A 57,671-nucleotide genomic window follows, 5' to 3' on the forward strand; every position below is an offset into this window, starting at 1 on the left:
GGTGAATCTAACCCAGTTACCGGCAACACCTGTGACAGCGTGAAAGGCCGTAATGCCCTGATCGACTGCCTGGCGCCGGACCGTCGTGTAGAAATCGACGTTAAAGGTATCAAAGACGTTGTAACTCAGCCACAGGCTTAAGTTTACACGTAATAAAAAACCCCGCTAAGGCGGGGTTTTTTTATGCCGGTAATAAAAACCGGACTGAGAGATGAAGGCTTTGATTGCCCTGCCCGATTATTCGCTCTCTGAACCGGAGTTACCCAGAATCGCCTGCAAATCCTGCTTCAGGCTCGACATCTGAGTGGCATATTTCTCTTTACGTTCTGCATCTTCTATCAGCTGAACAATCGTTTCAGAGAGCGTGCAGCCGCGCCGCTGTGCCAGACCTGCCAGTCGCTGCCAGACCAGATACTCCAGGTCTATCGATTTTTTTCGCGTATGCTGATGTTCAGCGTTGAAATGGCGTTTTCGTCGGGCACGGATGGTCTGCTTCAGTCGGTTATCCAGATCAGCGTGAATATGTTCTGCGATCCATTCATTCACTGTAACCGGATTATTTTCCATTGCCAGCAGCTTATCCACTGCTGCCTGCGCCGCGCTTAACTCAAGGTGACGCGTGATCAGTTCACCTTCCCGATGTTTTTTCACCAGGTATTTCCACTTCCATCCACATTCAAGATTTTCGAGTTGCTGGTATTTCATCGGAATCTCATCGTGATCACGTAACGAACTAAGAATAACAGCTTTTTTCCCGGATGCAGCAACGAAAAACATGCTGTCACCATCACATCTTCAACAGGAAGTCTGCAGTGCTTAACAAGGGTGAATCCTGTATAATCTCGCTTTTCTTAAAACAGACAAATGCGATTATTTTGACCAGCACTCAACTTACGTGGCAGACCTTACAGCCAGATAGCGCGCAATACCAATCCGTTTTCTCCCGAATTGCTGATGAAGAAACTGATGCTCTGGCAACGGTACAGCCCCGGTTGCTGAATGCACTGGCGCACTTACACCATCAGACGCAGGGGTTCCCGTTACTGCTGGTTCGTAGCCAGGAGAATCGCGATTATCTGACATTCATTGCCCAGGCCGCAGAGCGGGTCATGGCCGACAGTACCACTCTATTCGGCGGTGATTACCATATCATGGCCGACAACGTCACGCTCCAGCCCCCCTCCGATCCTCAACGCCCGTTCACCAGTCAGGGTGGTATTCACTTTGCTGAATGGATTGAGATGGAGCAGTTGTTTGGCTGCGTGCGCCAGTATAAAGATCGCATCCAGCTGGAACCGGGCCTGATCCATCGTGCTAATGGCGGCACGCTGCTGCTTTCCCTGCGTAGCCTGATGACGCAGCCGATTCTCTGGTTGCGCCTGAAAAAGTGTATTGAGCAGGGCTATGTTGAGTGGACATCTCAGGATGAACGCCGACCGCTGCCAGTCTCGATTCCTCCCTTGCCCCTCAATCTGAAACTGGTCCTGTGTGGCGATCGGGAAGCGCTGGCAGAATTTCAGGAGCTGGATCCCGAAGCTCACGAAATGGCCATCTATACTGAATTTGAAGAGAATATTCAGATTCTGGATGAAGATGACATGCTTGCCTGGTGTCGCTGGAACATCGAACTGGCGCAACAGGCGGGTCTGCCCCAGCCGGAAGCGGACTTCTGGCCAGAACTGATTAAAGAAGGCGTCCGCTACAGCGGCGATCAGGAGACGCTGCCACTCTGCCCCCGCTGGCTACAACGCCAGATGCGCGAATCGGCCCTGATGGGCGATGAACTGAACGCTGAAGCGCTGCGTGATGCGCTGGAAGCGCGTTTGTGGCGCGAGAATTATCTCAATGAGCGGATGCGTGACGAGATCCTGCTGCGACAGATTCTGATTGAAACCGAAGGCGAAGTGGTTGGTCAGATTAATGGCCTGTCGGTCGTTGAATATCCTGGCCATCCCCGTGCCTGGGGCGATCCCTCGCGTATTACCTGCGTGGTACATCCCGGCGATGGTGAATTCATGGATATCGAGCGTAAAGCGGAGCTGGGCGGTAATATTCATGCCAAAGGCATGATGATTATGCAGGCTTACCTGATTGCCGAACTGGAACTCGATCAGCAACTGCCCTTCTCGGCCTCAATGGTCTTTGAGCAATCTTACTCCGAGGTGGATGGTGACAGTGCTTCACTGGCTGAACTCTGTGCCTTAATCAGCGCGCTGGCTAATCAGCCCATCAATCAGCAAATTGCGGTGACCGGCTCGGTTGATCAGTTTGGCAACGTACAACCGGTGGGCGGACTGAACGAGAAAATCGAAGGCTTCTTTGATATCTGCCATCAGCGAGAACTGACAGGTCAGCAGGGTGTGATTATTCCCGCCAGCAATGTCCGTCATCTCAGCCTCAGCCAGGCGGTTGTCAGTGCAGTTGAACAGGGTCATTTCCATATCTGGGCAATTGACCGTGCCGATGAAGCGCTACCGCTGCTGACCGGTAAAATCTGGAGTACCGAGGATGGCCTGGGCGATTGCCTGCTGAATACCATCCAGGAACGCATTAGCCTGTTCAACCAGCCGGACGGTCCGCAACGTCCCTGGGCGCTGCGCTGGCTTAACTGGTTCAACCACCGTTAATCCGATTTGCTCAGCGTACAACTGTTCGCTAATATTCGTGATTCACTAAAACAAGGCTTATTGAAAACATGGTAGATAAACGCGAATCCTATACCAAAGAAGATCTGATTCTGTCAGGTCGTGGTGAACTGTTTGGCGAAAATGGTCCGCCGCTTCCATCCGGCAACATGCTGATGATGGACCGCGTGGTCAAAATGACCGAAGACGGCGGCAAATATGACAAAGGCTTTGTTGAAGCGGAGCTGGATATCAATCCTGATCTCTGGTTCTTCGGCTGTCACTTTATTGGCGATCCGGTGATGCCGGGTTGTCTGGGCCTTGATGCCATGTGGCAGCTGGTTGGTTTCTATCTGGGCTGGCTGGGCGGCGAAGGTAAAGGTCGTGCGCTGGGCGTGGGTGAAGTGAAATTCACCGGTCAGGTCCTGCCAGATGCGAAGAAAGTGACTTACCGCATTCACTTCAAACGCGTTATTAACCGCAAACTGGTTATGGGCGTGGCAGATGGTGAAGTGCTGGTTGACGGTAATCTGATCTATACCGCCAGCGATCTTAAAGTCGGCCTGTTTAAAGATACCGCCGCTTTCTAAGCGTTTCCCCCCGAAACAAAAACCTCCGCGCATGGCGGAGGTTATATTCCCTTTTCAGTGACATCCGGTTATGCAGCTACCGACCTGTCCTCCATGGCTTGTCGCCAACCTCCCAACCAGTGAGACTTAGCGTCAATCAACTGATACGGACACATCTCTTTTGAGCGTCCAGTAATACCTGCCTGATAACCACGTGAATGGGCGCGTTCGAGGCGGTCTCGTTTCTGTCTCTTCATACTCCGTGTCCCTCATGTAAGGTCTGTGGAATCTGGTGGAAAGAAAAGTGGTGAATTAATGTTCAACCACTCTTATGTTCTACCTCCTGCGCACCCAAAGATCAATGCCCAATCTTCATGCCAGTGTCATAAATGTGACCTTAATCGGTAAAAATAATGACGTTCTGTGATGCATGCAACAACACTATCTTTCTGATTAAGCTAATAAAAAAGCCCCTGACCTCTGTCGAAAAAGCACGACAATCGGTCAGGGGCTTAGCTTATTTATTCACATCAATCTTAATTTAACGCAACCACACTATTGGCAATCTTCTGTGCTGTCTGTTGCCAGCCCGCCGCCAGCGTTCTGACCATCGCATCGTAGCCATCTTCGGTCTGCGGCAGTACCAGGTTAAACGCCTGTTTGGTCAGCCGGCCCTGATGTTCCAGCGTCCATTCGCCACTGACGACTGCTTTGCCATCATAGCGCCCCTGGAAGCCTGTTACGGTCACATTCAGCGTATCGTGCTGCGCGCCTAAAGGTGAACCGGCTACCAGCCGGCCTGGCAGCGCCTTGCTCAGGTTAGTGATCAATGTCTGCTGCAACTGCTGATCTAGCGGGCTGGCCCAGAGATTATTCGCGGCGATAACGTATTTGACATCGCTGGTCTGATAAACCAGTCCGTTGCCTGCCAGATAGTCCGGCACCGTCACCTGCTGCACCCATAACATCGGTTGCGCTTCATTCAGCTGGCTGCTGCTGACCTGCATGGAAGCCGCCCCGGAGGGCAGCTGATACCATGTATTGTCAACGCTGCTACTGCACGCACTCAACACCAGCGCGGCACAAAGTATCAATCCTTTATTCACTGTTTCGCCCTCTTCGGCTGGGGATCCTGTCCCGGTTTTGCCTCAAATACCAGCGCATTGCTCTTGGTGTTAAGCGTTCTTAACACCGGCTGGAGTTCACGCAGAACCTTATCCAGGCGCTGCATATCCCCCACCAGCTTGCTGTAGGCTGGTGAACCTGGCTGCAGGCCTTTCATGCTGCGGTTCAGCTCGCGCAATGTCTGCTGCAGGTCTTCCGGCAGGGTTTTCATAGCCGGACTGGCGGTGACTTTGTTGATGTTGTCGATGGTGCGCTGCAGATCACGCATCGTTTTCTGGCTCTCTTTCAGCGTGCCTGTCGCTTCATTGACCATACCGTTCAGTGGCAGACTGTTAATCTTATCCAGCGCCGCCATCAGCTTCTGCTGAATCTGGCTCAGGCCACCGCTAACTGTTGGGATAACTTCATAGCCAGAGACTTTCTGCGGCCCTTTGTAAGGCGGTGCATTGTCATAAAAGTCGAGATCGACATAGAGCGCACCCGACAACAGGCTACCGGTTTTCAGCGTCGCACGCAGGCCACGTTTTTTACCATCCTGCAGATGCTGTTGCAGATCGAAGTTCTCACCCAGTCGGCTGATAAAGCGATCCGGCTCGATGCGAATCAGCACCGGCACGCGGTAATCATTGTTCAGCGCCTGGTCCAGACCGGCTTTCATCAATGGCGCTTCTGAGACGGTACCCAGGCGAATGCCACGGAATTCAACCGGCGCCCCCGCCTGCAGACCACGGATGGAGTCGGTGAAGAACATCAGGTAATCAATATGGTTGGTGTAGAGCGAGTCCTGAATGCTGCGCTGATCGTCAAACAGATGATAATCAGACTTATTCTGCGCAGGCTGACCCAGCTCCCAGCCATCCGGCACGTCAAAACTGACGCCGCCGCTGAACAGTGTGGTCAGCGATCCCATTTCCACCCGCATTCCTGAAGCGGACATATCCACGGCGATGCCGCTGTCCTTCCAGAAGCGCACATTGGTTGTAATCAGGCGATCGTAAGGCGCAGCGACGAACAGCTGATAGGTCATCATGCGTTTTTCGGTATCGAAAACACTGGTCTCGACCGTACCGACGCGATAGCCGCGGAACAGGACCGGATCCCCCGGATTGAGCTGACCCGCTTTCTTGCTGTCCAGCACGATGCGAATCCCTTTGGCATCCGGTGGCGCTAACGGCGGCGCATCCAGCAGCTTAAACTGCTCGGGTGCCTGGCTTTTAGTGCCCGGCTGTAATTCGATATAGGCACCGGATAACAGAGTGCCGAGACCGCTGATCCCTTCGCGACCCACCTGCGGTTTCACCACCCAGAAAACGCTGTCGCTGTGCAGCAGTTTTTCCATGCCTGAATTCAGGCGCGCTTTGATTTCCACATGGTGGAGATCGTCGCTTAACACCGCGCTTTCCACCACACCGACATCCACGCTACGGCTTTTAATCGTGGTTTTACCCGCAACAATGCCTTCGGCGTTTTCGGTGATGAGGGTGACTTCCGGCCCCTGATGGCTGAAGTGATAAAAGAGGATCCATCCGCCGATTAACAGCGTAACGATGGGGACAATCCAGACCGGCGACCAGCGCTTAATCTGTTCCACCTTTGCATGGCCGTGATTAGTTTCCGTCAAGGCGCGACTCCTTCATATTGTTTTCGCGTACACGATCCCAGGTTAATCGCGGGTCAAAGGTCATGGCAGCAATCATGGTGATAATCACCACCATTGCAAACAATACTGCCCCCCACGCGGGATAAACATTCATTAATTGCCCCATGCGCACCAGCGCAGAGAGCACGGCAATAACAAACACGTCGATCATTGACCAGCGGCCAACAAATTCGACCACTTCATAAATTTTGTGCATCCTGTGGCTGTCACGCTGTCCGCGTCCGCTGGCATCCCAGCAAAGCCAGCCAATCGCCAGCATTTTCAGCGTAGGCACCATGATACTGGCGATAAAGATCACCAGCGCCACCGGATAGGAGCCATCACCCCACAGCACAATCACCCCCGCCATGATATTGGAAGGATAGGCAGTGCCGAGGGTTTCCGTCACCATAATCGGCAACAGGTTGGCCGGGATATAAAGCAGTATGGAGGTGAACAACAGCGCCAGCGTCCACTGCAGGCTGTGCTTACGCCGTGCCTCAGCCGTGACGCCGCAGCGGGGACACTTATGCTCTGCTTCCGGCAGAATGGCCGTACAGCAGGGACAGGAGCGCAGACCCTGCTCTAAACCACTGATGCCCACTTCGGGCGGATGGGGCAGCGCAGGTCGGGGTGACAGACTGTCCCACAAGCCGCGTCGATCAACGCACTGAAAGGCCCGCAACTGCAGCAGACAGAACAGAACCCACGGCCAGAAGCTGGTCTCCAGGCCGATCTCGCCATAGGCCATCAGCTTGACGAAACTGACCAGCACGCCCGCCATAAAGATTTCTGCCATGCCCCAGTTACGCAGCTGAAACAGAATACGTGCCAGACCAATTTTGAGTCCAGTCGGCAACGGGACCCGATTGACCAGAAGGATAATGGTGATCATGCAGAAGGCCGGAACCGCCTGCACAAAGAGAAGGAACAGCGTCGCCAGACTGCTGTAATCTTCCGTCACCATCACCTGAGGTATCTGCGCCAGCGTGATCTGGCTGGTCAGCCCTGCCACCTTCATTGAGACAAAAGGAAACAGATTCGCCAGCAGCAGCATAAACAGCGCTGCCAGCGCATAGCCCGTTGGCCGTTTACGCGGTTCGTGCCAGTTGGCCGTCAGGGAGGTGTGGCAGCGCGGGCATGACGCACGGCTGCCAACGGGAATGTCCGGCAGCTTAATCATTAAATCGCATTGTGGACAGAGCATCCACGCGTTACTTTTCACTGCTGAACACATCCGTTAGCCCTGCCCTACGCGCCGTTTTTCAGTGACTCTAGCTCTTCCCAGCGCGCAAAAGCGGTTTCCAGCTCCTGCTCAGTCTGAGCCAGATTATCCAGCACCGGTTGCGTCTGATCGTGTGCCTGACTGAAGAAGTCGGGATGACTCATCTTCGCCTGCAGTTCTCCGATACGCGCTTCCAGCTGCTCCAGTTTTTGCGGCAGCTGTTCCAGCTCACGCGCCAGATTGTAGCTGAGTTTATTCACGCTACGCTTCGCATCACCCTTCTCTGCTGCAGGCTTAGAGGCGTTACCCGTCGCTTTCGCCGGTGCTGCCGCCTTGTGCTGCCGGTAGGCGGCGCGCTGCTGCTGAGCATCGTGATAACCGCCAACAAAGGTACCAATCTCACCATTGCCTTCAAAAATCCAGCACTCGGTAACGGTATTATCGACGAACTGACGATCGTGGCTCACCAGTAAGACGGTACCCTGATAGCCATCAATCAGCTCTTCCAGCAGTTCCAGCGTTTCGACGTCAAGGTCGTTAGTCGGTTCATCCAGAATCATCAGGTTGCTGGGACGCAGGAACAGGCGCGCCAGCAGCAGACGGTTTCGTTCACCGCCCGAAAGGGCGCGCACCGGCGTCATGGCACGTTTTGGATGGAACAGGAAGTCCTGCAGATAGCCCAGTACGTGGCGCGGTTTGCCGTTGACCAGTACTTCCTGCTTGCCTTCGGCCAGGTTGTCCATCACGGTGCGATCCGGATCCAGTTCAGCGCGATGCTGGTCAAAGTAGGCTACTTCCAGCTTGGTACCGGAATGCACACGACCATGGTCAGCTTTCAGCTGCTGCAGCATCAGGCGCAGTAAGGTAGTTTTCCCGCAGCCGTTCGGTCCGATCAGCGCAATTTTGTCGCCACGCTGTACCTGGGTTGAGAAGTCCTTAACCAGCACTTTGCCATCGACCGCGTAGTCGACATTTTCCAGCTCAAACACAATCTTGCCGGAACGGGACGCTTCGCCCACCTGCATGTTGGCTTTGCCCATCACTTCACGACGTTCTGAATGTTCACGACGCAGCGCTTTCAGCGCACGCACACGACCTTCATTACGGGTACGACGGGCTTTGATGCCCTGACGGATCCACACCTCTTCCTGCGCCAGCTTACGGTCAAATTCGGCGTTCTGCATCTCTTCAACGCGCAACGCTTCCTCTTTGCCTTCCAGATAGAGATCGTAGTTGCCTGGCCAGGAGACCAGCTTGCCACGGTCCAGATCGACAATGCGCGTCGCCATGTTGCGGATAAACGAACGGTCATGGGAAATAAAGATGATGCTGCCGGTGAAGTTCTTCAGGAACGTTTCCAGCCAGTCGATGGTTTCGATATCGAGGTGGTTGGTTGGCTCATCCAGCATCAGGACGCGCGGGTTACTCACCAGCGCACGGCCCAGTGCCGCTTTACGCAGCCAGCCGCCCGAGAGCGACGACAGCTCGGTATCGGGCTGCAGACCAATCTGCTCCAGCACGTCATGGATGCGGCTCTCCAGCTGCCACAGATTCTGGTGGTCGAGAATGCTCTGCAGACGCGCCATCTCATTGAGGTTTTTATCGCTGGGATCTTCCATCACCACATGGGAAATGGCGTGATAGGCTTTCAGATGCTCAGCCTGCTCTTCAACGCCCTCGGCCACGAAGTCATACACCGAACCGGTAATATTGCGCGGCGGATCCTGTTGCAGACGCGCCACGACCAGATCGGTTTCATAAATAATGCGGCCATCATCCAGTGGCTGTTCGCCATTGATGATTTTCATCAGCGTGGATTTACCGGCACCGTTACGGCCCACCAGACAGACGCGTTCGTTCTCTTCGATGTGCAGTTCGGTGTTGTCTAACAGCGGCGCATCGCTGAAGGAGAGATAAGCGCCGTGGATACTGATTAATGACATGTAAGCTTATTCCTTACCGGCGTGAGTGATCAGCCAGCAGTTGTGAATTTGACGGTTACGCGCGAAGTCCTGCGACTGCGTTTTCTGGGTAATATCCTGCGCCTGCAGGCCCAGTGATTTCAGGCCATCCATGTCCATTTTGAAACCGCGTTTGTTATTGGAGAACATGATGGTGCCGCCGCGACGCAGCAGGCGCTTCAGGTTACGCATCAGCATCATATGATCGCGCTGAACGTCGAAGCTCTCTTCCATACGTTTTGAGTTGGAGAACGTTGGCGGATCGATAAAGATCAGGTCAAAGTTCTCGTCACTCTCATTCAGCCAGCTCAGGCAGTCCGCCTGCATCAGACGATGCTGACGCCCGGTCAGTCCGTTGAGACGCAGGTTGCGCTCCGCCCACTCCAGATAGGTACGCGACATATCTACCGTAGTGGTTGAACGCGCGCCACCCAGACCGGCATGCACACTGGCGGTACCGGTATAGGCAAACAGGTTCAGGAAATCTTTGCCCTGACTCATCTGGCCCAGCATTTTACGGGCAATGCGGTGATCGAGGAACAGGCCGGTATCGAGATAGTCGGTCAGATTCACCCAGAAACGCGCATTAAACTCTTTAACTTCGAAATAGTCGCCCTTCTCGCTGAGCTTCTGATACTGCGCTTTGCCTTTCTGGCGTTCACGCGTTTTCATAATCAGACGGTCGGCAGGCAGTTGCAGCACGCTCAGCGTTGCGCTGATGACATCGAACAGACGCTGACGCGCTTTATCAGGATCGATGGTTTTCGGTGGCGCGTACTCCTGGATAATCACCCAGTCGCCATAGCGATCGACAGCAACGTTGTAGTCTGGCAGATCGGCATCATAAATACGGTAGCATTCAATGCCTTCCTGACGCGCCCACTTCTCCAGTTTCTTCACGTTTTTACGCAGGCGGTTAGCGTAATCTTCCGCAATCTGTCCGGCGCTTTCATGACTGTTAACCGCCAGCTTATAGTTTTTCTGCACGCAATCCAGCGGACCGTTCTTCGCTTTAAACTGGCGATCGGCACGCAGCTGCAGGCAGCTCAGCAGTTCTGGCGAGGCGCTGAACAGCGACAGGTTCCAGCCGCCAAAATGCTGCTTCATCAGACGTCCGAGCTGGCTGTGCAGCGCAATCAGGGCTGGTTCGCTCTCCAGACGTTCACCGTAAGGAGGATTACTCAGCACCGTACCGTGAACCGCCGGATCGACCGGATTAGTCAGCTTCAGCAGATCCTGCTGGCCGAAGGTGAAAAGTTCAAAGACGCCAGCGCGGCGGGCATTCGCCTGCGCCCACTCCAGCACCCGACCATTATTGTCGTAGCCAAAGAAGCGCGCCTGGGTGGCAGCCGTGCCAGTGCGGGCACGGTTCTGCGCCTCAGTTTTAACCTCCTGCCACAACGCAGCGTTAAACTGGCTCCAGGCGGTGAAGCCCCAGTGCTTGCGCAGCAGGCCAGGCGCACGATCGCAGGCAATCAGTGCGGCTTCAATCAGCAGCGTACCGGAACCACACATCGGATCGATCAGCGGTGTCGTCGGCTCCCAGCCAGAACGCAGCACGATGGCCGCCGCCAGGGTCTCTTTTAACGGCGCCTGACCGGTCTGCTGGCGATAACCACGCTGATGCAGCGAGCTGCCGCTGAGATCAAGCGCAATGCTGGCGCGATCGTCATTCAGCCAGACGTTGACACGGATATCTGCCTGCTCACGATCGACGTTGGGTCGTTCGAGATTCTGACGGGTAAAGCTGTCCACGATGGCATCTTTAACTTTCAGCGCGCCGAACTGGCTGTTACGAATCGAATCGTTGGTGCCGCTGAAATGCACAACAAAGGTTTTGTCGCTGCCGAACATCGTCGGCCAGTCCACGCTCTGCACACCCAGATAGAGATCCAGATCGCTGTAGACGCCAAACTCTCCCAGCGGCAACAGGATGCGTGATGCTAAACGACTCCACATCAGGCTTTGGTACATGGTGCGATCGTCGGCTTCGTAGTGAACGCCTCCCTGCACTACTTGCAAATCCTGCGCGCCCAGCGCGTCCAGCTCACTTTTTAACAGCTCTTCGAGCCCACGCGCCGTGCTGGCAAACAGAGAATTCATATCGTCACTTTTTAACTCTTGAGAAAATTGTCGCGCATTATAGCGAATCGGAGACCTATGTCATAAAGTTAGCTTCTTTTGTGCTGCGCGTCGGGTTCAAGGAGAACACCATGATCACGCTTTCCCGCTTATTTATTCATCCTGTGAAGTCGATGCGGGGATTAGCGCTGTCACACGCGCTGGTCACTGACAGCGGACTGGCATTTGATCGTCTGTTTATGGTGACCGAACCTGATGGCACCTTTATTACCGCGCGTCAGCACCCGGAGATGGTGCGCTTCACGCCCGCGATTTTACCGGATGGCCTGCTGCTGACGGCCCCGGATGGCAGTCACTCCCTGATCCGCTTCAGCGATTTCGATGAGCAGGATCACCCCACCGAAGTCTGGGGAAATCATTTCACCGCGCGCATAGCGCCGCCTGCGATTAACCAATGGCTGAGCCAGTTCTTTCCGCGTGAGGTTCAGTTGCGCTGGGTCGGGCCGCAACCCAGCCGCCGGGTTAAAGCGTTTAATCATATTCCGCTGAGCTTTGCCGACGGCTTTCCGTTTTTGCTGATCAACAACGCGTCGCTGCATGATCTGCAACAGCGCTGCCCGGCCAGCGTCCGTGCCGAACAGTTTCGTCCGAATCTGGTCGTCAGCGGCGCTGCCGCATGGGATGAAGACAGCTGGGCGGAGATTCAGATTGGCGACGTGATATTCGAGGTGCCTAAGCCATGCAGTCGCTGCGTGCTCACCACTGTCAGCACCGAGACCGGCGTTAAGCATCCTGCCGGTCATCCGCTGGCCACGCTGCAGACGTTCCGCACCGCCCTGGATGGCAGCGGGGATATTGATTTCGGTCTGAACTTAGTGGCGCGCAACAGTGGGGTGGTGCGCGCTGGTGATGAGATGATTGTTCTGAAACGTCATGCACCGCGCAGCTATGGTGCCGGTGAAGTGGTCGAAACACTGAAACCAAAGCAGCAGGCGCCAGATGCCGTGGCTATCACGTTTCAGGGTCAGACGTTCACCGGGGATAATCAGCAGGTATTACTGGATCAGCTGGAGATGCAGGGCTTCCGGATCCCCTACTCCTGTCGGGCGGGACTGTGCGGCAGTTGCAAGCTGAGTCTGGTCGCGGGTGAGGTTAAGGCGCTGAAACAGAGCGCCCTGCGTCAGGACGGCACGCTGTTGAGCTGCAGCTGTATTCCGGCTGGCGATGTAGAACTAAGGTAGTCAGACTGCGCGGGCGTAGCGCGGCGCGACATCCTGATACAGGGGCTGCAGGCGATCGTTCATCACCTTGATGGCATCGCCGAGCACCATGTTTTTTCCGGCCAGCGTCAATCCCGGCTGCGCCAGCAGGCAGAGCGCCGCATTATCGCCACTCTCAACCACCAGCAGTCGTGCCTGCGTTCCCTCTTCTGCCAGCGTAACCTGTACCATTTCACCGGGACGGGGCTGCATTGCCGGGGCATAAGAGGCGAAATGCCAGCTTTTCGGCATCAGTGGCTTGAGGAAGCGTGCAGCGACCAGCGCATTTAACACCAGTTCGGCGCGATGGCTGCCACTGAGTTTGCACTGACGGCAGGTCTCTTCAAAGGTGTAATAAAGGGCGGCGTCATCGACACAAAAACCCGATTCAGTGAAGGCATCCGGCGTGAGCATTTTGCGGGAATAACGGGAACGAAAAAGCATACCGTCTGCCAGGTCGAGCATCATTCGGTCGTGGCTGCTGTCAAAATACCAACGCCAGTTATCATCGGGTTTAATTTTCATCGTGTGCCCTGTATTTACCGCTGCGCCAAAAATCACGCAGAATTCAGCGAAAAAAGAAACATAAGGAAAAGCTGAAAAAGCGTGCAACAGGACAAAATATAAACGAGCCGAGGGGATAAATAAACCCCCCGGCCAATGATTGTGAGAATTGTCTTAGAGATGGGTGACGATATCTTTAATTAAGCCTGGCCCCTGATAAATAAAGCCTGAATAAATCTGAACCAGTGTTGCCCCGGCGGCGATTTTTTCACGCGCTGCCGTCAGAGAATCGATCCCGCCTACGCCAATAATCGGCAACCGTCCCTGCAGTTCCTGAGAGAGACGCTGGATCACCGCCGTGCTGCGCGACTGCACTGGCCGTCCACTTAACCCACCCGCTTCCTCAGCATGCTTAAGACCGCTCACCAGCGAACGATCGAGCGTGGTATTGCTGGCAATCACGCCATCAATCTGATGACGAATTAAACTGTCCGCGACCTGAATTAACTCTTCTTCAGAGAGATCGGGCGCAATTTTTACGGCCAGCGGAACATATTTCAGATGACGCTGTTCCAGCTCTTTTTGTTTCTGTTTGATGGAAGAAAGCAGATCATCCAGCGCCTCGCCATATTGCAGCGAACGTAAACCTGGGGTGTTAGGTGAGGAAATATTGATGGCGATATAACCGGCGTGGGCATAAACCTTTTCCATGCAGATGAGATAATCATCTTTGCCCTGCTCGACCGGCGTATCTTTATTTTTACCGATATTGATCCCCAGCACGCCGTTAAAGCGCGCTTTCTTCACGTTTTCAACCAGGTGATCAACACCCAGATTATTAAACCCCATCCGATTGATAATTCCGCCCGCTTCCACCAGACGAAACATGCGTGGCTTATCGTTCCCCGCCTGGGCGCGCGGCGTGACGGTGCCGACTTCAACAAAGCCAAAGCCCATCGCCGCAAACGCATCAATGCACTCTGCGTTCTTATCCAGACCCGCCGCCAGGCCAAGGGCATTCTTAAAGGTCAGTCCCATACAGGTGACCGGACGCGACGGCAGATTCTGGCGATAAAACATCTCCAGTGGGGTGCCGTTCATAAAACGCAGTTGCTGAAAAGTGAGTTCGTGTGCGCGTTCGGGATCAAGTTTAAACAGCGCCGGTCGGACGATAGGATAAAACATGCACTCTCCTGAAGGACGGAAGCGATCGTGGAAGTCGGTGCACGGGAAAATGTGCGCCAGAATGGTAAAGTGCTCTGGCGCAAAAGTAAATCGAACAGCGGGGAAGCGTGAAGTTAACTGAAAATGCTTTGATCTTACGCGGCGGAATCGTTTACGGGTTGATTTTTCACCTCAGAGGGAAACAGATATTCCCGCAGGATGCCGTGACGTTGCATGATGCCAAAAATACCGAGACAGACGAACGCTTCAGCCCCGACCATCGACCATGCGGCACCGATTGCGCCAAACTTCCACGCCAGGAAACAGCACAGCGGCACGTTAACCACACCAGCGGCCATCATTACCCACATACGCTGGCGGGCCAGACCATGTGGGATCAGAATCTGTAATCCAGCCGGGTAGGCAATGTTGCCAAACAGGAAGCAGAGCACAAAGACGCGCAGCACATCCGCTGACTGGATAAAGTCTTTACCCAGCAATATTGAGACCACCAGGTCAGCAAAAAACCAGGTGAAGATTACAATCGACAGACTCAGGGAAAACGACAGCAGCAGGCTTTTGCGTGTCGCCGCAATCGCGGCCCGTTTATCCCGGCCGAACAGGTGGCTGACGCGCGGGAAGAAGGCGCTGCCGATCTGCTCCGGCACAGAGTTAGCCGCTTTACGCAGGCGATCGGCGCCGTTGTAGATCCCGACCATGTAAGTAGAAGCAAAGGTGGCGAGAATCACCACGTTGACGCTGTTGAAAAGGTTAGCACCGGCAATGGCGATAAATACATCCATGCTGTCGGTGATGCGCTGTTTGATTTCGCGTGGTTCAAAGCGATAGCGGCCAATGACTTTCATCTCCAGCACAAACTTCAGCGTAATTGCCGCGCTGATAATGGAGACCGCGCCAGGGATCAGGGCAGCCAGCCAGGTATCCTGCGGAGATTTCACCAGCAAAAAGGTCAGCGGAATCGCACAGAAGTTACCGAAGGTGGCGATCATCGCCGTCTTACCCAGCTTCTCAAAGCCCTGCATCAGCCAGCCGAATGAAAACAGCGAGCCGACCAGCGTGGTGCAGTTCGCCAGAATGATGAAGAACAGAGGGTGCCAGGAGGGATTGAACCAGGTCGCGGTCAGCAGCGTGCCGCTGGTGACCACCAGCAGCATCAGCTTGGCGTTAAACGTTGACCAGAAGAGCTGACTGACGCGTTCTTTGTCATCACGATGGTGAGCAATATCTTTGGTGGTAAAGACATTGAATCCCCAGTCGGAGATGGTGCTGCAATAGAGCACGCAGGCGATCGCCAGCGCCAGCGTACCCATCTGCTCTACGCCCAGAACGCGGGCAAGATAGGGCAGCGTGGCCAGCGGAAACAGAAACGACGCGCCACGGTAAGCCAGCAGCGAGAAAATATTAATAACCAGACTTTTATCGAGTACTTTTGCCATGTCGCAACAACCTTATACACATTGCATGTCTCACCTTCTCATTTCGCTAAGGCATAAACAATATCGCTTCACATTTTTCAGAATCAGGCTGCGCGCTTGAGCTCTTTTTTAACCTTGTAGTGCTGCAGCGCAATAAAGAGCTCCGGGCGATTAAACAACAACCACTCTTTAAGATTTTCTGATTTTACATTACGACCCATAAAGCGAATGGCATTACAGACATATTCCGGCACCGGCGTTTTATTATAGAGAGACAAATAGATCATCAGACGGAACGAATGAAGTAAATAAGACTTTTCCAGCGAACTACGCCAGGCTGATTTAGGGAGCGAACTGGTTAACGTATTATAAGCATGCATAAAAGCGTCATAGCGCTGATAGAAAAACTCATTGCCTTTGGTACTGTTGGTCAGTGAACCACTGCGGATGCGCTGCTTATAATAGACCTGACGGCTGACCCATGCGTGCTGGCATTTCATAAACACGGAGAGCGTAAAGTTGTGGTCTTCATGAACCCGACGGACAAAGCGCAACTTATGCTGTTCAATGACGCTTTTTCTTAAGACGTAATTCCAGACGGCAGAGGTATATCTGCCATTACGCAGCAGGCGCAGAAAGACCTCCTGTGGTTTCTGCTGGCCAAACTGGTCATGCTTCACTTTTGGCGAGGTGATATCAATGTGGCCATCTTCATAGACGCAGGAGTTAAAACAGAAAAGATCCGTTTCAGGATGCTTCTCCGCCACCATTGCCAGCTCAGTGACGAGGCCATCAACCACGACATCATCCGGGTCACAGAAAAAGAGAAACTGACCCTTTGCCAGTGCAATGCCGGTGTCCCGTGCATTGCCGAGGCCGCCATTTTCAATGGTGATCACTTTCACCTGAGAAAGGTGCGCATAATTCTGTTCAATTAAGGCTAATGTTCCATCAGTAGATCCATCATTCACAATGATTATTTCATTGGGCGCTTTAACCTGGCGTAATAACGAATCGACGCACTCTACAATATATTTCTCAACATTGTAGGTTGGAATAATAACGGATAACAGGATGTCAGACATATGCAATTCTCTGCTGTTAGAAAATGACAATACGATTCACCTGCCTGATGCAGGTTCTGACCAGAGGCGAAACGTCGAAAAGAGTAAGGCGCGATTATTATGATTGCTTTCATTGAGCCCGATTATCTTAAACCTGTAATGCGAAAAAAGACCAGCCGTAAAAATCATCTTAATGTTTCATGTGAGCATCACTCTTAACGAAAGTGCATCTATAGCCCGCAGTAATGTTAAAACCGTTGAGGATCGATTTAAATTAGCCCTGCAAAGCAGACGTAACCAGATTCAGAAATCTGTAAGCGAACATCTGAAACGATGAATAATTTCAGCATTCCTTCATTATTATTACAGTTTGCTTTCTGCAATAAATCTTAATCTTTGGCAGAGGCTGCCGCAGATAAGCTGATTCTGTGCTGCTTCGCAGCGCTATTTTGTCAGCCGTTGCGCTTTATGGCCGCGCCACTCTCAGAAAAAATGATTAAGCAATCAGACGAAAGATATTTTTTCTGCTCAACCGACACATTTTGACGATCTCGTATCATGCCCCTTAATGAATTGTTCCGCTGCCAGCGCTTAATTTAAGAATTATCGGAAGCGGCGATGCTGACATCTGTCGCAACGCCTTCTATTTGCAGATTTCACCCTTACTTTGCCGGATAAATCATTTAAGCCCACTCCCCTGCTCTGACAGTATGAAGGCATAAGTTCTCAACATTTGATAATCAATAACTTTTAGTTATAAGGAGTGATGATGCGAGTTATTACGCTGGCAGGCAGCCCACGATTCCCCTCCCGCTCAACCTCACTGCTGACGCTGTGTCAGCACAAGCTGGAGGCGCGTGGTATTGAAGTCATTCCGTGGAATATTCACAACTTTCAGCCTGACGATTTAATCAATGCGCGTTTTGATGCACCTGCGCTTCTCGCCCTGCGTGACGATCTGGCTTCGGCTGATGGACTGATTATTGCGACACCTATCTATAAAGCGTCGTTTTCGGGTGCGCTGAAGACGCTGCTCGATCTGCTGCCTGAACGCGCACTGGAACACAAAGTCGTTTTACCGCTGGCCAGCGGCGGCAGTGCCGGTCATATGCTGGCGCTGGACTACGCCCTGAAGCCGGTGCTCAGCGCCTTAAAAGCGCAGGAGATCCTGCATGGTGTTTATGCCGAGGATCATCAGATCAGTCATTACGACCGTCAGCCCGAACTGCAGGATTCACTGTCACAGCGCCTGGATGAGGCCGTCTCCGCCTTCTGGCTGGCACTGACCCGTCACCACCATCCCGTTGCGCAAGCGGTATAAGGAAGCGATCGATGAAGCTGAGATTAGGAAAGTGGCTGGTGGCCGGACTTCTGCTGGCCGGCCTTCAGGTACAGGCCGCCGAATCCGATCCGTCTGAGATTCGCATCGGCTATCAGAAAGGTTCGGTCAGCATGGTGCTGGCGAAGTCACATCAGTTACTGGAGAAGCGTTTTCCCCATACCCGGATTAAGTGGATCGAGTTCCCTGCAGGCCCACAAATGCTGGAAGCGCTGAATATCAACAGTATCGACCTGGGCAGTACCGGTGATCTTCCCCCGCTGTTTGCCCAGGCCGCGGGCGCGGATCTGCTTTATGTCGGCGCGGAGCCGCCAAAACCCAAAGCGGAAGTGATTCTGGTGCCAAAAAGCAGCCCGCTGAAACAGGTTGCGGATCTGAAAGGCAAGAAAGTGGCTTTCCAGAAAGGCTCCAGCTCTCACAACTTACTGCTGCGCGCGTTACAGCAGGCGGGCCTGACCTTTAAAGACATCACGCCGGTCTATCTCACCCCCGCCGATGCGCGCGCCGCCTTCCAGCAGGGTGACGTTGATGCCTGGGCAATCTGGGACCCCTACTATTCATCGGTGCTGCTGCAGGGAAATTCGCGCCTGCTGATTGATGGCAGCTCCCTTAATCTGACCGGCTCCTTCTATTTAGCGACCCGCAGCTATGCCGAAGCCCATGGCGCGTTTATTCAGCAGGTGCTCGACACCTTCAGCACTGCCGACGCGCTGACAATCAGCCAGCGTCAGCAGAGCACCACACTACTGGCGCAGGCGATGGGCTTGCCCGAACCGGTCATCGCCAGCTACCTCAGCCATCGGCCGCCAACCCGCATTTCGCCGGTCAGTGCCGAAACCGCGGCCGCCCAGCAGCGCACCGCTGACCTGTTCTATGCCAATCATCTCTTGCCAGTAAAAGTGACGATTCAGGATCGCATCTGGCATCCGCATACCGTGACGCAATAAGGAGCAACAATGAGCGTATCCATTTTCTGGTTCCTGCCGACGCATGGCGACGGCCACTATCTTGGTACTGCCGAAGGGGCGCGACCGGTTGATCACGCCTATCTGCAACAGGTGGCGCAGGCCGCTGACCGCCTTGGCTTTGGCGGCGTACTGATCCCGACCGGCCGCTCCTGTGAAGATGCCTGGCTGGTTGCCGCCTCGCTGATTCCGGTGACGCAGCGCCTGCGGTTTCTGGTCGCACTGCGTCCTGGGGTGATTTCACCGACCCAGGCAGCACGTCAGGCCGCCACGCTGGACCGTCTTTCTAACGGACGTGCGCTGTTTAATCTGGTGACCGGCGGCGATCCGGAAGAGCTGGCGGGCGACGGTGTGTTCCTGGATCACCGCGAGCGTTACGCGGAATCCGCCGAGTTTACCCGCGTCTGGCGTCGGGTGCTGGAAGGCGAAACCATCGATTATGAAGGCAAGCACGTGAAGGTACGCGGTGCGCGTCTGATGTTTAAACCGGTGCAGCAGCCTCGTCCCCCGCTGTGGTTTGGTGGCTCTTCTGAGCCAGCCCAGGAGCTGGCGGCCGAACAGGTCGATGTTTACCTCACCTGGGGCGAACCCCCTGCGCAGGTCAAAGAGAAGATTGATCAGGTGCGCGCGAAAGCGGCAGCCCAGGGACGCACCGTCCGGTTTGGCATCCGTCTGCATGTGATCGTGCGTGAAACCAATGAAGAGGCCTGGCAGGCCGCCGACAAACTGATTGCCAATGTGGATGACGCCACCATCGCGAAAGCGCAGGCGGCGTTCCAGCGGGCAGACTCTGTGGGGCAGCGCCGGATGGCCGCGCTGCATGGCGGTCGCCGCGACAAGCTCGAAATCAGCCCTAACCTGTGGGCAGGCGTCGGCCTGGTGCGCAGCGGAGCCGGGACCGCGCTGGTCGGCGATGGTCCGACCGTAGCCGCACGCATCAAAGAGTATGAAGCGCTGGGCATTGAGACCTTCATCCTGTCGGGTTATCCGCACCTGGAAGAGGCTTATCGCGTCGGCGAACTGCTGTTCCCGCATCTTGATCTGCAGATTCCACTGGTGCCCCAGCCGCGCGTGGTTCAGGCACACGGTGAAGCGGTAGCCAACGATTTTACCCCTGAGAAAAAAGTCGCCCGGGGCTGAGGAGAGCATGATGACCAGAACCCGAAAACGCCTTGCTGATACGCTGGTGCCCTGGCTGCTGCCGACGCTGCTGGTCGTGGTGTGGCAGATTGCCTCGCAAACCGGCTGGTTGTCGACCCGTATTCTGCCCGCACCGGAGAAAATTGTGACCACCTTCTGGCAGCTGACCGCCAGTGGTGAACTCTGGCAGCATCTGGCGATCAGTAGCTGGCGGGCGCTGATCGGCTTCAGTATCGGCGGCTCTATCGGCCTGCTGCTCGGGCTGATTACCGGCACCTCCAGAACCGGTGAACGACTGCTGGATACCTCGGTACAGATGCTGCGCAATGTGCCGCATCTGGCGCTGATCCCGCTGGTAATCCTCTGGTTCGGTATTGATGAGTCCGCCAAGATCTTTCTGGTGGCGCTGGGGACGCTGTTCCCGATCTACCTGAATACTTATCACGGCATCCGCAACATCGATCGCGGGCTGGTTGAGATGGCGCGCAGCTATGGCCTTTCCGGCTGGAGCCTGTTTATTCAGGTGATCCTACCCGGCGCGCTGCCCAATATCATGGTCGGCGTGCGTTTCGCGCTGGGCCTGATGTGGCTGACGCTGATTGTGGCAGAGACCATCTCTGCCAACGCGGGTATCGGCTATCTGGCCATGAACGCGCGTGAATTCCTGCAGACCGATGTGGTGGTGGTCGCCATTATTCTTTACGCCCTGCTCGGCAAACTGGCGGATGTCGCCGCGTTGTTACTTGAACGTGTCTGGCTGCGCTGGCATCCCGCTTATCAACTGAAGGAGGAGAACGCATGAGCCAGACTCTCTCACCGGCGCGCCTCAACACCGGCACCCCGGTTGGCGTTAACGGCGTCAGCAAACAGTATGGCAGCCGCACCATTCTGAATAAGATTGACCTGCATATTCCCTCAGGTCAGTTTGTGGCGGTGGTGGGTCGCAGCGGCTGTGGCAAAAGCACGCTGCTGCGCCTGCTGGCCGGTCTCGAACAGAGCTCCAGCGGTGAACTGCTGGCAGGCAATGCGCCGCTGCAGTCGGCTCGTGAAGATACCCGCCTGATGTTTCAGGATGCGCGACTGCTGCCGTGGAAAAAAGTGATCGATAACGTCGGACTGGGTCTGCGCGGACGCGAATGGCGCAGCGCGGCGCTGGATGCGCTGGCGGCGGTAGGCCTCGCCGATCGGGCTGATGAGTGGCCAGCCGCCCTCTCCGGCGGCCAGAAACAGCGCGTCGCACTGGCCAGAGCGCTGATCCACCGGCCCGGTTTACTGCTGCTGGATGAACCGCTGGGGGCGCTGGATGCCCTGACCCGCATTGAAATGCAGGGATTGATTGAGTCACTGTGGCAGCAGCATCACTTTACCGTGCTGCTGGTTACGCATGATGTCAGTGAAGCGGTGGTGATGGCAGATCGCGTGCTGTTGATCGAAGAGGGTCAGATCGGGCTGGATCTGCTGGTGGATCTGCCCCGTCCCCGCCGTCGCGGATCGGTGCGGCTGGCCGAGCTGGAAGCGGAGGTACTGGATCGGGTCATGCAGCGTACGGAGCGACCGCAGCCGGTTCGTTTCGCGCAGCAGCGCTAAAAAAGGGGAGTGTCTCAGACACTCCCCTTTTTTATTATCAGGCGTTCAGTGCCCGGGTAATTTTCTCGTAGAGGTCGCCAGAGAGTTTATCCAGCTCCAGCAGCTGCTCCAGCGCCTGGCGCATCATCGCCTGACGGCCTTCGTCATAACGTTTCAGGCGAATCAGCGGCTCCACCATCCGTGCCGCAACCTGCGGATTGCGGGTGTTAAGGTCGGTAAGCATCTCCACCAGGAACTTGTACCCGCTGCCATCTTTAGCATGGAAGGCGGCCGGGTTAGCCGAGGCAAAGGCACCCACCAGCGAGCGAACGCGGTTCGGATTACTCATGGTGAAGGAGCGATGATTCAGAAGCTGACGCACATTGCGCATCACGTTAGCGGCCGGACTGGTCGCCTGCAGCACAAACCATTTGTCCATCACCAGACCATCCTGATGCCAGCGCTCATCGTAAGCTGCCAGCAGCGCATCACGGCACGGTAACTGTGCCGCAACAGCAGCAGAAAGCGCCGCCAGCGCATCGGTCATGTTGGTCGCCTGGTGATACTGGGTCTGCACCAGTTTATCCGCCAGCTGCGCATCGCTGAAGGCGAGATAGGTCAGGCAGATATTTTTCAGGCTGCGCTGACCAATCGCGTCATGCTCCACGCGGTATTCAGGCTGCTGATTGGCGTTGTAGATCGCAAAAAACTCATCGGCCAGTTCGCGTGCCAGCGTGCGTTGCAGCGCGTCACGCACCAGCGCAATCGCCTGCGGATCGATAGTATCAAACAGCTCGGCAATCTCATTTTCCGACGGCAGCGTCAGGATCAGCGCGGTCAGCGCCGGGTCGCAGTCGGTATCCAGCAGCACCGCGCGGAAGGCGTCGGCGACATGCAGCGGTAGTGACAGATGCTGGCCCTGCTGATAGCGGGCGACATTCAGACGGATATAGGTCGCCAGCAGGCTCTGAGCCGCATCCCAGCGGGAGAAGTCGTTGCGTGCATGACGCATCAGGAAGGTGAGCTGAGCATCACTCCATTTGTAATCAAGCTTAACCGGAGCAGAGAATTCGCGCAGCAGCGACGGCACCGGCTGGAAGTAGACGTTATCGAAAATAAAGGTCTGGAACTCCTCGGTGACATTCAGCACATGATGCACCGGATGACCATTATTCTGCAGCGGGATCACCTTGCCTTCGCCATCGTAGAGTTCAATATCCAGCGGGATATGCAGCGGCAGCTTCTCTTTCTGATCGGCAGTCGCAGGCGTGTGCTGCGTGACGTGCAGCGTATACTGCTCCAGCTCCGGGTTGTAATCGTCGCGCACCGTCAGCACTGGCGTACCGGACTGGCTGTACCAGCGGCGGAACTGCGACAGGTCAACATTCGAGGCATCTTCCATCGCCTGAACAAAATCATCACAGGTGGCGGCGCTGCCGTCGTGGCGATCAAAATAGAGCTTCATGCCCTTCTGGAAATTCTCTTCACCCAGCAGGGTGTGCATCATACGGATCACTTCTGACCCTTTTTCATACACCGTCAGGGTATAGAAGTTGTTCATCTCGATGACCTGATCCGGACGGATCGGGTGTGCCATCGGGCTGGCATCTTCGGCGAACTGCGCACCGCGTACGATACGCACGTTATCAATGCGGTTCACCGCGCGTGAGCCCAGATCAGAGCTGAACTCCTGATCGCGGAACACTGTCAGTCCCTCTTTCAGGCTGAGCTGGAACCAGTCGCGGCAGGTCACGCGGTTACCGGTCCAGTTATGGAAATATTCGTGACCGATAACCGCTTCAATGCCCAGGTAATCTTTGTCCGTCGCCGTTTCCGCTTTAGCCAGCACATATTTGGCATTGAAGACGTTAAGGCCTTTGTTCTCCATGGCGCCCATGTTGAAGAAGTCCACCGCCACGATCATAAAGATGTCGAGGTCATACTCCAGACCGAAACGCTCTTCATCCCACTTCATGCTGTTTTTCAGCGAGGTCATCGCCCAGTCGGCACGGTCGAGGTTACCGCGATCGACGAAGATCTCCAGCGCCACATCACGTCCTGAACGGGTAGTGAAGCTGTCGCGCAGCACGTCGAAATCGCCCGCCACCAGCGCAAACAGGTAGCAGGGTTTCGGGAACGGATCCTGCCACTTAACCCAGCTGCGATCCTGCTCATCCCGGCCGCTGTCAATGCGGTTACCGTTGGAGAGCAGGAATGGATAGCGCTCACCGTCGGCATAGATGGTGGTGGTAAAGCGCGCCAGCACGTCGGGGCGATCGAGATACCAGGTAATATGACGGAAGCCTTCAGCCTCACATTGGGTGCAGAGCGCCTCGCCCGATTTATACAGCCCTTCCAGCGCGGTGTTCTGGTCCGGGTGAATATCGTTAATAATTTTCAGGGTGAAGCTTTCCGGCAGCTGGCTGATGACCAGTGCGCCCTCTTCTTCACGGAAGGCCGTCCAGGCTTGCCCGTCGACCTCCAGCGCAATCAGCGTTAACGCTTCGCCGTCCAGTCGCAGCTCAGCCTGGCTGTCGCCCAGTCGTTTAACCTGGCTGATGGCCGTTACACGAGTGGTGGACGCATCCAGTTCAAAAGTTAAATCGATATCGGTGATGGTGTACTCAGGCGCACGGTAGTCGTGGCGATACTTGATTTGGGGCTGTTGCGTCATATTGCGTCTCGCGTTGTTATAAGTTTACCGGCAAAGTCTAAGCTTGTTACTACAAGCTTGCCACGCACAATGCACCTAAAGGGTGAAATGGCTACACTTTGTTAACAATGGCACAGATTGGCCTCGACCCGCCCGTCTGAAATATGCTGTGATCGGCTTCAGATAGTGAATTATACTTTTGCGTCTTTATGACTGTGTACAACACCGGGCTCTGCGCCACCGAACAGGATGCTGAAACGCGCCATGACAGGACATGCTTCCCCGATACTGACCTCGCTGCTGGATACGGACGCCTATAAGCTCCATATGCAGCAGGCCGTTTTCCACCGCTATCATGACATAACGGTGGCGGCGGAGTTTCGCTGCCGCGGCGACGAACTGCTGGGTCTCTACGCTGACGAAATTCGTGACGCGATAACCGCAATGCAACACCTGGCGCTGACTGATGATGAAGCGACCTGGTTGTCTTACCTTCCCTTCTTCCGGCAGGATTACCTCAGCTGGTTACGCCAGTTCCGCTATAACCCGGATCAGGTTGAGGTGCGTAATCATCATGGCAAGCTGGAACTCCGTATTCAGGGGCCGTGGCGAGAAGTGATCATGTGGGAGGTGCCGCTGCTGGCGCTGATCAGTGAGATTGTGCATCGTCATCGCACGCCGCAGGTCACTACTCAGCAGGCACTTGACCACTTACATCAGAAACTCGGCGACTTTAAAGCCCAGGTGGCTGACCTTGATATGTCACGCTTCCGCCTGATGGATTTTGGCACCCGTCGTCGCTATTCGCAGGATGTGCAGCAGTCGATCGTCTCAACGCTGAAACAGGAATTTCCGTGGCTGATTGGCACCAGTAACTATGATCTGGCGCGCCGTCTGTCACTGACGCCAGTGGGAACACAGGCGCATGAGTGGTTCCAGGCCTTCCAGCAGATCAGTCCGGTACTGGCCAACAGCCAGCGCGCTGCGCTGCAGGCGTGGCTGGATGAGTATGACGATAAGCTGGGCATCGCCCTGACCGATTGCATCGCTATGGACGCCTTTCTGCGTGATTTCGGTCCGGTGTTTGCCCGCCGCTACCAGGGACTGCGCCACGACTCCGGCGATCCGGTCGAATGGGGCGAGAAAGCCCTCGCCCACTACCAGAAGCTGGGTATCGATCCGCAAAGCAAACACCTGGTCTTTTCTGACAACTTAAATCTCGACAAAGCGCTGGCGCTTTACCGCCACTTTGGCCAGCGGACGAACGTGGTGTTCGGCATCGGTACCCGCCTCACCTGCGATATTCCGGGCGTGACGCCACTGAACATCGTTATCAAACTGGTGCAGTGCAATGGCAAGCCGGTGGCGAAACTCTCAGACAGCCCGGGAAAAACCATCTGCCAGGATAAAGCCTTTGTCAGGGCGCTGCGTAAAGCTTTTGATCTGCCGCTGGTGAAAAAAGCGAGTTAATCCTCTTCTTATCGGGGCGTTGATACGCCCCGCCTCTGCTGTAATAAATCTGCTTTCCCCCTGAATTTTGCTTGTTTCCTGAAGACTCGCAAGTAACATAGCAAAACCCCGGATGGGGCAACTTTTTTACTCACTTCTTCTATATAGAGAGATATTTATGAGCGTAGTGCCTGTAGCGGACGTACTGCACGGTCGCGTCGCGGTTGACAGTGAAGTCACCGTACGTGGTTGGGTGCGTACCCGAAGAGATTCCAAAGCCGGTCTTTCCTTCATCGCTGTCTATGACGGCTCCTGCTTTAATCCCGTTCAGGCTGTCGTCAATAATTCTCTGAATAATTATCAGGATGAAGTGCTGCGTCTGACCACGGGCTGTTCCGTTATCGTCACCGGTAAAGTGGTGGCCTCACCGGGTCAGGGCCAGGCGTTTGAGATTCAGGCGACCAGCCTGGAAGTCGTAGGCTGGGTGGAAGATCCCGACAGCTACCCGATGGCGGCGAAACGCCACAGTATCGAGTACCTGCGCGAAGTGGCTCACCTGCGTCCGCGCACCAACCTGATTGGCGCGGTCGCCCGCGTTCGCCACACCCTGGCGCAGGCGCTGCATCGCTTCTTCCATGAAAATGGCTATTTCTGGGTCTCGACGCCGCTGATTACCGCCTCCGATACCGAAGGTGCCGGCGAAATGTTCCGTGTCTCTACGCTGGATATGGAAAACCTGCCGCGTAACGATCTGGGCAAAGTTGACTTCAGCGAAGATTTCTTTGGTAAAGAGGCGTTCCTGACCGTTTCAGGTCAGCTGAATGGCGAAACCTATGCCAGCGCCCTGTCGAAGATCTACACCTTCGGTCCGACGTTCCGCGCAGAGAACTCCAACACCAGCCGCCATCTGGCGGAATTCTGGATGCTGGAGCCGGAAATCGCCTTTGCCTCACTGGATGATGCCGCTGCACTGGCCGAATCAATGCTGAAGTATGTCTTCAACGCGGTGCTGGAAGAGCGTGCCGATGACATGGCCTTCTTTGCTGAGCGGGTAGATAAAGAGGCGGTTGAGCGTCTGCAGCGTTTCATCACCACCGATTTCGCGCAGGTGGATTATACCGATGCGGTTGAGATCCTGATGAACTGCGGTCAGACCTTCGAAAACCCGGTTTCATGGGGTATTGACCTCTCCTCTGAGCATGAGCGTTACCTGGCGGAGAAACACTTTAAAGCGCCGGTGGTGGTGAAAAACTATCCGAAAGACATTAAAGCGTTCTATATGCGCCTGAATGACGATGGCAAAACCGTGGCGGCGATGGATGTTCTGGCGCCAGGCATTGGTGAGATCATTGGCGGTTCACAGCGTGAAGAACGTCTGGATGTCCTGGACGCGCGTCTGGAAGAGATGGGTCTGAATAAAGAAGATTACTGGTGGTATCGTGACCTGCGTCGCTACGGTACCGTGCCACATTCTGGCTTTGGATTAGGCTTTGAACGTTTAATCGCCTATGTCACCGGCGTACAAAATGTCAGGGACGTAATCCCCTTCCCGCGCACCCCACGCAACGCGAGTTTCTGATATTCGGCATTAAATATAAGAAATTCATATATATAACGAGGTCGGCACTGCCGGCCTTTTTTTATTTTTGTAAATTTTGAGTTCTCTCACAAAGTTCCGCGTTTTTTACATTTTGTAATACATATTTTCTTACTGAAACAAGATTACGAGTTTAGTAGCATTTAAGCGCTAGAATTACGGCGGGTGGGATGGAAAGATGCGTGCAGACACAGGAAGACACCAAACTTCGTTCAGGGTTCCCGTAAAGGTTTCTTGACGGCAGTGGCAGGTGTACAAATAACTCCAATGAGGGTAATGAATAATGATGAAGCGCAATATTCTTGCAGTGGTTATCCCTGCTCTGTTAGCCGCCGGCGCAGCAAACGCTGCAGAAATCTATAACAAAGACGGCAACAAACTGGACCTGTACGGTAAAGCTGTTGGCCTGCATTATTTCTCTGATGACTCAGGCAACGACGGTGACAAATCTTATGTTCGTTTCGGCTTTAAAGGCGAAACCCAGATTAATGACCAGCTGACCGGTTACGGCCAGTGGGAATACAACGTTCAGGCGAACAACTCTGAAGGTTCTGATGCACAGAATGGCAACAAAACCCGTCTGGGCTTTGCCGGTCTGAAATTCGGCGATGCTGGCTCAATCGACTACGGCCGTAACTACGGTGTGGTTTATGATGCAATCGGCTGGACCGATATGCTGCCAGAATTCGGTGGTGATTCAGGATATTCCGATAACTTCATGAACGGCCGTAGCACAGGCCTGCTGACCTACCGCAACACCAACTTCTTCGGCCTGGTTGATGGCTGGGACTTCGCAGTTCAGTATCAGGGTAAAAACGAGCGCACCGGTACCGACGGCCTGCGTCGCTCCAACGGCGACGGCTACGGTGTGTCAACCTCTTATACCTCACCAATCGGTCTGGGTATCGTAGGTGCTTATAGCAGCAGCGATCGTACTAATGCTCAGGCAGCAGGCGCACAGACAACTGTTACACCTAGCCAGGCTAATGGCGGCGGTGCTGCAGTTACCACTGTCACCGGTCAGGGTGCTGGTAAACGTGCTGAAAACTGGGCAACGGCTATTAAGTACGATGCAAACAACGTTTATCTGGCTGCAATGTACGGTGAAACTCGCAACTCAACACCAGTTACTGCTACTGGTACTCTGGCTAACGGCAACGCGTTCTCTACCACTGGCTTTGCAAACAAAGCACAGAACATTGAACTTGTTGCACAGTATCAGTTCGACTTCGGTCTGCGTCCATCCATTGCCTATGTACAGTCTAAAGGCAAGGACATTGAAGGCGTGGGCGATGCTGACCTGATTAAATACATCGACGTTGGCGCGACTTACTACTTCAACAAAAACATGTCGACCTATGTGGACTATCAGATCAACCAGCTGAATGACAACAACCGCTTGGGTCTGAACACAGACGACGTAGTGGGTGTAGGCCTGGTTTACCAGTTCTAATTCCGCTTAAAACATGTTGAAAACGGGGCTAAGGCCCCGTTTTTTTATGGCTGCTATTCCCGACAGGTGCGTTTTTCCTCGCGCCGTTACCCCGCTTTAATCATTACCTTTCCCCGTCGCGCAATCCACACTGCAAAATGTATGAATTTGTCTCGCAAACGGTTGGCATTTGTCTGGCCGGACGCTAACCTGAGAGCTCTTTTCGCTAAAGTTCACGCTAATGGACCTGACACATGTTTGAATCGATCTCTGCTGCACCCGCCGATCCTATTCTTGGGCTGGCCGATCTGTTTCGTGCTGACGACCGCCCGGAAAAAATCAATCTGGGTATCGGCGTCTATAAAGACGAAACCGGCAAGACCCCGGTGCTGACCAGTGTTAAAAAAGCTGAGCAATATCTGCTGGAAAATGAAACCACCAAAAACTATCTCAGCATTGATGGCCTGGCTGATTTTGCCCGCTGCACACAGGCCCTGCTGTTTGGCAACCAGAGCCCGCTAATCACCACTGGCCGCGCTCGCACGGCTCAGACACCGGGTGGTACAGGCGCGCTACGCGTTGCAGCCGATTTCCTCGCCACGCAAACATCGGTGAAGCGGGTCTGGATCAGCAATCCAAGCTGGCCGAATCACAACAACGTGTTTAACGCTGCCGGTCTTGAGGTCTGTGAATACCACTATTACGACCCGGCAAACCATACGCTGGATTTCGATGGCATGGTCGCGTCACTGAAACAGGTTCAGCCAGGCGACGTGGTGCTGTTCCACGGCTGCTGCCATAACCCGACCGGTATCGACCCGACCGCTGAGCAGTGGCAACAGCTGGCGGAGCTGTCACAGGCCAACGGCTGGCTGCCGTTGTTTGACTTCGCTTACCAGGGTTTTGCCCGTGGTCTGGAGGAAGATGCAGAAGGCCTGCGTATTTTTGCCACCTCGCATCAGGAACTGATCGTCGCCAGCTCTTACTCCAAGAATTTCGGCCTGTATAACGAGCGTGTTGGTGCCATCACGCTGGTTGCCGCCGATGCGAGCGTGGCAGATACCGCGTTCAGTCAGGTGAAGTACACCATTCGCGCGAACTACTCCAATCCGCCGGCACATGGCGCCGCCATCGTCGCCACCATTCTGGGCAACGATACCCTGCGTACCATCTGGGAGCAGGAGCTGTCGGACATGCGTCAGCGCATTCAGCGCATGCGCCAGCTCTTCGTAAACACGCTGGCGGAGAAAGGCGCACAGCGCGACTTCAGCTTTATTATTAAGCAGAACGGCATGTTCTCGTTCAGTGGCTTAACCAAAGACCAGGTCATTCGCCTGCGTGAAGAGTTTGGCGTCTACGCGGTGAACTCAGGGCGTGTGAATGTGGCGGGCATGACGCCAGACAATATGTCGGCGCTGTGCGAAGCCATTGTCGCCGTGCTGTAAGCAGGATGACCGAATTGAAAAATGGGCCTGCTGGCCCATTTTTTATTGCAGGAAAGGATTGCTGATGCGTTCATGCCCCAGCGTAGAAATCGGGCCGTGACCGGGCAGAAAAGTGACATCATCGCCCAGCGGCAGCAGTTTCGTGCGGATAGCATCGATTAACTGTTGATGATCGCCCTGCGGGAAGTCTGTGCGTCCCACACCACCATTAAAAATCACGTCACCTGAAATCAGTAACCTTCCTGGCCGATCGAAGAACACCACGTGGCCAGGCGAATGGCCCGGACAGTGCAGGACTTCCAGCGTGGTCAGCCCTACCTGTACGCTCTCCCCCTCTTCCAGCCAGCGATCGGGGGTAAAAGGCGCGCATTCATCAAGTCCGAACATCCGGCTCTGGGTAGGCAGCGCTTCCAGCCAGAATGCATCACGCTTTTGCGGTCCGACAATCGGAATCTGCCAGAAGGCAGCCAGCTCGACGGCGGCCCCGACGTGATCAAGGTGTCCATGAGTCAGCAGAATCCGGGAAGGTTTAAGCTGGCGTTGTTCCAGCGTCTCTTTGATCAGATCGGCATCGCCGCCTGGATCAACCAGCGCGGCTTCACGAGTAGACTCGCACCAGATAACTGAACAATTCTGGGCAAACGCGGTAACAGGAATAATGTGGTAATTCATAACGCTCCATGACCGGCTCACGCAGCGTTGCCGGTGTCATTACCAGTGCCTGATCGGCCCGGTATCAATATGTACAAAGTTACTGCGGGGATAATATCCTACACCACCCGCACGCAGAGATAACGCCGCTTTGCGTACATTGGCCAGAGAAACCCCTTCGATATGGAAATCCATTGCCTGGCCTTTGGTGTGATAGCTGTGCTTTGCCACCCCAGGACCGCTCTCACGTAACATGTTGTTGGTTGCCAGTGAACGGTAGCCCGAAACCAGCTGTATCGGTTTACGCATTCCCAGCAGCGCCTGCAGGCGGAAGATTTGATCAAACAGGTGCGGATCGATGCTTTTCACTTTATTGGCGCGATAGTCACGGAAAAAGTGATTTAATCGTGACAACTCATCCTTGTCGTAACTCTTACCATTAAAAAACTCAGTTTTAAGGGTTTCACCGGTATGAAGATTATTAAGCATCAATACACGCGGGCGAGAGGTAGAAAGCGAGGCCCTTGCAGAAGCGGGTAATAATGCCAGACCGGCGGCGGCGCTACCGCACAGCAGTAGTTTGCGACGAAAAGAATCAATAGTAGACATGTAACGATTTACCTGAGAGTGAAGCCATAGAAATGTGCAAAAAGCGCACAGCCCGAACCATAACTTTCTCTCAGTAGAGCGTCAACCCATCTACAACCTGTTTGCGTGGCGATCCCTGCAGGAATCGCCATTTGATAACATTTTTTTGAATAACCGGCCCGCCGCTAACGATTTAAAATCAATCACTAGAGCAGCAATTGCTCAGCCCGACTCAAAGCCTGGCTGCCCGAACGCGCGGTGTCATCATAATTGTAAATATCTGTGCGGAACTGTGGTTTGCCATCATCAGCGACCCACGCCGTCAGATAATAGAGATTGACCGGAATACGATGCCGAATGGGCACGTAGCGGGTGTCACCCTCTTTTAACGTACTGGAGATGCGGGCATCGTTCCAGCCCGCGTCCTGCAGTAATAAGCCCGCCAGTTCGGACGCTTTATTTACCCGGACGCAGCCTGAGCTGAGCGCGCGGATATCCCGCTGGAACAGGTTGTGGTTCGGCGTGTCGTGCAGATAGATCGCATCTGAGCTGGGCATATTAAATTTATAGCGGCCCAGCGCATTCGCCACACCCGGTGCCTGAATCAACCGATAGGGGAACGATGAAGCGGTGACCATGCGCCAGTCGATCATGCTGGGATCGATCACTTCAGCGTCAGCGCTCCAGCCCGACAGCAGGGTATAGCCATGCTTATAGAGATAGGTCGGATCCTGCTTCACTTTAGGAATGATATCTTTACGCACCAGCGTGGTCGGCACATTCCATGGCGGGTTCAGCACCACATTATTGAGTGCGCTGCGCATCAACGGCGTTTTGCGATCGGGACGCCCGACGATGACGCGTGATGAGAGGATCTTGTTGCCGTTGTTGTAATAAATCAGCGAGTAGTTGGCGATGTTCACCATAATGCCGTTGTGCATATCGTCCGGCAGCAGGCGCAGTCGCTGAATGTTCAGCGCCAGCAACGAAGCACGCATCTGCGGAGAGACGTTAAGCCACTGCCGCGTTCTGGCACCGATAGCACCGTCGCCATCCAGTCCCTGCCACTGCTGGAAACGCTTCACACCTGCCACCAGCGTCTCGTCATAGACATTGGCGGTATTCCCTTCCAGCGTCTGACTCTGAACGTTACCCGGCGAATGCAGTGAAGGCGCGGACAGATCGGTGACTGGCGCGGCGGAAGGGCTGACCGCAACCGGCTGGTCGCTGTGGGTCACTGGTGAGGCGGCCACCGGCACCGCATCGTCATCCGGTACAGGTGCATTAACCTGCGCCGTTAACATGCCGCTGCGCTGCAGGATTTCACGCAGCGCCGGCACATCGTCACTGACCTGTCCCGGGCGCAGCGTTTCACTGCTTTTCAGCTGCGGCCAGGGTTGTTTATCACCTAGCAGGGTTTTCAGCGCGGCGTGCATCGGCTGATACTGCGGGTGCTGCGGCTGCAGTGACGCAATAAACGTGTTGCCCGATCCTGCATTGACCGCGTTCTGCCACTGATTCACGACCGCCACCGACGGCTGTGTCAGCCGGTAGGGAACATTGCTGTAAAGCCAGGTTTCACCCTGCGTCGGCACATTCGAAACAAATTGCAGATAGCCCAGCATCGCATCGGACAGCGCGACATCCCGGGCAAAGCCGGTGATCGCCGGGTTTGTCAGACGCTCAATCCAGCGCGTGAACTGTGGCTGAACACCAGAAAGCGCCACTTCAGCCAGCTGCTGCTGAAATTTTTGTATCGCCTGGGGATCCTGCCAGAGCGGTTGCATATGGCGGGATGCATAGAGCGTCGCCAGCGGTGCCAGATAAAACGGCTGATCGGCGCTGGAAAACGCCTGCCGGATGCGTTGCTGACTTTCGGAAACGGAGATAGCCGCCTGCGTTGTCCCGGGCAAAGCGGCGATAACAGCGGCCTGCGGTAGCGTAAATGGAACAACGGTTAGCGCCAGCGCTAACAATGATAGAACGCGATGATGATTTAATTTTTTTACCAGCAACATCCCTGCCCCCTTGTTTTTCAACTTCGCAGTGTTCCCTGTATCCACTGCGACCGCGCTGTGACTCATCATGTGAGTATACAAACAAAAACGGCATTTGCCTCATGCGACAAATGCCGTAACCAGATTAACGAATGGTTCAGTTTTTGACTACGTTTCAGCCTGCGAATTTTCAGCGGTTAAATCGGGCAGCGCATCTGCGTCGCTTCCCGCCCGCACCGGCGAAGGATCGGCAGCAAAACCACGCAGACCGACCACATGCACATGCTCGGTGTTATTAAACACCTTACGCACCAGTTTGTAGGTCGTGCCTTTTTCCGGACTGATATTCTCCGGCGCTGCAATCACCAGCTGCATCTCCAGTCGCTCACAGAGTTCGAACAGCGTGGCGATGGAGCGGGCATCCAGACGGGCCGCTTCATCAAGGAACAGCAGTCGGCATGGCGAAATATCTTTGCCGCGCAGACGACGGGACTCTTCTTCCCAGCTCTGCACCACCATCACCAGAATGGACATACCGGTACCGATCGCTTCACCGGTTGAGAGCGCCCCGCTCTCTGCGCGCAGCCAGCCATCTGAACCGCGGTTGACTTCCACTTCCATCTCCAGATAGTTGCGGTAGTCCAGCAGCTCCTCACCGATGGTCTGCGGCGTACGCTGCCCCATATCAATGTGCGGATTAAGACGCTGATAGAGTTTCGCCAGCGCCTCCGAGAAGGTCAGGCGATTGCTGTTAAAGAGATCCTGATGCTGCTCGTGCTCTTCCGACAGCGTATCCAGCAGCATGGCGTGGGTTTCACGCACGTTCACGTTGAGCCGCACGCTGCGTACCTGACCAAAGCTGACGGTCTGCAGGCCCTGGTTGAGCTGGCGGATACGGTTCTGTTCACGCTGGATCGTTTTACGGATGATGTTGGCCGCACTGCGCGAACTGATTGCCAGCATCTGCTCACGCGCCGTCAGCTCTTCCGTCAGACGGTTCAGTTCGATTTCCATCTGCTCAATCGCTTCGACCGGATCGTCAGTCCGAATAATATCCTGACGAATACGCTCGCGCAGATGCTGATAAACCGCAATAAAGAACTGAATTTTACGTTCCGGACGTTTTGGATCTTCCGACAGTCGCAGCACGTCGCGCAGATGTTCGTTGTCCGCCACCGCCAGACGCAGCGCACCCAGCGCTTTATCCGACATAGAGCGCAGCTCATCGCCGCTCAGGTAGGCCAGTTCACGGCGATGCAGACGACGCTCAACGCCATTCTCTTTCACCAGACGCAGTACGGTACACCAGCCCGCTTTGGCGCTGACCACCTGTTCACGCACCTGATGATACTGACGCTCCAGCTGACGCAGTCGCTTCTGCAGGTTATCCATCTCCGCTTCGCAGAAGGTAAGCTGTTTCTCCAGCTGATTGCGGCGTGCGCGGTTGTGACTCAGTGCCGTGTAGAGCTCGTCACGGCGAACACGCGCGCGTTCTTCCGCGCTGCTGTCAGCCTGGACGCCAATGTCCTGCATCTCCTGCTGCAGCTCTTTGAGCATGTCACGCTTGGCGTCATAGGCGCTTTTCAGCGAGGCCAGCACCTGGGAGTATTGCGTCAGCTGCGCCTGATGTTCACGCAGGCGATCACGACTGCGGCTGCGTTCGCCCTCAGCCTGCTCCAGACGCTGACGCAGCTTATCGCTGAGGTCGTTGTTGCCGTTGAGCATGCTGGCCGAGTCGTCGTAGCTGAAGTGGGCGCGACGCTGCACCACTTCTGTCAGGGCAAAGGCCTGCTGACGGGCGTTGCGCTGCTGCTGCTGCGCCTGCTGATAATCCGCCTGTAACTGCTCATGCTGTTCCGGATCGCTCTGCAGCACGGCGATGATCGGTTCCAGTTTCGCCAGCTTAGCGCCATGCTGATGCAGGAAGCGCGCCGCTTCCTGTGCCGCATCGACCTGCTCGCGGATCTCTTCGCAGCGATCGCCCAGCGTGTCGTCCAGCAGCAGATTGACGCGTGGCAGCAGCCGGTTTAACTGTGATACGCCCTCTTTGGCCAGCTCATACTGCTGACGCTGCTGCTGATTGTTGCTCTCATGCTGATTCAGCGCGCGCTCCAGCTCACCCCGGCGCGCGCCCAGCTGACGGATCTGCGCTTCCGGATCGGCGTCAAAGGCGACGGCCAGATGACTGCCGATAAAGCGGCTGAATGACTGATGCAGACGCTGCGTTTTCTGCACGTCGAACGACAGCGTGGCGTAGCGTTCGGCCAGCTTATCGCGCTCAAGGTGCAGCAGCTCCAGCTGATTCTCACGCGCCGCGCGGCCAAACAGCGGTATTTTCGGGAAGCGGGAGTAGCGCCACTGACGCTCTGCCACCTTCACCACCACCGCATTCTGCAGTTCATCGACGCTGAAGACGCTGTCATCGAACGACTGCGGATCACCCTCGATCAGGTAGAGATCTTCCGGACACTCTTCCAGACCATCCAGCAACTCACGAACGCGGGAGAGATCCGGCACCACAATCGCATGACGCGACGGACCGTAGAGCGCCGAGAAGTAAGGCGCATCATCCAGCGTCACATCATCGTAAATCTCTGACAGCAACACGCCGCCAAACCGTTCTGCCAGCTGGGTCAGGCGCGCATCTTCCGCACCGCCTGGCTGGCTAAGACGTTCAATCTGCCGCTCGATATCACGTTTTTGAGCGGCCACTTCGTCGCGCTCGACGGTGGTTTCACGCTCACGCTCCAGCAGCTGCTGCATATATTCGGTGACGTCCTGGCTGCTGTTCAGCGCCTGGCCGGTCTGTTCGCTGAGCTGAGTCAGGATCTCTTGCGCCGCCAGCCAGTGTGGCGCACGGGCGGTCAGGCTGGTGATGCGTTCACGCAGCTGCTCCAGCTCCTGGCGCATCATCATGCGCTGCTCACCGGCGTCGGAGACGCTGCTGTTCAGCTGTTCAATCTGTGCTTCAAGCTCCTGCTGCAGGCCTGCCAGCGCATCCGCTTCATAATGCTGCCCCTGACGCTTGCAGAATTCCGCCAGCAGACGTTCCGCCTCATGCTGTTCGCGCAGACGCTGCTCCAGCTCATTGAGACGCAGACGCAGCGAAGAGAGCTGTTCGGCGTGATGACGCTGGTTGCTGGCATCACGCAGCAGTTCGCGGCCGGTTTGCCAGGCGTCCTGACGGGTCACGTCACCGGCAATGCTGGTCACCAGCGCCAGCGCCTGTTCAAACTGACTGTGCGCCGCTTCCGCTACGCTCAGCTTCTGCTCCAGGCGCAGCAACCGTTCTGTCGCCTCTTCCTCTTTTGCCTGGAAGCTTTCCTGCCATTCAGCCGCATTTTCAATGCTCAGATCGGGCAGCTGGCAGAGCGTGCGGGCGCGCTCCAGCGCCTGCAATGCCTGCTGATACTGGATAGCGCGGGTTTGCTGCACGTCGAGCGCCTGCTGGAAATCGGCCAGCTGACTTTTCAGCTCATCTACTTCCAGCTCAGCCGCTTCGGCCCGCGCTTCATTCTCTTCCTGAATTTCACGCGCTTCGGCGACCACTTCGGTCTGCTCTTCCAGCCGCAGCGTCAGATCTTCGATATCCGCATCGTAGCGCTCAATCTTCTCCTGCTGACGCATCGCCGTCTGTACCAGGTTCAGGTGATCGCTGGCGGCCTGATAATCGACTTCAAGATCGTTTTCTGCACCACTGTGCTCAGCCAGTTCGCGCGCCATCTCAACATGACGATACTGCTCGGTGGCGAGCTGCTTGCGGCTGCTGAACAGCTCGTTGCGCAGCTGTAACGCGCTGTCGAGGTGTCCCCGACGCTCGTTGGCGTGGCGCATATAGTCAGCCGAAACGTAGCTGGTCGCCTCGGAGATCAGATGCTTGAAGAGATCGCGGTCAGACTGGGTAACGCGGATCGCCTCCAGCGTCATGCGGTTCTCGCGCAGCGCGGCTTCCATATCCTGGAACGCTTTGCGCACGCCACTGTTTTCAGGCAGCAGGTAATCACGCAGCGATCGGGTGATGGCGCTGGAGATACCGCCATACAGCGAGGCTTCAATCAGACGATAAAACTTGCTGCGATCGCTGGCAGAGCGCAGACGACGCGGCACCACACCATGATCAAACAGCATGGCGTGATAATCGGTGACTGAGTTATAGGCGCGGAACTGTACCCCTTCCTGCGCCTCAACCCGCTCTTTGACTTCGTTCAGCGGTAATACGCGTGCCTGACGGCTGTTAAGCACTTCCGTCAGCATATCGGTTGGGTTGGTGTCGGTGGGCAGGCCATGGATACTGAATGGCTTAATATCGACCTTTTTATCGCGTCCGGCGACCTGTTGCAGACGGACACCGACCACGACACGCTGATGGCGTGAGTTCACCACATCCAGCATGGAGTAGCAGACGCCAGCCCGCAGTTTACCGTGCAGACCCTTGTCACGGGATCCTGATGTCGCGCCCGCTTCGGTGGTGTTACGGAAGTGCAGCAGCGTTAAATCGGGGATCAGCGCGGTGACAAATGCCGCCATCGTGGTGGACTTACCCGCACCGTTACCGCCTGACAGCGTGGTCACTAATTCATCGAGATCAAAAGTACGGGCAAAAAAGCCGTTCCAGTTGATCAGCGTAAGCGAACGAAACTTTCCGCGCTCAATCATGCCTGTTCTTCCTCTGCGTTCTCACTCGCGTCGCTTTCCTGTCCTTCACCGTCATCGGTGTCGACTGGTGCTGTCGCGTTTTCCAGTAGCATGGCCTCGCCATCACGAATCAGACGAAGCTGCGCTTCACGGGCATCATCACCGCCGCGCACGTCGGCACCAAAGCGGAACACCGATTCCGTGATGCGGAACTTGCTGCTGTCGTTGCCGAAAAACCACACCATGCCAAGGCGACGCAGGCGGCTCAGAGAGGCGCGCACTTTCTCCTGCAGCTTGGTGCGATCCAGATCCGAACCGGTTGAACGCTGGTTGACCAGCTTCAGCAGGCGGTTCTCATCGGCCAGAGAGAGCAGTTCGTCGTACAGCTCCTGCTGGGTGAAGATACCTTCATTGGCCAGTCGTTCCGGGCTGAGATAGAGATAGCAGAGAATCTTCCCGACCATCATGTCCAGCTCAGAGAGCACGGAACGCGGAATCAGCGTGGTTGAACGCGGACGCAGATAGAAAAAGCCTTCCGGCGCACGGATTAACTCAACGTTATAGCGGCTGTAAAACTCTTCGAGAAACGACTGGTAGTCCATCAGAAAAGCGTGATTATCCAGCTCTTCGATACCGATATGGCGTCCGGCGCGTAACTGGCTGTCCAGCGCGGGAAAAATCGGGTTGGCCAGTGCCTGTGCCAGCTTAACCGGCATCACTTGTTCAATATTTGTCGATGACATGTGCCTGCACCTTGGCTCCGTAATCATTGATGGCTTGCCATTCCACAGGCAAACCGGCTAAATCAGCTTCCGCTACGCCAAGGCGCACCGCCTGATCCACCACAATGCGCGCCAGATCGAAATGGCGGGCTCGGGGATACTGGGCCAGGTAGTCGCGCATCACTGACGCGAGGTTGAGCGGTTTTTGTTGCGATTTGTAGACCTGCAGCGCTTCTTCAATCATCGCTGCCAGCTGTTCGCGGATTTCGTTGATCTCCTCGTACTCCATCTCCGGCGGCAGTTCGCCCATCACTTCGTCGTTACGCAGCGTCAGCGCCTCATCACGCATGTCATACAGGCGGTCGGCGTTGGCATAGGTCAGCGCCCAGGGCGCGTCGAAGTAATTCTGCACCGATACCCGCAGGCGCTGCGCAAAGACGCGGTTTTTATCCATGTCGATGGCGGTACGAATAAATTTATGGACGTGGCGGTCATAGCCGATCCAGAGGTCAATCGCCTGCTGGCCCCAGCTGGTAATACGGTCGAGTTTGCTTTGCAGATCAAACACCAGCTTATCGACGAAGCCCAGATCGGGACTGTCCAGCGTGGCATCCTGAATGCGCAGCAGATTTTCCTGAAGTTTGTCGCCCGCGGCTTCAAGCGTATCCTGCAGTTCACGCAGCGTTCCTGAGGTTTCAGAAAGCAGCATTTCACAGCTGGAGATGGCCGCGCGCCAGTCTTTGTTCAGCAGTTCGGCGATATCATTTTTAACCGCCTGCTGCTGTTCATCCATCAGACGCTGGGTCATATCGATGCTGTCGAAGATCTCCGCCACGGAATATTTCAGCGGCGCGAAAACATTGCGGTGCCAGTGAAACTCATCACCGTTTTCCTGCGCAGCATCGGCTGCCCGCTTAAGCTCATTGGCCACAATCGACAGCTGCATCGACAGGCGCAGAGTCGAGAACTCACGCTGGCGGATGTAATAGTCGGTGATGCCGATCGCCAGCGGCGTCAGGCGATAGATGGCATTGCCTTCCGTGATTTCGCTGGTAAAACGGTTGAGCAGGCGCTGTCGCACCATGTCGTTGATGGCGTTGTTGGCACGAACCAACACGGTTTCATGGGTTTGTTCGAAAGCTTTACTGACGTGACGGAAAGCATCAATCAGATCGCCTTCGCTCATTTCGCCATCCATCCGCTCACCGTTGAGGGTGGCGATAGCCAGCAAAAAGGCCAGACGTTCCACTGGCAGCGCAAGGGAAAAGTCATTTTTGCGCGCCCAGGAGACCAGTTCAGGTACCGTCTGGGAAAATTCACTCATAATTCGTCCTTCTGCCCGGGTTTACGCGCGGTCACGTGGATGTAGCGCCCTAAGCTCAAAAAGGGTTCCTGACGGCAGTAACGCCGCTCCATCTCAATAATTTCGTCGTCGCTTTTTGGCTCGCCCTTCGGCGGCTTCATGTAGTCACTGAACACCCGGATCCCGGCACGCTGCTCAATCACAAAGCCACACGCCTCCAGCCAGCGATAGACCTGCTCGGGGTCGCGCGGATAGTCAGGCGACAGCGTTCGCTTTTTGCGTTTGGTCAGGTTGGTGCGCAGATAGCCGAAGTTACCCAGCGTTAAGGTGCGCAATGTCAGGCCGTGCAGATTGTAAAACATCAGCGACATGACGCCCCCCGGACGCAGCAGATCGTACAGCGCTTTCAGCACCTTCTCCGGTTCAGCGACCCACTCAAGCACAGCGTGGAACAATACCAGATCCACCGGCTTATCCAAATGTTCACCCACCTGCTGAGCGCTAATTTGTCTGAATTGCATGTTGTGGCTCACACCCTGCGCCGCCGCATTTTCCCCGGCCCGGCGCAGCATCTCGCTGGACAGGTCGCACAGCAGAACCTGATGGCCCTGCGCAGCAAGCCCGCTGGAGACCTGGCCGACACCGCCGCCAGCATCCAGCACCGACAGCGGGTGCGGTGACAGACCGGGCACTATCTTCTCCAGCTCATCCCAGAGGATGGCCTGGCGTATCTTCCCTTTAGTGGTGCCGTAAATATTTTGCGAAAATTTATCCGCGAGATCGTCAAAGTTACGATCCTGCATGGCATGCGCTCCGGTATGCTGCGGTGAGACTTGTGCTATTTTGTCACAGGCACCAGAAGAATGAACCTTTCATCCCCATCTTCCCTTCCGGGTGCTCTATTTTCGGACAACAGGACTCTTTTTTGATGTTATTTACCCTTAAAAAAGTTATCGGCGGGCTGCTTTTACCCCTGCCGTTTCTGCTTTTGCTGATGGCGCTTGGCATTTTACTGCTTTGGTTTACTGGCTGGCAGAAAAGCGGCAAAACCGTGATCTCCGTCAGCTGGCTGTTACTGCTGCTGCTGAGCCTGCAACCGCTGGCCGATCGTCTGCTTTTGCCGCTGGATAGCCGCTATCCGACCTGGAACGGATCAGAGAAGGTGGAGTTCATTGTGGTGCTGGGTGGAGGCTACACCTTTAACCCGGCGTGGGCACCCAGCTCGAACCTGCTGAATAACAGTCTGCCGCGCGTGGCAGAAGGCGTTCGTCAGTGGCAGCGGAATCCGCAGTCGAAGCTGATTTTTACCGGCGCAGCGGGCGGCACCAATCCAAAGAGTAGCGCCTGGGTAGCGGCACAGGTGGCGGAAAGTCTGGGCGTTCCCCGCGAACATGTTCAGATTCTCGACCAGCCCCGCGACACCGCGGATGAAGCGCAGGCGGTCAAAACCGTGGTGGGCGATCGCCCGTTTCTGCTGGTCACATCCGCGAATCATATGCCGCGGGCAATACGCTTTTTCCACGCGATTGGGTTGAAGCCAATGGCCGCTCCCGCTAATCAGCTGGCGATTACGTCACCGCTGAATGGATGGGAACGGGCGATACCCTCATCGATCTGGCTGAGTCACAGCGAACGTGCGGTCTACGAAACGCTTGGCACACTATTGCAACGGCTGAAAGGCGAGGAATCGGACTCAGCCGAGCCAGGGAAGTAATTGCGCGCGTGCATGGTCAAAACGCGGACGATTAAACGTGCCGGTCTGTACCAGATGCTCAATGCAGTCCCACAGTTGATAAACCCACCGACGCCAGACAAAACCCTCTGAAACCGGCGCCCGTTGCAGGTAGCTGTGCAGCAGCGCCGTTTCTGCAGGCGAGGTATCCAGATGGATAAGATCGTATTCACGGGGTGCCCAGAGGATGGTGCCCGGCTGTGTCATCGCGATTAACTGGTCACTGCGGCTATCTTTCAGCATGCTCTGCAGCTGAACGTTGCCGTGAACCATCACGCAGGGATCGTCGAAGCCGCGAAACAGATGCGCCAGTCGTGCCCGGCAGCGAAACAGAATCTGACGATCTTCCAGCGTAAAGGCTGGAGGACGCAGATAGCTCAGGGTCGCCCATAGCACCTCAACCCGTTGTGCATACCAGGCGGGCCAGCTGTTCTGCTGCGTGCTGTCCACCGTACCGACCAGGCCATGGCTGTCGAGCCGGTGCCAGGCCAGCACTCCCTCGACCACCTGTTCGCAAAACTGTTGCCAGCGCTGAGCATCCCGCGCAGGCGCTTCCGCCGTTACGCCATTCAGTCGCGCCAGCAGGAGCATTTCATGCACCGGCGGCTGCTGGCTCATCACCAGACCATAGACCGCTGGCACGGCGATCAGTCCGGCCTGGCCCAGCAGCGCCAGCTTTCTGGCTTCCATCGCCGCCCGGCCCTGATGACGAAAATATTTCGCCACCACCGGCATGGGGCGCCCGTCCCGATCGTATAACGCATAAAGCCGAGTGGGTGGATGTTCACTGATCATTTCGAGGCGGCTGATGGTTTCACCCAGCGCCAGCGTGAGTTCCGATTTAAGCTGTTCCATGCGGCATCCTCCTCAGATGAGTATCACAATATCCTGAAGGAAGTGTTGGAGATAAGTTTAGCGGCGGATCAAGAACGTTGCGCTGAAACGGGGAGACAGGCTCCCCATTTGTCAGGCCTGCATGGCATCACGAACGCGTTGCAAATCGTCTGGCGTATCCACACCCACACTGGGAATGGTTTTCGCGACGGCGACATGAATTTTTTCGCCGTACCATAAAACACGCAGTTGCTCGAGCAGCTCAATCTGTTCCAGAGGACAAGGCGCCCAGGCGACATAGCGGCGTATAAAACCAGCACGGTAAGCGTAGATGCCAATGTGGCGCAGCAGCGTATCACCGATCTGCTCGCGCGATGCGGCGTACCGTTCACGATCCCAGGGTATGGTCGCCCGTGAAAAATAGAGCGCGTAGCCATTCACATCCATGACGACTTTCACCGCATTCGGATTAAAAGCTTCTTCCACATCGGTGATCGGCACCGCCAGCGTCGCCATCCCGGCCGCCGACCCCGCCAGATTGGTCGCCACCTGACGCACAATCTCGGCCGGAATCATCGGCTCATCGCCCTGCACGTTTACGATGATTTCATCATCGGCAAACTGATATTTTTCGATCACTTCCGCCAGTCGCTCAGTGCCAGACTGGTGATCGGCGCGCGTCATGCAGACTTCGCCGCCTGCCGCTTCCACTGCCTGCGCCACGTCGGGATGATCGGTGGCAACAATGACCCGGCTGGCACCCGATTCACGGGCCCGCTCCATTACATGCACGACCATCGGTTTACCGTGGATATCGAGCAGCGGCTTGCCGGGTAAGCGGGTTGACGCATAACGCGCAGGAATGATAGCGGTGAAACTCATGGATGAATCTCTTCAACTGACAGCGTGCGGGCTTCGGTTTCCAGCAGCACCGGAATGCCGTCCCGGACCGGGAAGGCCAGGCCATCAGGTTTGCAGATCAGCTCCTGTTGAGCATTGTTGAAGTAGAGTTTGCCATTGCAAACCGGGCAGGCAACGATTTCGAGTAAACGATGATCCATATGTCCTCCATCAGGGACCGAATGCTTAAGGATTCAAGCATACCATAGCGCGGCGCGTGCGGGATGGGGTAAAACGCCATCCCGCAGCGGCTGCCGCAAAATTGATTAATCCAGCGTCCACAGGGCTGGCCACTGATCGTTAAGCGCGTCGGGTGCCTGCAGGATAGCGACACTTTCAGCACCCTGCCACGTCGCGAAGCGTTCGATAGCACGCCGGATATCCAGCAAAAATCGCGCCGTAACGCGGGTCTTCTCCTCCAGCCAGATGTTTTTAATCTCCAGCTGTTTTGCCTGACGCAGCATGCGGGCATCCAGCCGCCCTTTTATCTGGCCGCGATGGAGGATGGGCAAAACAAAATAGCCAAATTTGCGTTTTTCCTCCGGGGTATAGCACTCAATACGGTAGTCAAAATTGAACAGCTCCCGCGCACGCTTGCGATCCCAGACTACCGGATCAAACGGCGACAGCAGCGCGCTGTGCGTCGCCTGCAGCGGTGTCTCCAGCAACGGCACGTAGTCACGATGCAGCCACATCTCACCCAGTCCCTCTGTATTGACGGCGACCAGATCGCCCGCAGCCTGGGCGTCAGCGATAAAGTTGTTCACGGGTGCCCGCTTCAGGCGATAGTAATCCGCCAGCCAGGCCGCGCGGAAAACCCCTAAGCTGCGGGCGCTATTCATCAGCATCTGACGGGTCGCCTCCGCTTCACTGATGCCATGTATCGCATCCTGCCAGTCGGGCATCACGCGGCTGCGCAGATCGTAGACGCGCTGAAAATTACGGCGTTCGGTGACCATCAGCTCACCGGCGCTGAAGAGATTCTCCAGATGACGTTTGTGCGGTTTCCATGCCCACCAGCCTGACTTCGGGTTATCGGCATGGGTAAAATCGGCGGCGCGTACCGGGCCGTTGTCTCTGATCTGCTGCAGTAATTCGGCAATGGCCTGCTGGTGCTCAGCGACCCATTGCGCATTGTATTTCCAGCCCAGACGTTCCGGCGACAGCATGCGATGACGAAGAAGTCGGTAATCGGCACGGGGAATAAAGCAGGCTTCGTGCGCCCAGTACTCAAAGAGTTCGCCCTGTGCCAGAGCCTGTTCCAGCCATGCCTGAGGATAGTTCCCCAGGCGACTGAACAGCACCAGATACGGACTGCGGGCCACCACATGAATGGTATCGATTTGCAGCAGCGACATGCGGGAAATGCAGTCAATCAGATCCTGATAAACAGCACGTTTTGCCGGAGTTCGCAGCAGGCCCTGCGCGGCGAGATGAAGGTGGCGTGCTTGCTGTAACGAAAGTGAATGCGTACTGTTCATCCTCTTCCTTATCAGGCTTCACCTGAACGGGGGCGGGTATCAGGAAATATGGCGACAGAGTTGTTCAATGTCATCCAGTAACGGCGTCACGGCATTACCAGTTAAATGGGCATCGACCGGCAAATACCACCAGTCAGGCTGGGCAAAGTGACGGCATTTCACCGCGTCTTTTTCGGTCATCAGCAGTTGCTGACCCGCCTGGAGTAATCGGGTCAGTTCATCTTTGCTGTAGGCATGATGATCGGCAAAGGCGATCTCTGCGACCGGCGTTATACCCTGCTGTTTCAGCGTGGTGAAAAAACGCGGGGGATGACCAATACCGGCCATGGCGACTACCGCACCCAGTTGCTCCGGCGGGCAGGTTTCACCGGTCAGCAGATTGGTGGCCAGCCCGGGCTGAAGTTGCATGGCAATCTCGTCGGGCTGTGCTTCGCCGCCGTTAATGATCACGGCATCGACCTGCTGCAGACGATCGGCACGTTCACGCATCGGACCGGCAGGCAACCACCAGCCATTACCAAAACGACGGACCCCATCAACCACCACGATCTCGCGATCGCGCTGCAGGGCGTAATGCTGCAGGCCATCATCCGTGATGATCACATCCAGCGAACCCTGTTTCAGTAACGCCTCAATCGCCCGTCGCCGTTGAGGGGCGACCGCGACCGGCGCCCCGGTGCGCTGGGCGATCAATACCGGCTCATCCCCGGCCTGTTCGGTGGGGGTCTGCGCCGTGACCAGCAAGGGATAGTGGTCCGTCTTGCCGCCATATCCTCGGGAGACCACGCCAGCGCGCAGGCCGCGCTGCTGTAATGCCTCGACCAGCCAGATGACCACCGGCGTCTTTCCATTCCCGCCGGCAGTCAGGTTACCCACCACCACGACCGGCAGAGGCGCACGCCAGCTTTTACGCCAGCCGCGCCTGTAACTGAAGCGTATCAGGGCCGTGATCGCACCATACAGCAGGCTGAATGGCCATAGCAGTAGCCATAGCGGTGAGCGACCACTCCAGATACGTTCAATCATTGGCCGAATTGCATCTTGTGCAGCTGTGCATAGGCACCGCGTTCTGCTAACAGCACCTGATGCGTACCGCGTTCAACAATCTGGCCATCTTCAATAACCACGATTTCATCCGCTTTCTCGATGGTAGAGAGTCGGTGCGCAATCACCAGCGAGGTACGGTTCTTCTGCAACTCATCCAGTGCAGACTGAATCGCGCGTTCAGACTCGGTATCCAGCGCCGAGGTGGCTTCATCGAGGATCAGGATCGGGCAATCACGTAACAACGCACGGGCAATGGCAATACGCTGACGCTGACCGCCAGATAACAGCACGCCATTCTCGCCAATCATCGTATCCAGGCCCTTATCCATTTTATTGATAAAGTCCATGGCATGCGCCATGGTGGCCGCCTGCTCGATCTCTTCACGGCTGTATTGCTCACTGCGGGCATACGCGATGTTATTGGCAATCGTGTCGTTGAAGAGGTGCACATTCTGTGACACCAGCGCCACCTGATTACGCAATGAGCGCAGGCTGTACTCACGCAGATCATGACCGTCCAGCAGGATCTCGCCCTGCTGGATATCATAAAAGCGGGTCAGCAGGCTCGCCATCGTAGACTTACCGGAACCGGAACGGCCCACCAGCGCCACCGTTTTTCCTGCTGGCAGCGACAGATTGATATTACGCAGTGCCGGAATTTCACGACCTGGGTAGGTAAAGGTCACATCACGGAATTCAATATCTCCTTTAGCACGGGTGATTTCGCGCGTACCGTTATCTACTTCCTGCTCACTATCCAGAATAGAGAACAGTGTCTGACAGGCCGCCATCCCACGCTGGAACTGGGCGTTGACGTTGGTCAGAGACTTAAGCGGGCGCATCAGGGCAATCATCGAGGAGAAGACCACGGTGATGGTACCGGCTGTCAGGGTATCCATGACGCTGGGGAAGCTGGCGGCATAGAGCACAAAAGCCAGTGCCAGCGACGCGATCAGCTGAATAATCGGATCGGAAATGGAGGAGGCTGAAACGAGTTTCATTCCCTGCTGACGCATCCGGTTACTGACGCGGGAAAAGCGCTCCGATTCAATGTCCTGTCCGCCAAAAATCAGCACTTCTTTGTGCCCTTTCAGCATCTGCTCGGCGCTGGTTGTCACCTGCCCCATAGTGTTCTGCATACTTTTGCTGATGGTGCGGAAGCGCTTAGAGACGGTGCGGATAGCAAAGGAGACGATAGGTGCCAGTACAATCAGGATCAGCGACAGCTGCCAGCTGTAGTAGAACATCATGATAAACAGGCCAATAATGGAAGCCCCTTCACGCACTACGGTGACCAGCGCGCCCGAAGAAGAGGAGGCGACCTGCTCAGAATCGTAAGTAATGCGTGACAACAGGGTGCCGGTTGACTGCTGGTCGAAAAACGAAACCGGCATGCCCATCATATGGCTGAACAGACGACGGCGGATGTTCATCACGACGTTGCCAGAGACCCAGGAGATGCAGTAGCTGGAGATATAACTGGTGACTCCGCGGACCAGCATCAGGCCAATAACCACTAACGGCAGCCATAGCATCACCGATCTGTCAGCTTTACCAAAACCATCATCCAGTAACGGTTTCAACAGTGAGAGCATTAAGGCGTCGCCCGCAGCATTAATAATCAGGGCGACTGAGGCCGCAATTAATCCCGCTTTATTAGGCGCGATCATCGGCCAGAGTCGGCGAAACGTCTGCCACGTAGAGAGATCTTTATCTTGATGCATTATTTATTCACGCTGTTGGAAATAGCCGGCCATTCTACCTGGATTCGCGTTTGACGCCAAACCACTGATGATACCAACGGGGCATTAATTGTTCCCGCAGGGTAGAAACCTGCGCTCTGCCCTGCTCTATCCTGATACTGATTTGTCCTGACTGGCCCGTATCCAGCCAGTGAAAACCGGCCGTTCGATAGTTTTCCAGCACATTTTTCGCGGGCATACGCCATGCATTGTAGCGTGCCAGCGAGGCGATAGCGGTGTGGCCTGCGGCTTTACGCAGCAGCAATGAGGTCGACGAAGTCCGGCTGCCGTGGTGCGGGACCTGCAGAATATCGACCTTCAGCCCCTGCTTCTCCAGCGCCACCAGCTGGCGTTCCGCTTTCGCTTCAATGTCACCGGTTAACATCAGACGAACCTGGCCATCATCGACGATCACCACACAGGAGTCATTATTTCCGCCCGGCAGGGGGGCCGTCAGCGGCCAGACCACCCGAAAGTGGAGCTGCCGCCAGCGCCACTGCGTGCCCCGTACGCAGGGTAAGTGTGCCTCATCAGCCAGCGCACTTCTGACTTCAACCGCTGGCCAGCGTTGAGTAATCGCCGCCAGCCCGCCAGTATGATCCAGATGTTTATGACTCAGGATGACCTGTTTTAACCGTAGCTGCCGGCGCTCCAGCCACGGAATGATCACCCGACTTCCCGCATTATCGTTCTGCCAGCGCGGGCCGGTATCATACATCACTGCCTCGTCGCCCTGGCTGATCACCAGACTCAGACCGTGCCCGATATCCAGCATATCGATTCGCCAGCCCTGCTCCTGTTCTGGCTGGCGACTCAGTATCATTGCCAGCGCTAAGGCGCCGCTGCTTAACGGCAGAGAAAAAAAGAGTTGCGCACGCCAGAGAATCAGACCGCCCCATACCATGACCGTAAACCAGGTTGTGCCACTCAGCGGCCACCAGCCTGGTGGCAGCAACGTCAGGCAATGAAACAGTGCACGTAAAGTGAGATCGGCCGCTCCCCAGAAGAAGCCAGATAAATGCGCTACCGGCAGCAGCAGGGCGAGCGTCACCAGAGGCATGGTAATAAACGAGACGACCGGAATCGCGACAACATTTGCCACCAGCGCAGTCAGGCTGATGCCGTTGAAAATCGCCACCTGCAACGGCACCATTAAAATCATCATGCCCGCCTGTAAATGCAGCAGCTGTACCGGAATCCAGCGCCGTTGCTGACGGAACGACGCAGGCAGCGGGAACCAGTGATACCAGACCAGCAGCATGCCCACAGCCAGTACCGAGAGCCAGAAGCTGTCAGAGAGCACGGTCAGCGGGTCGGTTACCAGCAGCAACGCAATACAGAACGTCCAGACCTGCCAGCTATTCAGCTGAACACCCGCAAACCGTGTTATCGCCCATAGCGTCAGGGCAAGCAGCGAACGCTCTGCGGGAGGCTGTGCACCGGAGAGCCAGGTATAGATTGCAGCAAACAGCCAGCTCACGATGAGGGGGAAAAGATAGCTGATATAACGGGCTGACAAGATAAATTGCACCCCACGCGCAATCATCCAGCCGGTGCTGGCGGCCAGGGCGATATGCATGCCCGATATCGCCATCAGATGCGCGGTACCGGTATCCCGCAGTAGCTGACGCGTCTGCTGGCTCATCTCATCCCGAATGCCAAAAGCCAGTGCCTCCAGCGTTGCACGTGCAGGCATTGCACGGGTCCTGTCACGATGCCATAAAATAAATCGCCAGCGGCTATCACAGCGATCGCTTACCGCAGTCTGCTTAAGGATTCGTCCCTGAAGCGGCGTATTATTAGCCAGTGCAAAACGCTGCGCATCAAAATCGCCCTCATTAAGGCGGGCATGTACCGGTCGCAGACGTAGTTGCATCGTCCAGCGTTGTCCTGGACAGTAGACCTCCGGATCAGCATCAAACCAGAGCCAGGCAAAGCGAGGCGGAAAAATCATCCTGCCCTCCTCTTTCAGCAGACGAACCCGGATTTGCTTCCGCTCTTTCCGCAGTTCACTGATCTGAAGGGTGTAGGTGGCAGGACGCGCCGAGAACTTTTCGATATCCCGCACTATCAGACGGGCGTCGTTACAGGCCCATGCCAGCAACAGCAGAGTAATACCGGCCAGACGGACGGGTTGGTAAGGGCAATGCAGCAGAGCCAGTCCTGTGAGGAGGAAGCCCCACATCACCTCACCGGAAGGCAGCCGGGCCATCAGCATTAGCGGTAACGTTGCAACGATCGCCAGTCGCGCCAGAACGGTCCATGTCAGCATAATCGTATCCATTGATTCAGTTCGATTATTCTGGGCAAAGGAGATGAAAGTAACAGCGGATGATCAGGCAGGCTGGAGCGCTCTCACAAAGAGAGTGCGGTGTTGCAGTGTTGATGACAGCAATCCGGATGTCAGGTCTGAGCCTGAATCGCAGGCAAAAAAAAACGACATCCGGAGATGTCGTTTATCTGGTTCGGTATCGGCTTAGCCGTAGATATTTGCGCGATCGCGCAGCTCTTTGCCTGGCTTAAAGTGGGGAACGTATTTACCTTCCAGATCCACTTTGTCACCCGTTTTCGGGTTACGTCCAGTACGCGGAGCGCGATAGTGCAAAGAAAAGCTGCCGAATCCCCGGATTTCGATGCGTTCGCCCTGTGCCAGCGTAGTGGCCATGTGCTCAAGCATCTCTTTTACTGCATCCTCAACGACTTTCGCCGGTATATGAGTATGCTGTCCCGCCAGTCTTTCGATCAGTTCTGACTTGGTCATGTAACCTCCGGTTTATCCCTATGGGAATGTATGACAGCTTTTACCGAAACCGGGTGGTTGCCCACCCGGTGCTTCAGGCCGATTACTCGCCTTTAGCCGCTTTGAACGCTTCAGCCATAGCGCTAGAGAAATTGCCTTCTTCCTGTTTGGTGTTAACAGTATTGATAGCTTCTTTCTCATCAGCCTGGTCTTTCGCACGGACAGACAGGCTTACGACACGGTTTTTACGATCAACGCCGGTGAACTTAGCTTCAACGTCGTCGCCAACGTTCAGAACCAGAGTTGCATCTTCAATGCGGTCCAGTGAAGCTTCAGAAGCGCGCAGGTAACCCTCAACGCCGTCTGCTAATTCAACTGTAGCACCTTTAGCATCAACTGCAGTCACTTTACCGGTGACGATGGCACCTTTCTTGTTCAAAGTGATGTAGTTGTTGAACGGATCTTCTGCCAGCTGTTTAACGCCCAGAGAGATACGCTCGCGCTCTGCATCAACCTGCAGTACAACGGCAGCGATTTCGTCGCCTTTTTTGTACTCACGAACGGCTTCTTCGCCAGTCGCGTTCCAGGAGATGTCAGACAGGTGAACCAGACCGTCGATGCCGCCATCCAGGCCGATGAAGATACCGAAGTCAGTGATTGACTTGATTTTACCTTCAACACGATCGCCTTTGTTGTGCGTCTCAGCGAACAGCTGCCATGGGTTAGATTTACACTGCTTCAGACCCAGGGAGATACGACGACGCTCTTCGTCAATGTCCAGAACCATAACTTCAACCACGTCGCCTACGTTAACAACTTTAGACGGATGGATGTTTTTGTTGGTCCAGTCCATTTCAGACACGTGTACCAGACCTTCAACGCCTTCTTCGATTTCCACGAAGCAGCCGTAATCAGTCAGGTTGGTAACACGACCGGTCAGGCGGGTGCCTTCCGGATAGCGTTTAGCGATAGCAACCCATGGATCTTCGCCCAGCTGCTTCAGACCCAGAGAAACACGGGTACGCTCGCGGTCGAACTTCAGCACCTTAACGGTGATTTCGTCGCCCACGTTGACGATTTCGCTTGGATGCTTAACGCGTTTCCATGCCATGTCAGTGATGTGCAGCAGGCCGTCAACGCCGCCCAGATCAACGAATGCACCGTAGTCAGTCAGGTTCTTAACGATACCTTTGACTTCCATGCCTTCCTGCAGGTTTTCCAGCAGCTGATCGCGCTCTGCGCTGTTTTCGGATTCGATAACCGCACGACGTGAAACCACGACGTTGTTGCGTTTCTGATCCAGCTTGATCACTTTGAATTCAAGCTCTTTGCCTTCCAGGTGCAGCGTATCGCGCACCGGACGCACATCTACCAGTGAACCTGGCAGGAACGCACGGATACCGTTGAGCTCAACTGTGAAGCCGCCTTTAACTTTGCCGTTGATAACACCGGTAACAGTTTCAGCGTCTTCGTAAGCTTTCTCCAGCGTGATCCATGCTTCATGGCGCTTAGCTTTCTCACGGGACAGCAGGGTTTCACCGAAGCCGTCTTCCACTGCATCCAGAGCAACATCAACTTCGTCGCCTACCTGGATTTCCAGTTCGCCGGCTGCGTTCTTGAACTGCTCTGCAGGAATTGCAGATTCAGATTTCAGACCCGCATCAACCAGAACGACATCTTTGTCGATAGAAACGACGATGCCACGAACGATAGAACCCGGGCGGGTTTCGATTGTTTTTAAGGATTCTTCAAATAGTTGAGCAAAAGATTCAGTCATATTGATAATCTTCAGGATTCTTCAATTTAACGTCCATCTGACTTCATGTCGGATGGGGTTGTTTCACATGCCCGGCACCGGATCCATGGTACAGGGTGGTAGATTCAGTTAAGCCGTAATACCCAGCTTCTCGCGGGCATATTGTAGCGCTTTTTCAATGACTTGATCGATAGACATCTCGGTAGAGTCCAGAACCAATGCATCGCCAGCGGCTACTAAAGGCGCAATTGCGCGATTACGATCGCGGTCGTCGCGTTCTTTTATCTCGGCTAAAAGGCGGTCAAAGTTAACATTAAAGCCATTATCCTGCAACTGTAGCATACGGCGCTGAGCACGCTCTTCCGGGCTGGCATCAAGGAAAATTTTCACTGGCGCATCCGGAAAAACCACGGTGCCCATATCACGGCCATCAGCAATCAGGCCAGGCATCTCGCGGAAACCGCGCTGGCGGCGCAATAATGCTTCGCGTACCCGGGGAAAAGCGGCAACACGAGAAGCGGTGTTGCTGACCTCCTGAGTACGGATTTCACCGGTGACATCTTCACCTTCAAGTATGACCTGCATTTCACCATTTTGTGACACAAAGCGCACATCCAGGTGAGCGGCAATCGGCACCAGCGCCTCTTCAGATTCAATCTCCACCTGATGATGCAATGCGGCCAACGCCAGCACGCGATAAATAGCACCGGAGTCCAGCAGATGCCACTGCAGCGATTCCGCCATCGCTTTGCACAGGGTTCCCTTTCCCGCTCCACTTGGCCCATCAATAGTTATGACCGGGGCAGTTACTGTCATTATTCCCTCCTGTTGCTGCGTGCTTCCTGACCTTTCGGTCACCATTAATGACTAGCATTATACGCTGCATAGCACGGCTTGGTTACCCTTTCGCACTGATCAGGTTCGTAATCTTAGTCAATTCAGAGGATCTCTGGCCTGTTACAGCCAGATAAAATCAGGGGAGTTCCGGTGCGAACCGCACCGGAAGGGGAGATATCAGGCGCTCTGGCTGATTTTAGCCAGTTGAACGAAATAGTCCGGGAAGGTTTTTGCAGTACAGCCAGGATCGAGAATGGTCACCGGGGTATCAGAAAGTGCAACCAGAGAGAAACACATCGCCATGCGGTGGTCATTGTAGGTGCCAATATCCGCATGAATCAGCGTCGCTGGCGGCGTAATACGGATGTAGTCATGACCCTCTTCGACTTCTGCCCCGACTTTACGCAGCTCTGTGGCCATTGCGCTCAGTCGATCGGTCTCTTTTACCCGCCAGTTATAAATATTGCGTAACCGGGTAGTGCCCTCTGCAAATAGCGCCGTAGTCGCGATGGTCATTGCAGCATCCGGAATATGGTTCATGTCCATATCGATGGCCTGCAGTTTTCCGGCCGTACAGGCAATGTAATCATCGCCCCACTCAATCGTCGCGCCCATCTTTTCCAGCACGTCAGCAAACCGGATGTCACCCTGCACACTCTGGCGTCCAATCCCGGTAACACGAACCGTTCCGCCTTTAATGGCGGCAGCGGCCAGGAAATAGGAAGCGGAAGAGGCATCGCCTTCAACCAGGTAATCACCCGGCGACTGATACTGTTGCTGTCCCTTGATCAGGAAGCGCTGATAGTTCTGATTCTCAACCTCGACGCCAAAGCACTGCATCAGATTGAGGGTAATATCGATGTAAGGTTTCGACACCAAATCACCTTTGATGGTGATGCAGGTATCCTGCTGTGCCAGCGGCGCGGTCATCAGCAGCGCTGTCAGGAACTGGCTGGAAACGCTGCCATCCACACTGACTTCACCCCCGGTAAAACCACCGCGTAAACGCAGCGGCGGGTAGTTTTCGTTTTCCAGGTACTCAATGGTTGCTCCGCCCTGACGAAGTGCGTCAACCAGATGCCCGATTGGACGCTCTTTCATGCGGGGTTCGCCGGTCAGTTCGATATCGTGCTGGCCCAGACAAAGCGCCGCGGCCAGCGGACGCATTGCGGTTCCGGCATTGCCCAGAAACAGTGACAGCGGTTGAGATGCGTGCAGTGGCCCGGCATTTCCCGTCACTTCACACAGGGTGCGATCGCTGGAAAGCGTATAGCTTACACCAAGCGCGGTCAGCGCGTTCAGCATGTGCTTAACGTCGTCGCTGTCGAGCAGGTTGGTAAGACGGGTTGTACCTTTAGCCAGAGCAGCCAGCAGCAATGCACGATTGGAAACGCTCTTTGAGCCGGGCAGATTTACCGTGCCGTTGACGCGCGCAATCGGTTGGAGAGTCAGGGAGTCCTGCATGTGAAACGAAATCCTCAAAAAATACAGAGACCTCGCCGTGTGACGAGGTCTGGCATCAGCATCAATGCTGATATCTTAATAATCAGCCGTGACGGCGTTCAAAATCGACCATGAAATCGGTCAGGGCCTTCACACCTTCCAGCGGCATCGCATTATAAATAGAGGCGCGCATACCGCCTACTACACGATGGCCTTTAAGCGCGTGTAATCCCGCCTTAAACGACTCTTCCAGGAACAGCGCATCGAGTGAAGCATCGGCCAGCTGGAAAGGGATGTTCATGCGTGAGCGGTTTTCTGTTGCCACATCATTACGATAGAAGCCACTGTGATCGATTACGCCATAAAGCAGGTCAGATTTTGCCTGATTGATACGATCAATTTCAGCGACACCGCCCTTCTCTTTCAGCCATTTAAACACCAGCCCTGAGAGATACCACGCAAAAGTCGGCGGGGTGTTAAACATCGAATCGTTATCGGCCAGCACTTTATAATCGAGGATTGAGGGCACAGAAGCGTGCGCCTGACCCAGCAGATCTTCGCGAACGACAACCAGCGTTAATCCGGCCGGGCCCACATTTTTCTGCGCACCCGCATAAATCACACCGTAACGACTCACATCGATAGGGCGTGACAGAATGGTGGATGAGAAATCAGCAACAACGGTTTTACTGCCAAAGTCGGGCTGTTCGTCAATCGCGATGCCATCAATGGTTTCATTCGGGCAGAAATGCAGGTAAGCGGACGTCTCACTCACCTCCCATTCGCTCATCGGCAGGATGGCTCGTTTACCGTCGCGCGTTGTTTTGACATCCAGCGTGCGTGGGGAACAATACTTTTCCGCTTCTTTTATTGCGCTATGCGCCCAGTAACCGCCATCAACATAGTCGGCACTGGTCGCTTTACCCAGCAGATTTCCCGGTACGGCAGCGAACTGCGCACGCGCCCCACCATGACAGAATAAAACTTTGTAATTCGACGGTATTTTTAGCAGATCACGGAAGTCCTGCTCCGCTTCTTCAGCCACCTGAATAAACTCTTTACTGCGGTGACTGATCTCCATTACAGAGGTACCCAGACCGCGCCAGTTCGTCAGTTCCTGTTCTGCACGACGAAGCACTTCAACCGGTAGCATCGCCGGGCCAGAGCTAAAATTATAAACTTGCGTCATTTCCCCTCACCACTGTCATATCGAACGGTTATGAATAACCATCCGGTTTTATCACTGCATTCTGATAGCTGCAATCATAAATCAGGGAGCGGTCACATTTTCTGAATCTGGCTCGCCGGAGGTTATGTTACCAATGCAAATCTGCGCGGAATTTTGTGAGGCTTTATCCAGCGCCATTAATTCGCGTTTGGCCTTAGAGCGAAAGTGATGAAAACTAAGCCGGTAAAGTAAGCCGGTAAAAATGTCCCGCCCTGATAGCGGTCTGTTAGCAAAATCCGTATCATTGCGCGCTTTACGCACCCTATGACAACTGAGAGAGCGGCACTATGACGCAAACATTTATCCCGGGCAAAGATGCCGCACTGGAAGACTCCATTGCGCGTTTCCAGAACAAGCTGCAGGATCTTGGCTTTAACATTGAAGAAGCATCCTGGCTGAATCCTGTCCCCCATGTCTGGTCAGTGCATATCCGCGACCGCGATTGCCCGCTCTGTTTTACCAACGGCAAGGGCGCCAGTAAAAAAGCGGCGCTGGCCTCCGCGCTGGGCGAGTATTTCGAGCGTCTCTCAACTAACTATTTTTTTGCTGACTTCTGGCTGGGAAAAAAGATCGCTAACGGCGATTTTGTTCACTATCCCAATGAAAAATGGTTTGCGTTACCTGATGATGAGTCCTTACCTGAAGGTATTCTGGATCCGCGCCTGCGCGCATTTTACGATCCCGACAATGCCCTGACGGCTTCCGGCCTGATTGATCTGCAGTCCGGGAATACTGAACGTGGTATCTGCGCCCTGCCCTTTACCCGTCAGTCCGACCAGCAGACTGTCTATATCCCGATGAATATTATCGGCAACCTCTATGTCTCAAACGGCATGTCGGCAGGTAATACCGCGAACGAAGCGCGTGTTCAGGGGCTGTCTGAAGTGTTTGAGCGCTACATTAAAAACCGCATTATTGCTGAAGCGATCAGCCTGCCTGCGATTCCAGATGACGTGATGCAACGTTATCCTGAAGTGATCGAAGCGATTGCACGTCTTGAAGCGGAAGGCTTCCCGATTTTCGCTTATGACGCCTCTCTCGGCGGTAAATATCCGGTTATCTGCGTGGTGCTGTTTAACCCAACCAACGGAACCTGTTTTGCCTCATTTGGTGCTCACCCTGATTTCGGTGTGGCGCTGGAGCGTACCGTTACCGAGTTGCTGCAGGGCCGAAGCCTCAAAGATCTGGATGTGTTTACCCCACCGACCTTTGATGACGAAGAAGTGGCTGAGCATGCCAACCTTGAAACACACTTCATCGATTCAAGCGGCCTGATCTCCTGGGATCTGTTTAAAGAAACTGCGGATTATCCTTTTGTCGACTGGTCATTCGCGGGCAGCACCGAACAGGAATTCGCCACGCTGATGGCAATCTTCGCCTCGGAAGATCAGGAAGTCTATATTGCAGACTACGAGCATCTGGGTGTCTATGCCTGCCGCATCATCGTGCCAGGCATGTCTGATATCTACCCGGCAGAAGATCTGTTCCTGGCGAACAACAGCATGGGAGCGGGCATGCGTGAAACCCTGCTGGCCCTGCCTGACAGCAACTGGAATCCGGAAGAGTATCTGGATCTGATTGGACAGCTTGATGATGAAGGCTTTGACGACTTCACCCGTGTTCGTGAGCTGCTGGGTCTGGCGACCGGTAAAGACAATGGCTGGTACACGCTGCGTGTTGGCGAATTAAAAGCGATGCTGGCGCTGGCGGGCGGCGATCTGGATCAGGCATTGATCTGGACAGAATGGACGATGGAGTTTAACAGCTCAATCTTTACGCCAGAGCGCGCTAACTACT

46 protein-coding genes (2 of these 46 running past the window's edge) are annotated in these 57,671 nt (G+C 55.1%); 15 read left to right on the forward strand and 31 right to left on the reverse strand.

Going from position 1 to position 57,671, the window contains the following annotated elements:
- A protein-coding gene (gene ompA, locus HFD87_RS01175) for a porin OmpA (protein ID WP_010255028.1) crosses the window boundary here: on the forward strand, window positions 1-141 show its final stretch. It extends 930 nt beyond the left edge of the window; the window shows 141 of its 1,071 coding nt (coding positions 931-1,071); its start codon lies beyond the left edge, outside the window; the stop codon is at window positions 139-141.
- 96 nt (window positions 142-237) lie between these two features.
- Here the strand turns inward: ompA and matP are convergent, their stop codons facing one another.
- Window positions 238-705 carry a macrodomain Ter protein MatP gene (gene matP, locus HFD87_RS01180; protein WP_138919647.1) on the reverse strand — a complete coding sequence of 156 codons (468 nt, stop codon included), beginning with the start codon at window positions 703-705 and terminating at the stop codon, window positions 238-240.
- 53 nt (window positions 706-758) lie between these two features.
- On the opposite strand from matP, the gene HFD87_RS01185 reads away from it, so the two are divergent.
- Together HFD87_RS01185 and fabA are read left to right on the forward strand one after the other, a co-directional pair.
- Window positions 759-2,627, forward strand: coding sequence for a Lon protease family protein (locus HFD87_RS01185; protein ID WP_022625927.1), 1,869 nt, complete (start codon window positions 759-761; stop codon window positions 2,625-2,627).
- 68 nt (window positions 2,628-2,695) lie between these two features.
- A complete protein-coding gene (fabA, locus tag HFD87_RS01190) occupies window positions 2,696-3,214 on the forward strand; it encodes a bifunctional 3-hydroxydecanoyl-ACP dehydratase/trans-2-decenoyl-ACP isomerase (RefSeq protein WP_009091047.1) in 519 nt (172 codons plus the stop codon).
- A gap of 68 nt (window positions 3,215-3,282) precedes the next feature.
- On the opposite strand, the gene rmf is transcribed toward fabA, so the two are convergent.
- The 6 genes from rmf to rlmKL all read right to left on the reverse strand — a co-directional run bounded on the left by rmf (window position 3,283) and on the right by rlmKL (window position 11,246).
- Window positions 3,283-3,450 (reverse strand): ribosome modulation factor, encoded by a 168-nt coding sequence (gene rmf, locus HFD87_RS01195; protein ID WP_008925875.1) that lies wholly within the window; start codon window positions 3,448-3,450, stop codon window positions 3,283-3,285.
- A gap of 279 nt (window positions 3,451-3,729) precedes the next feature.
- Window positions 3,730-4,299, reverse strand: a complete 570-nt coding sequence (gene pqiC, locus HFD87_RS01200; protein ID WP_022625928.1) for a membrane integrity-associated transporter subunit PqiC — start codon at window positions 4,297-4,299, stop codon at window positions 3,730-3,732.
- Window positions 4,296-5,939, reverse strand: coding sequence for an intermembrane transport protein PqiB (gene pqiB / locus HFD87_RS01205; RefSeq protein ID WP_061704146.1), 1,644 nt, complete (start codon window positions 5,937-5,939; stop codon window positions 4,296-4,298). The genes pqiC and pqiB overlap by 4 nt, the downstream gene beginning before the upstream one ends.
- On the reverse strand, window positions 5,926-7,194 hold the full coding sequence (gene pqiA / locus HFD87_RS01210; protein WP_061901604.1) for a membrane integrity-associated transporter subunit PqiA: 1,269 nt from the start codon (window positions 7,192-7,194) through the stop codon (window positions 5,926-5,928). The genes pqiB and pqiA overlap by 14 nt, the downstream gene beginning before the upstream one ends.
- 14 nt (window positions 7,195-7,208) lie before the next feature.
- A complete protein-coding gene (locus HFD87_RS01215) occupies window positions 7,209-9,125 on the reverse strand; it encodes an ABC transporter ATP-binding protein (protein WP_031592840.1) in 1,917 nt (638 codons plus the stop codon).
- A 6-nt stretch (window positions 9,126-9,131) separates the two neighbouring features.
- The gene (gene rlmKL / locus HFD87_RS01220) at window positions 9,132-11,246 is read right to left on the reverse strand and encodes a bifunctional 23S rRNA (guanine(2069)-N(7))-methyltransferase RlmK/23S rRNA (guanine(2445)-N(2))-methyltransferase RlmL (RefSeq protein WP_010669780.1); all 2,115 of its coding nucleotides are present in this window, start codon (window positions 11,244-11,246) and stop codon (window positions 9,132-9,134) included.
- 110 nt (window positions 11,247-11,356) lie between these two features.
- On the opposite strand from rlmKL, the gene HFD87_RS01225 reads away from it, so the two are divergent.
- A complete protein-coding gene (locus HFD87_RS01225) occupies window positions 11,357-12,466 on the forward strand; it encodes a YcbX family protein (RefSeq protein WP_010255007.1) in 1,110 nt (369 codons plus the stop codon).
- Here HFD87_RS01225 and HFD87_RS01230 read toward each other — a convergent pair whose 3' ends face one another.
- The 4 genes from HFD87_RS01230 to HFD87_RS01245 form a co-directional block, all read right to left on the reverse strand.
- Window positions 12,467-13,009 carry a cell division protein ZapC gene (locus HFD87_RS01230; RefSeq protein ID WP_033757182.1) on the reverse strand — a complete coding sequence of 181 codons (543 nt, stop codon included), beginning with the start codon at window positions 13,007-13,009 and terminating at the stop codon, window positions 12,467-12,469.
- Between the two features lie 153 nt (window positions 13,010-13,162).
- Entirely contained in the window at window positions 13,163-14,173 is a 1,011-nt protein-coding gene (pyrD, locus tag HFD87_RS01235; RefSeq protein ID WP_010255000.1) for a quinone-dependent dihydroorotate dehydrogenase, read from the reverse strand.
- Between the two features lie 134 nt (window positions 14,174-14,307).
- Entirely contained in the window at window positions 14,308-15,609 is a 1,302-nt protein-coding gene (locus HFD87_RS01240) for a flippase (RefSeq protein WP_010254996.1), read from the reverse strand.
- An 83-nt stretch (window positions 15,610-15,692) separates the two neighbouring features.
- Entirely contained in the window at window positions 15,693-16,673 is a 981-nt protein-coding gene (locus HFD87_RS01245; RefSeq protein ID WP_010254993.1) for a glycosyltransferase, read from the reverse strand.
- 748 nt (window positions 16,674-17,421) lie between these two features.
- On the opposite strand from HFD87_RS01245, the gene ssuE reads away from it, so the two are divergent.
- From ssuE to ssuB, 5 genes are read left to right on the forward strand one after another with little or no spacing between them, the layout of a single operon-like run.
- Window positions 17,422-17,973, forward strand: a complete 552-nt coding sequence (ssuE, locus tag HFD87_RS01250; protein ID WP_045140577.1) for an NADPH-dependent FMN reductase — start codon at window positions 17,422-17,424, stop codon at window positions 17,971-17,973.
- 11 nt (window positions 17,974-17,984) lie between these two features.
- Complete coding sequence (locus HFD87_RS01255; protein WP_010669774.1) at window positions 17,985-18,938, forward strand: sulfonate ABC transporter substrate-binding protein; 954 nt, start codon at window positions 17,985-17,987, stop codon at window positions 18,936-18,938.
- Between the two features lie 9 nt (window positions 18,939-18,947).
- A complete protein-coding gene (ssuD, locus tag HFD87_RS01260) occupies window positions 18,948-20,096 on the forward strand; it encodes an FMNH2-dependent alkanesulfonate monooxygenase (RefSeq protein WP_167422837.1) in 1,149 nt (382 codons plus the stop codon).
- Between the two features lie 10 nt (window positions 20,097-20,106).
- Window positions 20,107-20,898 carry an aliphatic sulfonate ABC transporter permease SsuC gene (ssuC, locus tag HFD87_RS01265; RefSeq protein WP_010254987.1) on the forward strand — a complete coding sequence of 264 codons (792 nt, stop codon included), beginning with the start codon at window positions 20,107-20,109 and terminating at the stop codon, window positions 20,896-20,898.
- Complete coding sequence (gene ssuB / locus HFD87_RS01270) at window positions 20,895-21,683, forward strand: aliphatic sulfonates ABC transporter ATP-binding protein (RefSeq protein ID WP_167422838.1); 789 nt, start codon at window positions 20,895-20,897, stop codon at window positions 21,681-21,683. Before ssuC ends, ssuB begins: the two co-directional genes overlap by 4 nt.
- Window positions 21,684-21,720: 37 nt before the next feature.
- Here ssuB and pepN read toward each other — a convergent pair whose 3' ends face one another.
- Window positions 21,721-24,336, reverse strand: coding sequence for an aminopeptidase N (gene pepN, locus HFD87_RS01275; protein ID WP_167422839.1), 2,616 nt, complete (start codon window positions 24,334-24,336; stop codon window positions 21,721-21,723).
- Between the two features lie 243 nt (window positions 24,337-24,579).
- On the opposite strand from pepN, the gene pncB reads away from it, so the two are divergent.
- From pncB to HFD87_RS01295, 4 genes are all read left to right on the forward strand, one after another.
- The gene (gene pncB, locus HFD87_RS01280) at window positions 24,580-25,785 is read left to right on the forward strand and encodes a nicotinate phosphoribosyltransferase (RefSeq protein ID WP_167422840.1); all 1,206 of its coding nucleotides are present in this window, start codon (window positions 24,580-24,582) and stop codon (window positions 25,783-25,785) included.
- Window positions 25,786-25,942: 157 nt separating this feature from the next.
- Window positions 25,943-27,343 carry an asparagine--tRNA ligase gene (gene asnS, locus HFD87_RS01285; RefSeq protein ID WP_022625935.1) on the forward strand — a complete coding sequence of 467 codons (1,401 nt, stop codon included), beginning with the start codon at window positions 25,943-25,945 and terminating at the stop codon, window positions 27,341-27,343.
- Between the two features lie 301 nt (window positions 27,344-27,644).
- Window positions 27,645-28,814, forward strand: a complete 1,170-nt coding sequence (ompF, locus tag HFD87_RS01290) for a porin OmpF (protein WP_010669769.1) — start codon at window positions 27,645-27,647, stop codon at window positions 28,812-28,814.
- A 233-nt stretch (window positions 28,815-29,047) separates the two neighbouring features.
- Window positions 29,048-30,238, forward strand: coding sequence for an amino acid aminotransferase (locus tag HFD87_RS01295; RefSeq protein WP_167422841.1), 1,191 nt, complete (start codon window positions 29,048-29,050; stop codon window positions 30,236-30,238).
- Between the two features lie 42 nt (window positions 30,239-30,280).
- On the opposite strand, the gene HFD87_RS01300 is transcribed toward HFD87_RS01295, so the two are convergent.
- The 7 genes from HFD87_RS01300 to cmoM all read right to left on the reverse strand — a co-directional run bounded on the left by HFD87_RS01300 (window position 30,281) and on the right by cmoM (window position 40,937).
- The gene (locus HFD87_RS01300) at window positions 30,281-30,910 is read right to left on the reverse strand and encodes an MBL fold metallo-hydrolase (RefSeq protein WP_010254975.1); all 630 of its coding nucleotides are present in this window, start codon (window positions 30,908-30,910) and stop codon (window positions 30,281-30,283) included.
- A gap of 39 nt (window positions 30,911-30,949) precedes the next feature.
- The gene (locus tag HFD87_RS01305) at window positions 30,950-31,498 is read right to left on the reverse strand and encodes a YcbK family protein (RefSeq protein WP_010254972.1); all 549 of its coding nucleotides are present in this window, start codon (window positions 31,496-31,498) and stop codon (window positions 30,950-30,952) included.
- Window positions 31,499-31,683: 185 nt separating this feature from the next.
- Entirely contained in the window at window positions 31,684-33,495 is a 1,812-nt protein-coding gene (gene ldtD / locus HFD87_RS01310) for a L,D-transpeptidase (protein WP_167422842.1), read from the reverse strand.
- 147 nt (window positions 33,496-33,642) lie between these two features.
- Window positions 33,643-38,130, reverse strand: a complete 4,488-nt coding sequence (gene mukB, locus HFD87_RS01315; RefSeq protein WP_167422843.1) for a chromosome partition protein MukB — start codon at window positions 38,128-38,130, stop codon at window positions 33,643-33,645.
- On the reverse strand, window positions 38,127-38,852 hold the full coding sequence (gene mukE, locus HFD87_RS01320; RefSeq protein ID WP_010254966.1) for a chromosome partition protein MukE: 726 nt from the start codon (window positions 38,850-38,852) through the stop codon (window positions 38,127-38,129). Before mukE ends, mukB begins: the two co-directional genes overlap by 4 nt.
- A complete protein-coding gene (gene mukF / locus HFD87_RS01325) occupies window positions 38,833-40,155 on the reverse strand; it encodes a chromosome partition protein MukF (protein WP_010254963.1) in 1,323 nt (440 codons plus the stop codon). The genes mukE and mukF overlap by 20 nt, the downstream gene beginning before the upstream one ends.
- Window positions 40,152-40,937: a tRNA uridine 5-oxyacetic acid(34) methyltransferase CmoM gene (cmoM, locus tag HFD87_RS01330; RefSeq protein WP_167422844.1), complete on the reverse strand. Its 786-nt coding sequence runs from the start codon at window positions 40,935-40,937 to the stop codon at window positions 40,152-40,154. The genes mukF and cmoM overlap by 4 nt, the downstream gene beginning before the upstream one ends.
- A gap of 125 nt (window positions 40,938-41,062) precedes the next feature.
- On the opposite strand from cmoM, the gene elyC reads away from it, so the two are divergent.
- Window positions 41,063-41,848 (forward strand): envelope biogenesis factor ElyC, encoded by a 786-nt coding sequence (gene elyC / locus HFD87_RS01335; protein WP_061704154.1) that lies wholly within the window; start codon window positions 41,063-41,065, stop codon window positions 41,846-41,848.
- On the opposite strand, the gene HFD87_RS01340 is transcribed toward elyC, so the two are convergent.
- The 12 genes from HFD87_RS01340 to serC all read right to left on the reverse strand — a co-directional run bounded on the left by HFD87_RS01340 (window position 41,828) and on the right by serC (window position 55,835).
- A complete protein-coding gene (locus tag HFD87_RS01340; protein ID WP_033771276.1) occupies window positions 41,828-42,721 on the reverse strand; it encodes a fructosamine kinase family protein in 894 nt (297 codons plus the stop codon). The two genes, elyC and HFD87_RS01340, sit on opposite strands and share 21 nt — an antisense overlap.
- 111 nt (window positions 42,722-42,832) lie before the next feature.
- Entirely contained in the window at window positions 42,833-43,582 is a 750-nt protein-coding gene (kdsB, locus tag HFD87_RS01345) for a 3-deoxy-manno-octulosonate cytidylyltransferase (RefSeq protein WP_010254955.1), read from the reverse strand.
- A complete protein-coding gene (locus HFD87_RS01350) occupies window positions 43,579-43,761 on the reverse strand; it encodes a Trm112 family protein (protein ID WP_003849374.1) in 183 nt (60 codons plus the stop codon). The genes kdsB and HFD87_RS01350 overlap by 4 nt, the downstream gene beginning before the upstream one ends.
- Window positions 43,762-43,866: 105 nt before the next feature.
- On the reverse strand, window positions 43,867-45,081 hold the full coding sequence (locus HFD87_RS01355; RefSeq protein WP_010669761.1) for a winged helix-turn-helix domain-containing protein: 1,215 nt from the start codon (window positions 45,079-45,081) through the stop codon (window positions 43,867-43,869).
- Window positions 45,082-45,120: 39 nt separating this feature from the next.
- Window positions 45,121-46,107, reverse strand: a complete 987-nt coding sequence (gene lpxK, locus HFD87_RS01360) for a tetraacyldisaccharide 4'-kinase (RefSeq protein WP_010669760.1) — start codon at window positions 46,105-46,107, stop codon at window positions 45,121-45,123.
- Window positions 46,104-47,852 carry a lipid A ABC transporter ATP-binding protein/permease MsbA gene (gene msbA / locus HFD87_RS01365; protein WP_010669759.1) on the reverse strand — a complete coding sequence of 583 codons (1,749 nt, stop codon included), beginning with the start codon at window positions 47,850-47,852 and terminating at the stop codon, window positions 46,104-46,106. Before msbA ends, lpxK begins: the two co-directional genes overlap by 4 nt.
- Window positions 47,853-47,886: 34 nt before the next feature.
- Window positions 47,887-50,142 carry a DNA internalization-related competence protein ComEC/Rec2 gene (locus HFD87_RS01370; protein ID WP_167422845.1) on the reverse strand — a complete coding sequence of 752 codons (2,256 nt, stop codon included), beginning with the start codon at window positions 50,140-50,142 and terminating at the stop codon, window positions 47,887-47,889.
- Window positions 50,143-50,346: 204 nt separating this feature from the next.
- A complete protein-coding gene (ihfB, locus tag HFD87_RS01375) occupies window positions 50,347-50,631 on the reverse strand; it encodes an integration host factor subunit beta (protein WP_003849360.1) in 285 nt (94 codons plus the stop codon).
- 82 nt (window positions 50,632-50,713) lie between these two features.
- Window positions 50,714-52,387, reverse strand: a complete 1,674-nt coding sequence (gene rpsA / locus HFD87_RS01380) for a 30S ribosomal protein S1 (RefSeq protein WP_003849352.1) — start codon at window positions 52,385-52,387, stop codon at window positions 50,714-50,716.
- A gap of 108 nt (window positions 52,388-52,495) precedes the next feature.
- Window positions 52,496-53,182: a (d)CMP kinase gene (cmk, locus tag HFD87_RS01385; protein ID WP_010254946.1), complete on the reverse strand. Its 687-nt coding sequence runs from the start codon at window positions 53,180-53,182 to the stop codon at window positions 52,496-52,498.
- A 198-nt stretch (window positions 53,183-53,380) separates the two neighbouring features.
- A complete protein-coding gene (gene aroA / locus HFD87_RS01390; protein ID WP_010254943.1) occupies window positions 53,381-54,667 on the reverse strand; it encodes a 3-phosphoshikimate 1-carboxyvinyltransferase in 1,287 nt (428 codons plus the stop codon).
- Window positions 54,668-54,749: 82 nt separating this feature from the next.
- Entirely contained in the window at window positions 54,750-55,835 is a 1,086-nt protein-coding gene (serC, locus tag HFD87_RS01395; protein ID WP_010669757.1) for a 3-phosphoserine/phosphohydroxythreonine transaminase, read from the reverse strand.
- Between the two features lie 326 nt (window positions 55,836-56,161).
- Here serC and ycaO point away from each other — a divergent pair, with 326 nt between their 5' ends.
- Window positions 56,162-57,671, forward strand: the 5' portion of a protein-coding gene (ycaO, locus tag HFD87_RS01400; protein WP_010254940.1) for a 30S ribosomal protein S12 methylthiotransferase accessory factor YcaO. The gene runs 254 nt beyond the window's last position; the window shows 1,510 of its 1,764 coding nt (coding positions 1-1,510); the start codon lies at window positions 56,162-56,164; the stop codon falls past the right edge of the window.

The organism is Pantoea sp. EKM21T (genome assembly GCF_011800405.1).
Lineage (GTDB): Bacteria > Pseudomonadota > Gammaproteobacteria > Enterobacterales > Enterobacteriaceae > Pantoea > Pantoea agglomerans.

Coding starts and splice junctions, on each gene's coding strand:
- matP (WP_138919647.1), bottom strand. CDS start 705: ATGAAATACCAGCAACTCGAAAATCTTGAATGTGGATGGAAGTGGAAA.
- HFD87_RS01185 (WP_022625927.1), top strand. CDS start 759: ATGCAGCAACGAAAAACATGCTGTCACCATCACATCTTCAACAGGAAG.
- fabA (WP_009091047.1), top strand. CDS start 2,696: ATGGTAGATAAACGCGAATCCTATACCAAAGAAGATCTGATTCTGTCA.
- rmf (WP_008925875.1), bottom strand. CDS start 3,450: ATGAAGAGACAGAAACGAGACCGCCTCGAACGCGCCCATTCACGTGGT.
- pqiA (WP_061901604.1), bottom strand. CDS start 7,194: ATGTGTTCAGCAGTGAAAAGTAACGCGTGGATGCTCTGTCCACAATGC.
- HFD87_RS01215 (WP_031592840.1), bottom strand. CDS start 9,125: ATGTCATTAATCAGTATCCACGGCGCTTATCTCTCCTTCAGCGATGCG.
- rlmKL (WP_010669780.1), bottom strand. CDS start 11,246: ATGAATTCTCTGTTTGCCAGCACGGCGCGTGGGCTCGAAGAGCTGTTA.
- HFD87_RS01225 (WP_010255007.1), top strand. CDS start 11,357: ATGATCACGCTTTCCCGCTTATTTATTCATCCTGTGAAGTCGATGCGG.
- HFD87_RS01230 (WP_033757182.1), bottom strand. CDS start 13,009: ATGAAAATTAAACCCGATGATAACTGGCGTTGGTATTTTGACAGCAGC.
- pyrD (WP_010255000.1), bottom strand. CDS start 14,173: ATGTTTTATCCTATCGTCCGACCGGCGCTGTTTAAACTTGATCCCGAA.
- HFD87_RS01240 (WP_010254996.1), bottom strand. CDS start 15,609: ATGGCAAAAGTACTCGATAAAAGTCTGGTTATTAATATTTTCTCGCTG.
- HFD87_RS01245 (WP_010254993.1), bottom strand. CDS start 16,673: ATGTCTGACATCCTGTTATCCGTTATTATTCCAACCTACAATGTTGAG.
- ssuE (WP_045140577.1), top strand. CDS start 17,422: ATGCGAGTTATTACGCTGGCAGGCAGCCCACGATTCCCCTCCCGCTCA.
- HFD87_RS01255 (WP_010669774.1), top strand. CDS start 17,985: ATGAAGCTGAGATTAGGAAAGTGGCTGGTGGCCGGACTTCTGCTGGCC.
- ssuD (WP_167422837.1), top strand. CDS start 18,948: ATGAGCGTATCCATTTTCTGGTTCCTGCCGACGCATGGCGACGGCCAC.
- ssuC (WP_010254987.1), top strand. CDS start 20,107: ATGACCAGAACCCGAAAACGCCTTGCTGATACGCTGGTGCCCTGGCTG.
- ssuB (WP_167422838.1), top strand. CDS start 20,895: ATGAGCCAGACTCTCTCACCGGCGCGCCTCAACACCGGCACCCCGGTT.
- pepN (WP_167422839.1), bottom strand. CDS start 24,336: ATGACGCAACAGCCCCAAATCAAGTATCGCCACGACTACCGTGCGCCT.
- pncB (WP_167422840.1), top strand. CDS start 24,580: ATGACAGGACATGCTTCCCCGATACTGACCTCGCTGCTGGATACGGAC.
- asnS (WP_022625935.1), top strand. CDS start 25,943: ATGAGCGTAGTGCCTGTAGCGGACGTACTGCACGGTCGCGTCGCGGTT.
- ompF (WP_010669769.1), top strand. CDS start 27,645: ATGATGAAGCGCAATATTCTTGCAGTGGTTATCCCTGCTCTGTTAGCC.
- HFD87_RS01295 (WP_167422841.1), top strand. CDS start 29,048: ATGTTTGAATCGATCTCTGCTGCACCCGCCGATCCTATTCTTGGGCTG.
- HFD87_RS01300 (WP_010254975.1), bottom strand. CDS start 30,910: ATGAATTACCACATTATTCCTGTTACCGCGTTTGCCCAGAATTGTTCA.
- HFD87_RS01305 (WP_010254972.1), bottom strand. CDS start 31,498: ATGTCTACTATTGATTCTTTTCGTCGCAAACTACTGCTGTGCGGTAGC.
- ldtD (WP_167422842.1), bottom strand. CDS start 33,495: ATGTTGCTGGTAAAAAAATTAAATCATCATCGCGTTCTATCATTGTTA.
- mukB (WP_167422843.1), bottom strand. CDS start 38,130: ATGATTGAGCGCGGAAAGTTTCGTTCGCTTACGCTGATCAACTGGAAC.
- mukE (WP_010254966.1), bottom strand. CDS start 38,852: ATGTCATCGACAAATATTGAACAAGTGATGCCGGTTAAGCTGGCACAG.
- mukF (WP_010254963.1), bottom strand. CDS start 40,155: ATGAGTGAATTTTCCCAGACGGTACCTGAACTGGTCTCCTGGGCGCGC.
- cmoM (WP_167422844.1), bottom strand. CDS start 40,937: ATGCAGGATCGTAACTTTGACGATCTCGCGGATAAATTTTCGCAAAAT.
- elyC (WP_061704154.1), top strand. CDS start 41,063: ATGTTATTTACCCTTAAAAAAGTTATCGGCGGGCTGCTTTTACCCCTG.
- HFD87_RS01340 (WP_033771276.1), bottom strand. CDS start 42,721: ATGGAACAGCTTAAATCGGAACTCACGCTGGCGCTGGGTGAAACCATC.
- kdsB (WP_010254955.1), bottom strand. CDS start 43,582: ATGAGTTTCACCGCTATCATTCCTGCGCGTTATGCGTCAACCCGCTTA.
- HFD87_RS01350 (WP_003849374.1), bottom strand. CDS start 43,761: ATGGATCATCGTTTACTCGAAATCGTTGCCTGCCCGGTTTGCAATGGC.
- HFD87_RS01355 (WP_010669761.1), bottom strand. CDS start 45,081: ATGAACAGTACGCATTCACTTTCGTTACAGCAAGCACGCCACCTTCAT.
- lpxK (WP_010669760.1), bottom strand. CDS start 46,107: ATGATTGAACGTATCTGGAGTGGTCGCTCACCGCTATGGCTACTGCTA.
- msbA (WP_010669759.1), bottom strand. CDS start 47,852: ATGCATCAAGATAAAGATCTCTCTACGTGGCAGACGTTTCGCCGACTC.
- HFD87_RS01370 (WP_167422845.1), bottom strand. CDS start 50,142: ATGCTGACATGGACCGTTCTGGCGCGACTGGCGATCGTTGCAACGTTA.
- ihfB (WP_003849360.1), bottom strand. CDS start 50,631: ATGACCAAGTCAGAACTGATCGAAAGACTGGCGGGACAGCATACTCAT.
- rpsA (WP_003849352.1), bottom strand. CDS start 52,387: ATGACTGAATCTTTTGCTCAACTATTTGAAGAATCCTTAAAAACAATC.
- cmk (WP_010254946.1), bottom strand. CDS start 53,182: ATGACAGTAACTGCCCCGGTCATAACTATTGATGGGCCAAGTGGAGCG.
- aroA (WP_010254943.1), bottom strand. CDS start 54,667: ATGCAGGACTCCCTGACTCTCCAACCGATTGCGCGCGTCAACGGCACG.
- serC (WP_010669757.1), bottom strand. CDS start 55,835: ATGACGCAAGTTTATAATTTTAGCTCTGGCCCGGCGATGCTACCGGTT.